At 72.3% G+C, this 56319-nt stretch carries 47 protein-coding genes, 9 tRNA genes, 1 other RNA gene and 1 pseudogene (1 of these 58 only partly in view); 24 read left to right on the top strand and 34 right to left on the bottom strand.

Features of this window, described 5'->3' with window-relative positions:
- Together ACFXG1_RS19235 and ACFXG1_RS19230 are read right to left on the bottom strand one after the other, a co-directional pair.
- Positions 1-37, bottom strand: the start of a protein-coding gene (locus ACFXG1_RS19235) for a YciI family protein (protein WP_384712139.1). It extends 374 nt beyond the left edge of the window; only the first 37 of its 411 coding nucleotides appear in the window; it begins with the start codon at positions 35-37; its stop codon lies off the left edge, out of view.
- A 283-nt stretch (positions 38-320) separates the two neighbouring features.
- Positions 321-578, bottom strand: coding sequence for a hypothetical protein (locus ACFXG1_RS19230; protein ID WP_384743742.1), 258 nt, complete (start codon positions 576-578; stop codon positions 321-323).
- Positions 579-741: 163 nt separating this feature from the next.
- Here ACFXG1_RS19230 and ACFXG1_RS19225 point away from each other — a divergent pair, with 163 nt between their 5' ends.
- Positions 742-1482, top strand: a complete 741-nt coding sequence (locus tag ACFXG1_RS19225) for an HNH endonuclease family protein (protein WP_384721113.1) — start codon at positions 742-744, stop codon at positions 1480-1482.
- Between the two features lie 62 nt (positions 1483-1544).
- Here ACFXG1_RS19225 and ACFXG1_RS19220 read toward each other — a convergent pair whose 3' ends face one another.
- The gene (locus ACFXG1_RS19220; protein ID WP_384721116.1) at positions 1545-2591 is read right to left on the bottom strand and encodes a methyltransferase domain-containing protein; all 1047 of its coding nucleotides are present in this window, start codon (positions 2589-2591) and stop codon (positions 1545-1547) included.
- 584 nt (positions 2592-3175) lie between these two features.
- On the opposite strand from ACFXG1_RS19220, the gene ACFXG1_RS19215 reads away from it, so the two are divergent.
- A complete protein-coding gene (locus tag ACFXG1_RS19215; RefSeq protein WP_384721119.1) occupies positions 3176-3784 on the top strand; it encodes a choice-of-anchor C family protein in 609 nt (202 codons plus the stop codon).
- A 66-nt stretch (positions 3785-3850) separates the two neighbouring features.
- Here ACFXG1_RS19215 and ACFXG1_RS19210 read toward each other — a convergent pair whose 3' ends face one another.
- On the bottom strand, positions 3851-4594 hold the full coding sequence (locus ACFXG1_RS19210) for a VOC family protein (protein ID WP_384743738.1): 744 nt from the start codon (positions 4592-4594) through the stop codon (positions 3851-3853).
- A gap of 139 nt (positions 4595-4733) precedes the next feature.
- Here ACFXG1_RS19210 and ACFXG1_RS19205 point away from each other — a divergent pair, with 139 nt between their 5' ends.
- Positions 4734-5459, top strand: coding sequence for a hypothetical protein (locus ACFXG1_RS19205; protein ID WP_384709757.1), 726 nt, complete (start codon positions 4734-4736; stop codon positions 5457-5459).
- Positions 5460-5502: 43 nt separating this feature from the next.
- Here ACFXG1_RS19205 and ACFXG1_RS19200 read toward each other — a convergent pair whose 3' ends face one another.
- Both ACFXG1_RS19200 and ACFXG1_RS19195 read right to left on the bottom strand, forming a co-directional pair.
- Positions 5503-6312, bottom strand: coding sequence for a class I SAM-dependent methyltransferase (locus ACFXG1_RS19200; protein ID WP_384709754.1), 810 nt, complete (start codon positions 6310-6312; stop codon positions 5503-5505).
- An 82-nt stretch (positions 6313-6394) separates the two neighbouring features.
- Entirely contained in the window at positions 6395-7066 is a 672-nt protein-coding gene (locus tag ACFXG1_RS19195; protein WP_384709751.1) for an NADPH-dependent F420 reductase, read from the bottom strand.
- Positions 7067-7141: 75 nt separating this feature from the next.
- Here ACFXG1_RS19195 and ACFXG1_RS19190 point away from each other — a divergent pair, with 75 nt between their 5' ends.
- Positions 7142-7546, top strand: coding sequence for a winged helix-turn-helix transcriptional regulator (locus ACFXG1_RS19190; protein ID WP_384709748.1), 405 nt, complete (start codon positions 7142-7144; stop codon positions 7544-7546).
- Positions 7547-7709: 163 nt separating this feature from the next.
- Here the strand turns inward: ACFXG1_RS19190 and ACFXG1_RS19185 are convergent, their stop codons facing one another.
- Positions 7710-8015 carry a hypothetical protein gene (locus tag ACFXG1_RS19185; RefSeq protein ID WP_384709745.1) on the bottom strand — a complete coding sequence of 102 codons (306 nt, stop codon included), beginning with the start codon at positions 8013-8015 and terminating at the stop codon, positions 7710-7712.
- An 858-nt stretch (positions 8016-8873) separates the two neighbouring features.
- Between ACFXG1_RS19185 and ACFXG1_RS19180 the strand changes: the two are divergent.
- The 3 genes and pseudogenes from ACFXG1_RS19180 to ACFXG1_RS19170 all read left to right on the top strand — a co-directional run.
- Positions 8874-9110 (top strand): annotated as a pseudogene (locus ACFXG1_RS19180) (helix-turn-helix domain-containing protein); the annotation flags it as partial.
- Between the two features lie 126 nt (positions 9111-9236).
- A complete protein-coding gene (locus ACFXG1_RS19175; protein ID WP_384743753.1) occupies positions 9237-10238 on the top strand; it encodes an XRE family transcriptional regulator in 1002 nt (333 codons plus the stop codon).
- Positions 10239-10375: 137 nt separating this feature from the next.
- On the top strand, positions 10376-10960 hold the full coding sequence (locus ACFXG1_RS19170) for a DUF4352 domain-containing protein (RefSeq protein ID WP_384721349.1): 585 nt from the start codon (positions 10376-10378) through the stop codon (positions 10958-10960).
- A gap of 177 nt (positions 10961-11137) precedes the next feature.
- On the opposite strand, the gene ACFXG1_RS19165 is transcribed toward ACFXG1_RS19170, so the two are convergent.
- From ACFXG1_RS19165 to ACFXG1_RS19135, 7 genes are all read right to left on the bottom strand, one after another.
- Positions 11138-11210: transfer RNA gene (locus ACFXG1_RS19165), tRNA-Lys, on the bottom strand.
- 131 nt (positions 11211-11341) lie between these two features.
- A complete protein-coding gene (locus tag ACFXG1_RS19160) occupies positions 11342-14416 on the bottom strand; it encodes an FG-GAP-like repeat-containing protein (protein ID WP_384720692.1) in 3075 nt (1024 codons plus the stop codon).
- A gap of 260 nt (positions 14417-14676) precedes the next feature.
- Positions 14677-17001, bottom strand: coding sequence for a DEAD/DEAH box helicase (locus tag ACFXG1_RS19155; protein WP_384743731.1), 2325 nt, complete (start codon positions 16999-17001; stop codon positions 14677-14679).
- Between the two features lie 379 nt (positions 17002-17380).
- On the bottom strand, positions 17381-17977 hold the full coding sequence (locus tag ACFXG1_RS19150) for a hypothetical protein (RefSeq protein WP_384743728.1): 597 nt from the start codon (positions 17975-17977) through the stop codon (positions 17381-17383).
- Positions 17978-18228: 251 nt separating this feature from the next.
- Positions 18229-18591, bottom strand: a complete 363-nt coding sequence (gene crcB / locus ACFXG1_RS19145) for a fluoride efflux transporter CrcB (protein ID WP_384722838.1) — start codon at positions 18589-18591, stop codon at positions 18229-18231.
- Positions 18588-19085 (bottom strand): fluoride efflux transporter FluC, encoded by a 498-nt coding sequence (locus ACFXG1_RS19140; protein ID WP_384722841.1) that lies wholly within the window; start codon positions 19083-19085, stop codon positions 18588-18590. Before ACFXG1_RS19140 ends, crcB begins: the two co-directional genes overlap by 4 nt.
- 89 nt (positions 19086-19174) lie before the next feature.
- Positions 19175-19525 (bottom strand): metallopeptidase family protein, encoded by a 351-nt coding sequence (locus tag ACFXG1_RS19135; RefSeq protein WP_358828061.1) that lies wholly within the window; start codon positions 19523-19525, stop codon positions 19175-19177.
- Between the two features lie 101 nt (positions 19526-19626).
- On the opposite strand from ACFXG1_RS19135, the gene ACFXG1_RS19130 reads away from it, so the two are divergent.
- The 4 genes from ACFXG1_RS19130 to ACFXG1_RS19115 all read left to right on the top strand — a co-directional run bounded on the left by ACFXG1_RS19130 (position 19627) and on the right by ACFXG1_RS19115 (position 21710).
- Entirely contained in the window at positions 19627-21324 is a 1698-nt protein-coding gene (locus ACFXG1_RS19130; protein ID WP_384743724.1) for a metallophosphoesterase, read from the top strand.
- A gap of 80 nt (positions 21325-21404) precedes the next feature.
- Positions 21405-21477, top strand: a tRNA-Glu gene (locus ACFXG1_RS19125).
- A 46-nt stretch (positions 21478-21523) separates the two neighbouring features.
- Positions 21524-21598: transfer RNA gene (locus ACFXG1_RS19120), tRNA-Asp, on the top strand.
- 38 nt (positions 21599-21636) lie between these two features.
- Positions 21637-21710, top strand: a tRNA-Phe gene (locus tag ACFXG1_RS19115).
- Between the two features lie 42 nt (positions 21711-21752).
- Here ACFXG1_RS19115 and ACFXG1_RS19110 read toward each other — a convergent pair.
- From ACFXG1_RS19110 to ACFXG1_RS19100, 3 genes are all read right to left on the bottom strand, one after another.
- Entirely contained in the window at positions 21753-22619 is an 867-nt protein-coding gene (locus ACFXG1_RS19110; protein WP_384720986.1) for a cytochrome c biogenesis CcdA family protein, read from the bottom strand.
- 2 nt (positions 22620-22621) lie between these two features.
- The gene (locus ACFXG1_RS19105; RefSeq protein ID WP_384743721.1) at positions 22622-23422 is read right to left on the bottom strand and encodes a DsbA family protein; all 801 of its coding nucleotides are present in this window, start codon (positions 23420-23422) and stop codon (positions 22622-22624) included.
- Between the two features lie 102 nt (positions 23423-23524).
- Complete coding sequence (locus ACFXG1_RS19100) at positions 23525-23911, bottom strand: hypothetical protein (protein WP_384719464.1); 387 nt, start codon at positions 23909-23911, stop codon at positions 23525-23527.
- 215 nt (positions 23912-24126) lie between these two features.
- On the opposite strand from ACFXG1_RS19100, the gene hrpA reads away from it, so the two are divergent.
- Entirely contained in the window at positions 24127-28092 is a 3966-nt protein-coding gene (hrpA, locus tag ACFXG1_RS19095) for an ATP-dependent RNA helicase HrpA (RefSeq protein WP_384743718.1), read from the top strand.
- Between the two features lie 129 nt (positions 28093-28221).
- Positions 28222-28296 (top strand) — tRNA-Asp (locus ACFXG1_RS19090).
- A 628-nt stretch (positions 28297-28924) separates the two neighbouring features.
- Here the strand turns inward: ACFXG1_RS19090 and bldC are convergent.
- Complete coding sequence (gene bldC / locus ACFXG1_RS19085; RefSeq protein WP_003949541.1) at positions 28925-29131, bottom strand: developmental transcriptional regulator BldC; 207 nt, start codon at positions 29129-29131, stop codon at positions 28925-28927.
- 478 nt (positions 29132-29609) lie between these two features.
- Entirely contained in the window at positions 29610-30548 is a 939-nt protein-coding gene (locus ACFXG1_RS19080; protein WP_384711131.1) for a hypothetical protein, read from the bottom strand.
- Positions 30549-30720: 172 nt separating this feature from the next.
- Between ACFXG1_RS19080 and ACFXG1_RS19075 the strand changes: the two genes are divergently transcribed.
- Together ACFXG1_RS19075 and ACFXG1_RS19070 are read left to right on the top strand one after the other, a co-directional pair.
- A complete protein-coding gene (locus tag ACFXG1_RS19075) occupies positions 30721-31812 on the top strand; it encodes a Leu/Phe/Val dehydrogenase (RefSeq protein ID WP_384711134.1) in 1092 nt (363 codons plus the stop codon).
- Positions 31813-32107: 295 nt separating this feature from the next.
- Positions 32108-32362, top strand: coding sequence for a DUF3073 domain-containing protein (locus tag ACFXG1_RS19070; RefSeq protein WP_358828053.1), 255 nt, complete (start codon positions 32108-32110; stop codon positions 32360-32362).
- A 248-nt stretch (positions 32363-32610) separates the two neighbouring features.
- Here the strand turns inward: ACFXG1_RS19070 and purM are convergent, their stop codons facing one another.
- From purM to purS, 9 genes are all read right to left on the bottom strand, one after another.
- Positions 32611-33708, bottom strand: a complete 1098-nt coding sequence (purM, locus tag ACFXG1_RS19065; RefSeq protein WP_384711127.1) for a phosphoribosylformylglycinamidine cyclo-ligase — start codon at positions 33706-33708, stop codon at positions 32611-32613.
- Between the two features lie 138 nt (positions 33709-33846).
- Positions 33847-35364, bottom strand: coding sequence for an amidophosphoribosyltransferase (gene purF / locus ACFXG1_RS19060; RefSeq protein WP_384711124.1), 1518 nt, complete (start codon positions 35362-35364; stop codon positions 33847-33849).
- Positions 35365-35507: 143 nt separating this feature from the next.
- Positions 35508-35996 (bottom strand): META domain-containing protein, encoded by a 489-nt coding sequence (locus ACFXG1_RS19055; RefSeq protein WP_384711121.1) that lies wholly within the window; start codon positions 35994-35996, stop codon positions 35508-35510.
- A 117-nt stretch (positions 35997-36113) separates the two neighbouring features.
- Positions 36114-36920, bottom strand: coding sequence for a sterol carrier family protein (locus ACFXG1_RS19050; RefSeq protein WP_384711117.1), 807 nt, complete (start codon positions 36918-36920; stop codon positions 36114-36116).
- Positions 36921-36930: 10 nt separating this feature from the next.
- Complete coding sequence (locus ACFXG1_RS19045) at positions 36931-37881, bottom strand: M23 family metallopeptidase (protein WP_384711114.1); 951 nt, start codon at positions 37879-37881, stop codon at positions 36931-36933.
- Positions 37882-37923: 42 nt separating this feature from the next.
- A complete protein-coding gene (locus tag ACFXG1_RS19040; RefSeq protein WP_384711111.1) occupies positions 37924-38466 on the bottom strand; it encodes an ArsR/SmtB family transcription factor in 543 nt (180 codons plus the stop codon).
- 188 nt (positions 38467-38654) lie between these two features.
- A complete protein-coding gene (purL, locus tag ACFXG1_RS19035; RefSeq protein WP_384711108.1) occupies positions 38655-40904 on the bottom strand; it encodes a phosphoribosylformylglycinamidine synthase subunit PurL in 2250 nt (749 codons plus the stop codon).
- A 37-nt stretch (positions 40905-40941) separates the two neighbouring features.
- The gene (gene purQ, locus ACFXG1_RS19030) at positions 40942-41622 is read right to left on the bottom strand and encodes a phosphoribosylformylglycinamidine synthase subunit PurQ (RefSeq protein WP_384711105.1); all 681 of its coding nucleotides are present in this window, start codon (positions 41620-41622) and stop codon (positions 40942-40944) included.
- Positions 41619-41867 carry a phosphoribosylformylglycinamidine synthase subunit PurS gene (purS, locus tag ACFXG1_RS19025; protein WP_384711101.1) on the bottom strand — a complete coding sequence of 83 codons (249 nt, stop codon included), beginning with the start codon at positions 41865-41867 and terminating at the stop codon, positions 41619-41621. Before purS ends, purQ begins: the two co-directional genes overlap by 4 nt.
- A gap of 441 nt (positions 41868-42308) precedes the next feature.
- Between purS and ACFXG1_RS19020 the strand changes: the two genes are divergently transcribed.
- From ACFXG1_RS19020 to ACFXG1_RS18985, 8 genes are all read left to right on the top strand, one after another.
- Positions 42309-42647, top strand: a complete 339-nt coding sequence (locus ACFXG1_RS19020) for an Lsr2 family protein (RefSeq protein WP_384711096.1) — start codon at positions 42309-42311, stop codon at positions 42645-42647.
- Positions 42648-43014: 367 nt separating this feature from the next.
- Positions 43015-43086 (top strand) — tRNA-Gly (locus ACFXG1_RS19015).
- A 78-nt stretch (positions 43087-43164) separates the two neighbouring features.
- Positions 43165-43237: transfer RNA gene (locus ACFXG1_RS19010), tRNA-Gly, on the top strand.
- Positions 43238-43460: 223 nt separating this feature from the next.
- Complete coding sequence (locus tag ACFXG1_RS19005; protein WP_384713687.1) at positions 43461-44378, top strand: ABC transporter ATP-binding protein; 918 nt, start codon at positions 43461-43463, stop codon at positions 44376-44378.
- Position 44379: 1 nt separating this feature from the next.
- On the top strand, positions 44380-45189 hold the full coding sequence (locus ACFXG1_RS19000; protein WP_384713690.1) for an ABC transporter permease: 810 nt from the start codon (positions 44380-44382) through the stop codon (positions 45187-45189).
- Positions 45190-45218: 29 nt separating this feature from the next.
- Positions 45219-46679 (top strand): sensor histidine kinase, encoded by a 1461-nt coding sequence (locus tag ACFXG1_RS18995; RefSeq protein WP_384713693.1) that lies wholly within the window; start codon positions 45219-45221, stop codon positions 46677-46679.
- Positions 46676-47284: a response regulator gene (locus tag ACFXG1_RS18990; RefSeq protein ID WP_384713696.1), complete on the top strand. Its 609-nt coding sequence runs from the start codon at positions 46676-46678 to the stop codon at positions 47282-47284. Before ACFXG1_RS18995 ends, ACFXG1_RS18990 begins: the two co-directional genes overlap by 4 nt.
- Before the next feature lie 23 nt (positions 47285-47307).
- A tRNA-Gly gene (locus tag ACFXG1_RS18985) sits at positions 47308-47380 on the top strand.
- Between the two features lie 87 nt (positions 47381-47467).
- Here ACFXG1_RS18985 and ACFXG1_RS18980 read toward each other — a convergent pair.
- The 6 genes from ACFXG1_RS18980 to ffs all read right to left on the bottom strand — a co-directional run bounded on the left by ACFXG1_RS18980 (position 47468) and on the right by ffs (position 56117).
- Complete coding sequence (locus ACFXG1_RS18980; RefSeq protein WP_384743706.1) at positions 47468-48370, bottom strand: phosphoribosylaminoimidazolesuccinocarboxamide synthase; 903 nt, start codon at positions 48368-48370, stop codon at positions 47468-47470.
- Positions 48371-48565: 195 nt separating this feature from the next.
- A complete protein-coding gene (locus tag ACFXG1_RS18975; protein ID WP_384713702.1) occupies positions 48566-50038 on the bottom strand; it encodes a N,N-dimethylformamidase beta subunit family domain-containing protein in 1473 nt (490 codons plus the stop codon).
- 143 nt (positions 50039-50181) lie between these two features.
- On the bottom strand, positions 50182-51993 hold the full coding sequence (locus ACFXG1_RS18970) for a hypothetical protein (protein ID WP_384743751.1): 1812 nt from the start codon (positions 51991-51993) through the stop codon (positions 50182-50184).
- 454 nt (positions 51994-52447) lie between these two features.
- On the bottom strand, positions 52448-53701 hold the full coding sequence (purD, locus tag ACFXG1_RS18965) for a phosphoribosylamine--glycine ligase (RefSeq protein ID WP_384743703.1): 1254 nt from the start codon (positions 53699-53701) through the stop codon (positions 52448-52450).
- Between the two features lie 59 nt (positions 53702-53760).
- The gene (locus ACFXG1_RS18960; protein WP_384709869.1) at positions 53761-55962 is read right to left on the bottom strand and encodes a DNA polymerase III subunit gamma and tau; all 2202 of its coding nucleotides are present in this window, start codon (positions 55960-55962) and stop codon (positions 53761-53763) included.
- A 56-nt stretch (positions 55963-56018) separates the two neighbouring features.
- Positions 56019-56117: signal recognition particle sRNA small type (gene ffs, locus ACFXG1_RS18955), an RNA gene on the bottom strand.
- Positions 56118-56189: 72 nt separating this feature from the next.
- On the opposite strand from ffs, the gene ACFXG1_RS18950 reads away from it, so the two are divergent.
- Positions 56190-56277, top strand: a tRNA-Ser gene (locus tag ACFXG1_RS18950).
- The last annotated feature ends 42 nt before the right edge of the window (positions 56278-56319 follow it).

The following is a 56319-nucleotide window of genomic DNA, read 5'->3' as shown; positions in this document are numbered from 1 at the left end:
CGGCCTGGGTGCCCTGGATCTGAACCAGATACTTCATGTCCACTCCTCGTTCGTTCGGTCCCGCGGCCGGGGATCCCTCCCGCGGCCCCGCCCCTCGTGGGCGGCTTTCACAGGAGACGTCGGAGCCGATGACGGCTTCTCGACACCGGCCGACGAGATTTCCCGGATTTCTTTCCGGGATTCTCTCCGGACGGTTCCGAACAGGCCCGAACGGTCCCGAACAGGCCCGGACGGGTCGGCGAAGGGTGGGGGCGGGGCGGGGGCGGGGGCGGGGGACGCCGCGGCCGTACGCGCCGGAGGGCGGACCGCCGCCGCCCGGACTACTGGATCGCGCCCGCGACCTGCGCGACCGGGTCGATCAGCGGGGCCAGCGCGTTGGGCACCTCCATCAGCTGGTTCAGCTGGTTCAGCTCCTTGAGCCCGCCCTGGAGGGACGACACCCCGTCGGTCAGGGACTGCACGCCCTCCGGCGACTGGCCGCCCGTGTGGTGTCCGGCAGCGGAGGCGCCGGACACGGAGAGGGCGGAGGCACCGGCGGCGAGGGCGACGGCGGTGAGGATGCGCTGCGTCTTGGTCATGCCGGGACAACGCACCCGCGCCGGGACGGGTCACGGGCATGGGCCTCGGGTGCCCTCACCCCCACGCGCAGAAACGTTTCTACGGTGAACGGATTACGTCATCCGCACCAGTTCCCCGATTCATGGCACCACGTAGGGGTGAACTGCACGTACTCAAGTTGACATGGTTATCCGCCTGAAGCGCGCCGCGACCGCGGCGGCACTCGCGCTCGTCCCCCTCGCCCTCACCGTCCCCGCGTCGGCCGCGCCGGCCGCGCCCGCCCCTGAAGGCGCCCCGGCCGCCCAGGCCCCCGCCCCTGAAGGTGCCCCCGGCGCCAAGGCCGCCGCCCCGCAGACCGTGCCGATCCTCCTCGCCGTCAACCGGCTCTCCGTACGGACGGAGGACCGTACGGGCTACGAGCGGACCAAGTTCAAGCACTGGAACGCGGGGTTGAAGCCCGACGGCTGCAACACCCGTAACGAAGTCCTCATCTCCGAGGCCGTCACCGCCCCCACCGTCGGCGCGCGCTGCGCCCTGACCGGCGGCAAGTGGCTCTCGTACTACGACAACAAGACCGTCACCTCCGCCGCCGCGCTCGACATCGACCACATGGTGCCGCTCGCCGAGGCCTGGGACTCCGGCGCATCCGACTGGACCGCCGCCCGCCGCGAGGCCTACGCCAACGACCAGGGCCAGGCCGCCTCCCTGGTCGCCGTCACCGCCGCCTCAAACCGCTCCAAGTCCGACCAGGACCCCGCCCAATGGCTGCCGACCTCGACCGGCGCGCTCTGTCGCTACACCTCGGAATGGCTGGCGACCAAGCTCCGCTGGGGTCTGACCGTCGACCAGTCCGAGCAGACGAAGCTGTACGAACTGGCCGCCGACTGCTCCGGTGACCAGGTGACGTACGAACCGGCGCCGTAACGTTCCTGCGAAACCGGCCCGAAGCGCCCCCCGGCACCTGAGCGGTGTCGGGGGCGCGTGCGTCACGGCCGGGAGGGCGGTACATCGGCCACGACCACGTACAGCGTCACCGACGCGAAGAAGGGCCCGTCCGACGCGAGCGTGCCGAGCCAGGCGTCGCCCTGCTCCCGCGACAGATATCCGGCGGCGATCGCGCGTTCGGTGTTGCGGTGCAGTCCGAAGACGTCGTCGGCGGCGCGGACGTCGCGGAAGACGGAGGTCACCGGGGTGACCGTCGGTACGTCGAAGCCCGCCGCCCGCGCGAGCCGCGGCAGTTGGCGGCCCAGGATCCCGTTGCGGACGATCCGGTCCGTGATGTGCCGGGTGTAGGCGCGGGCGGTCTCCAGGTCGGGGTGGTCGACGGCGAGGGAGTCCCAGTCGGGTTCGGCCATGACCAGGCGTCCGCCGGGGCGCAGCACCCGCCGGACCTCGGCGAGGACGGCGGCCGGGTCCTCGACGTGCTGGAGTACCCGGTCCGTTCGCGCCCGGTCGGCCCCGGCGTCCGGGAGCGGCAGCCGGTGGACGTCACCGACGCGTACCTCCACGTTCTCCTCGGCCGCGGTCCGCTCCCCCGCCCGCTCCACCATCTCCCGGCTCGCGTCGATCCCGATCACCGAGCCCCCGGGACCCACCTGGCGGGCGAGCGACTCCAGATCGGTGCCGGGCCCGCAGCCCAGGTCGAGGACGGTGTGCCCGGCGCGGGCCCGGAGTTCGTGCCGTGCCACGTGTTTGTACGACCGGCCCGCGCCGGCGGCGACCCGGTCGAGATAGTGGATCTCGTCGGGCGGGACGGTCTCGAAGACCTGGCCGCTGACCCGTCCCATGGTCCGCGCCTCCCGGGCGAGTACGTCCCGGCCCCGGCCCGTGATCCGGTACGGCCGCCGGCGGCCCCGTACCTCCATCGGCTCGATCAACCCCTTCCGCTCCAGCCGTTCGAGGGCGCCGTAGAGGCTGCCCGCGCCGAGCCGGGCGCCGGAGAGCTTCTCGACGGCGGCGTTGACGGCATAGCCGTGGCCGGGACCTTCGGCGAGGACGGTCAGGACGAGGGTCTGCGCGTCATGGGTCTGCATGGGGCCGGATAGTACACAGCGCGTACTACGCGATGCGAGCCATTCGTCGTACGGCTGCCCTCGCACCGTCCTCGCGCCGCTGTCGCACCGCCCTCGCGCCGTCCTCGCACCGCCCTCGCACCGTCCCCGTGCATAACCCGGCGGGACCCGGGCAGGGGCGGGTCAGGCCCCGCCGCGCTCCCCCCTCGCGGTGGGGCCGCCCGCTTTTCCGTTCGCCGCACCGAACCCCGTACCGAAATCCCTGATGACGGCCCCGGATTTATCGTATGAGAATCCCGCGCAATGATCGACTGGCGCAGTATCGTTTCCGCCGTATCTCTTCACGGAATATCCATGACGAGAAAAGGGGCCCGCCTCCTCAGAGCGGCTCCGACCTGCGGCTCTGACCGGCGCGTACGGTCGTCCACCGGTATCGAAACCGGCGCGCGGAGGCATCGGCTCCGGGCGTAGAGCCGAAGTGCGCCGCCTTTTCGGGGTTGGCCTCCGGGCCGATGAACGGGAAATTCGTCGGGCGGGAAATATGCCCGCCGGGGTCGCCGAAATCGACCGATGCCGACGCGTTCCCAGAATTCCACGGAGGTTCCATGTCAGCCCTGCGTGCCCGTACCGCCCTCATCGCGACCGGCCTCGCGCTCGCCGCGACGGGCGCCGTCCTCGCCGCGCCCGCCCAGGCCGCGGCGCTCAGCCGGTTCGACAACGGCAGCTTCGAGTACCCGCTCGCCCCCGCGAACTCCTTCTCGACCCATGCCGCCGGCAGCTTCCTCGGCCCGTGGCGGGTGGGGGCGGGCGGTATCGACCTGATCGACAACGGGTTCTGGCAGGCGGCCGAGGGCGACCAGTCCATCGACCTGAACGCCGGGGCACCGGGGACGGTCGCCCAGACGTTCACGACCGTCCCCGGGCGGTCGTACACCGTCAGCTACTCCCTGGCCGGGAACGTCGACGGCGCGTCCACCCCGGCCGTGAAGACGGGCCGGGTTCTGATCGACGGCCAGAACTTCCAGGACTTCTCCTTCGACGTCACCGGCAAGACCCGGCCGAACATGGGCTATGTGAACCGGCAGTTCGACTTCACGGCGGGCGCGGCGGCGACGACGCTGACCTTCGTCAGCGGCACCCCGGGCGCGCACGGCCCGGTTATCGACAACGTGCAGGTCAAGTCGGCCTGTTGCGGCTGTTCGTCGTCCTGCTAGCAGGCGTTTCGATACGGTTCGGGCCCCGCGCTCCCGGCGCGGGGCCCGTACCGTACCGCCATCGGTTCAGCCTTCTTCGAGACTGGTGGCCGGGTCCCGGTCGGTGAGGCAGTACACGCCCCCCGCGGGATCCCGCAGCACGGTCCAGTGCTCCCCCGTCTCCACCACGGTCGCCCCCAGCGCCTCGTGCGCGGCGGCGGTCGCCGCCCGGTCCGCGGCGGAGAAGTCGAGATGCGCGCCGGTCGCCCGCGACTCGTCGAGCCGCTGGAGCAGCAGCCGCAGGGGAAGCCCGGCCGGGCCCTGCACGGCGCGGTACTCCGCCCGCGGCGCGTACAGCAGCGGCCAGCCGGTCGCCGCGCTCCAGAACGCGGTCTCCGACTCGTATATCTCCGGAGTGATATCGAGACAGACCTGGTCGAGCCGGGTCCCCGCGAAGACCCCGGACCGGCGCGCCTCGCCCTGCCAGGGCACGGCGCAGAACGCCTGTCCGGCGGGGGACTTCAGTACGGTCCACCCGTCGTGATCGCCCACCACGACGGCTCCGGCACCGACGGCCCGCGCCACGAACGCGGGTACGTCCTCCACGGCGAAGTCGATATGCGCGCCGCGCACGGCGTCGCCTCCGTCGGCGACCCCCTGCACCTTGATATGCGGATCGGCCACGGCGGCGTCCGGCAACAGGGTCGCGAACTCCCCCTTGTCACCGCGCGGCGCGGACAACCGGGTCCCGGTGACGGCGGTCCAGAACTCGGCCGCCCCGGCGAACTCCTCGAACGGCCGGTCCACGAACGCGTACACCCAGCGGATCATCCCGTGCTCCCCTCGTCGACGCTCTCCGGGCAGCCTCTCATCGATCTTGCCGGGGCCTCCGTACCCGAGTTCGTATCACGGTGTTCGTCTGAGTACGGATGCTCATGTGGTGGCTCGATCTTGGCCGAAAGCTGGCCGCATGACCCGATACGACGCAGCCATCGGCCACTCGCCCCGCACCTCCCGCCGTTCGCGGCTCGCTCTGGCGGGCACCGCGGTCGCCGTGGTACTCGCTCTCACCGCCTGCGGCACCGACAAGGCGAACGCGAACGGCGAGGACGCGCCGACCGGCACCGCACGGACGCAGAACCAGGCGCAGAACCAGCCCGCCGCCGCCCCGGCCGCGGCCGCGCAGGAGGAGACGCCCGACGACGACGCCGGCGACTCCCAGGTGAGCTTGGCCTTCCTCGAGATGATCGTCCAGGTCGCGGAGCCCTGCTACCCCGACCCCGTCCCGCCCGTGTCGGAAGAGGTGCTTCCGCCGGGCGAGGAGCCCCCGGCCGACCTCGGGGCGCCCCCGGTCGACGACGCGGAGCCCAGGCCGGAGCGGGTCGAAGGCATCGAACCGCCGTCGGAGCTGAGCGCCGAAGAGACGTGCGCGGGCAAGCGCCACGGGGAGCGGATCAGCAAGGCCCTCGCCGGCAAGTCCACCGCCCCCGACCAGGTCCGGAAGGTCCTCAACGGCCTCAATTACGACAACCCGGCCATCCATGGCCTGAAACGGACCGGGTCGACCACCCACTTCGCCATCGATCTGCGGTTCATGGGCAGCAGCCTCGCCCTGAAGGCGACGACGACCGCGAAGGGGACCGTGGTGGAACCGGTCTGGGCCAAGGAGGTGGGCCCCTTCATCCTCCCGAAGTAGTCCGACAGGACCGACCGGTCGTCACCGCCCCCCAGTCCGCCGACTACCGCAGCCGGGCGGCGGTGGCGGTGATGACGTAGTAGTCCAGAATGCCCCGCTCCCACGCCTGCCGGAAGTTCCGCGGCCAGCTCCCCGGCGGCCACCACCGGCCGAGCCACAGGTCCCAGCCGGGCCAGACCCGCTCCCCGATCGACTCGACGCGTACGTCGTCGAGCCCCGCCTCGGTGAAGGCGTCCGCGAGCGCGCCGACCGGGCGGGCGATGTCCAGACCGTTCGCGAAGGTCTCCAGCAGCTTCGCGAGCTGCCCGGGGCGGGCCGGGGCGCCGTCCACCGCGAAGAAACTGGTAACGCCCACCCGCCCGCCGGGCCGCAGTACGCGTGCGGTCTCCGCCGCGAAGGCGCGGAGGTCGGGGAAGTGCTGTGCGGCCTCCACACTGATGACCGCGTCGAACTCGGGCCCGTCCCACGGCATCCGCTCGGCGGCACCCCGGACGAACCGCAGCCGCCCGGGTTCCGCGCCGAGCAGGTCCTTCTGCGCCTCGCGGGCCCGCCGCAACTGCTCGGGGTGGACGTCCATACCGGTGATCGCGGCGGGCGCGTACTCCCGCAGGGCCACCGCGCACCCCATCCCGAGCCCGCAGCCGACCTCCAGGACCGTCGCCCCGGCCGGCGGCGCGAGCCCGTCGAGGACCCGCCGGTACAGATCCTCCTGACTGCGCACCCGCTCCGCCTCGCCCAGCGGGGCGTCCAGATCCACATCGCGCCAGTACCCGAAGTTGATGAACCCCCCGGCAAAGATCGGCTCCCGGCTCAGATCCGCCGGACCGTACGCCTCCCGCACCGCGGGGCTCATGCCGGACCAAGCCTCTTCCGTACCGTCGTCCGTCACTCCGCCACACACCTCCGGAAGCACAACCGCCGTCCCGAACCCCGGATCACTTTCCCGGGACCGGTGTACGCGAAACAGCGCCGGCCGCGTACGGCAGCGGGGGCGCGATCGCCTGCACGTCCGCGCCCTCGCCGACCCACAACCCGATGAACAGGGCGGCCGTCGCCTCCAGCAGCCCCGCGCGTTCCAGACCACCGGCGGCCAGGGGTTCGCAGCCCGCGTCCCGCACCAATTCCCTTACCCGTACGAGGGCCGAGGCGTCGTCCCCGCAGACCGGCACGGCCAGCGGCCGCCCGTCGAACACCGGCGGGCGCATACGCCACACGTCCTCGTGGCAGAGGTTGAACGCCTTGACCACCCGGGCCCCCGGCGCCGCGTCGGCCAGCCGCCGCGCGGCCGGAGGCCCGCCGTCCGTCAGCAGCCGGAACCCCGGCCCGACCGGGTTGGAGCAGTCGAGCAGCACCTTGCCGTCCAGGGCCGCACGCAGCCCTCGCACCACCTCCGCCCCCGCCGCGAAGGGCAGCGCGCCCAGCACCACCTCCCCGAACTCGGCCGCCGCGCGCATCCCCGCACCCTCCGCCCCACCGCCAATCCGCTCCGCGAGCTCCTCGGCCTTCCGGACGTCCCGCCCCCCGACGACCACCCGATGCCCTGCCCGCGCCCAGTGACTGCCGAGCGCGTCGGCCATGGCCCCGGTCCCCAGTACGCCGATCCTCATCACACGTCCCCTCTCCACTTACCACTCCGACCGTCCCCGTCGACGCTAGGCACCCGGTCGGGCACCATCTGGTACGTGACGCCAGACGCCTTCCTCGCCGACTGCCGCGCCCGCCTCGCCTTCGACCTGCTCGCCAACACGTGGAACCCGGTCCTGCTCCACGCCCTCCGCGACGGCCCCCACCGCCCGTCCGACCTCCGCCGCCGCATCGGCGGCATCAGCTCCAAGGTCCTCACCGAAACCCTCCGCCGCCTCCACTCCAACGGCCTCGTCACCCGCCACGAACCCCCCGACACTCCCACCCGGATCGAGTACGCCCTCACGGACCTGGGCCGCACACTGCTGGGCCCCATCGAGACCATCGGCGCCTGGGCCTTCGAGCACGGCGACGAGGTGCTGGCGGCGCGGGAGGCGGCGTGTGTCCGTGCGGGGGATCAGCGGCGCGACAACGACGACGAGGACGGTCGACTCGGCGCCTGATCCGCCGTACCGGTTCGCCGTGCGGGCCGGTACGCGTCGACGATGTGCTCGGGGCAGGTGAGCTGTCCGGGGTGGACTTCGACCGGCGCGGTGGTGCTGCGTCCGCAGACGGTGCATTCAGCGGCGGAGGGCTGTGGGGGCTTGGCGAGGAGCCCGTCGCGGGTCACCGGATCCACGTCCATGCCGGTCCGGGCCGTGATGCGCGTACAGCGACGGGCTGTTCGAACCGCAGTCCGTTGCGGGCGATGATCAGCCTGCGCGCGCCAGGTGGAGCTGCGGTTCCGGTGGTGGTGGCGGTGGCCCGCTGCCGCAGGATCTCCCGCGCCTCCGCCTGGGAGGGGCTGGACCAGGGCCGGGTCCACGGATCGACCGGGGGCGGGGGCTGGATGACGACGATCACGGTGGTTCGGCGGCGCGGCTTCAGCCAAGTCCGTAACCGGGCAACGAGGTCGGCGATAAAGTCGTTCATACGACGAATCAGCTCCAGGTGATTGCTGGTTGGTCGAGCCCCGACGGATCCGCTGCGAACGGTTCCTCGGGGCGTCTTGGTTTCAGGTGTGGGTGGTCCCGGCCCCGCGCCGGGGGTGGTTTTACGGGGCCGGGACCGGTCACCCGTGCACGGGGCGTGGGGCCACCGCACACGGGAGCCTGGTCAGCGCCGGACCCTGCGCGGCTGCGGACACTCCGGATGCGCGTACAACGACGGACGCGACCCGGACGCCGAGAACCCGAGCATCAACAAGTTCTCCTCCGACCGCTCCACAAGCCGCCCGCAGTACACGCAGTACTCCGGCACAGAACCCGGCACGGGCGTGGGGTTATCGGTCACGGCCGGCCTCCGAGGGCGTTGCGGCAGCGGGAGCACCGGCAGGGCGGAAACAGCATCGGCTCGGGCGGCAGATCACGGGCGCTGTCGGCCCGGACGACCGTGGGCGGACCCCACGTACGACCCGAATCCCGGGAGACCCGCAAAGTCATCACCGCCCGCTGCTCACCGTTCCCGGCGCTGGATGGCTGCTCTCGGCGACCAGGCGCCGTCATCGTGCGTTCCCGTACGGCCGAAGGATCCAGATATGGCCTTTGACATCCGACGGGTGTCCGACGGAGGGGTTGTCGAGAAGAATCAGCGCACACATGGTGCCCGCCTTCCTGGTGCGGAGGCCCGAGGACCGGGCCACCTGTCAGAAAGGAAACCGGCAGCAGGGGACGTGGGAGAGCGGTGTCCCGGCGGCAGGTAATCGGTTTGCACCCCGTGTAAGTGACTTACGGGAGCTCGCGCCCCGGCCCGTGACAGGGCGACAATCCATCCGGCGGGAGGTGGGGAATCGTGTCTCTGAACGACGTGCGCACTAGCTGGCGCGCACCCTCGACACCGGTCAACGGCGCCCAGGGCGGCCCCGGCAGAGTCGTCAGACTGGCCCGGGTCGCGGCCGGTCTCACACAAGCGGACTTAGGAGCGGCGACCGGGTACACGGCGGCCTCCATCTCCCGGATGGAGCGGGGCAAACAGCCGATGCGGGACATGGTCCTGCTACGGCGCATCGTGGAGGTGCTCGGCATCCCGCCCCATCTGCTCGGACTGGCCCCGGGACACTCTTCGCCCGGGGCTTACGAGTCGACCCCTCATGCGTCGGGCCCGGCAACTAGGGTGGCCGGAACGCCGCCGCTAGGTGAAGAGGGTGAGGACCCAGTGCGACGCCGCAACCTCCTGGCCGGGCTCACAACGACCGCCGCGAGCACCGTCCTCGGTGTGACTCCGGCGCTCGCCGCGCCGACCCTGTCAGGACTGGAGGACCTGCTGCTGCACCGAGGCGCGCCCGGGGCCGGTGTCGAGCCCACGCGGGAGTCGGTGGCCGTCTCGCTCGCAGCCTCACGGCGGGAGTTCAGGTCCTGCCGCTACGACGCACTCGCCCGCGCACTGCCCGCCCGTATCGCCCTCGCCCGGGCCCTGGGCCAGCAGGGCGCCGTCGCCGAGTTGTACAACATCGCGACCCGGCTGTGCATCAAGCTCGGTGAGGACGGCCTGGCCACCGTCACCGCCGACCGGGCCCTGACCGCAGCACTGTCCGGCGCCGGGGCCCTGACCGTGGCCGAGGCACACCGGATGGTCTCCAGCTCTTGGCGACGCCAGGGGCACTACGCGCGCGCCACCGAAGTGGCGGTCACCGCCGCCCGGCAGCTCGCGGCCGATCACACCGTCCCCGAGGCCGAACGCCTTTCCGTACAGGGCAACCTGTACGCCACCGCCGCGTACACCGCCGCGAAGCAGGGCGACCGCCACACGGCCCGGGAACTGATCTCCGAGGCGGAGGCCACGGCTACGCGCCTGGGGCGGGAAGAGCAGCCGGGCGGCACCACTTTCTTCGGGCACAGCCAAGTCCTTCTGCACCGGATCTCCATCAGCCACCTCCTCGGCGACTGCGGACTGGCCATCGAGCACGCCCGACGCGTCGACGTCACCCGCCTCCCGTCGCCCGAGCGGCGGGCCCGCTACTGGATCGACGTCGCCCGCTCCTTCGACCAGTGGGCCAAGCCAGACCGCGCCTTCCAGGCGCTCCTGGCCGCCGAACGGGCCGCCCCGCAGGAAGTCCGGCGCGGCTCGGTCCGCACCATGGCCGTCGGCCTGACCCGCCACGACCGCACGCTGCCGGGCGTCCGCGCCTTCGCCCATCGCGTCGGCGCGCTCAACTGAACGACCACGCCGAAGCGCCCCGCCGGTCGAAACCGGGCGGGGCGCTTCTTCGCAGGTCACGGTCCGGACACACCGCTACCAACCCCCCGCCCCCGGCACCACGATGAGACATCTCATCACGCATCCCAGGGGGGACCATGCGACGCACCAACCTCACCGCACTCGGCGCGGCACTCATCCTCGGACTCACCGCCTGCACCGACGACAGCGGCCCCGAGGCCACCACCAAACCCGACGCCAAGGCCAGCACACCCGCCGCCGAGCCCATCAAGACCACCGCCAGCACGCCACCACCCGCCCCCAAGGACGCCGGTGTCGGCGACGCCATCACGGTCAACGGCGACGAGGACGGCCAGAAGCTGTCGGTCACCCTCAAGAAGATCTCCGACCCGGGCGTCCCGATAGGCGAATTCAACCGGCCCGGTAAGGGCAACCGGCTGATCGGAATCGAATTGGAGATCAAGAACACCGGCACCGTCGTCTACGCCGACACCCCCGCCCTCAGTACCGAGATCACCGACACCCGGGGCCGAAAGTTCGAGACCGCAATCGCCAAGATCAAGGGCGGGCCCTCCATGGGCTACGGCCTCACACTCCAGCCCGGTCTCACGACTCTCGGCTGGCTGGTGTTCGAGGCCCCCAAGACGTCGAAGATCGCGTCCGTGCAGTTCGGTTGGGACGGCGGGTACGCCAACCACAAGGGGCAGTGGAAGCTGCCGTAACCCGACCACCCCCGCAGCCCCGCCACCGCGCGGGGCTTCCACATGTCACGGTCCGGACACACCCACCCGCCACGCCATCCGCCCTTCGGTGGCGCATCGGTGGAGCTCATGCCGGAAGTGCTCCGCAAAACGAAGCAGCCCCAGGCCGGGAGATCTCCCTGACCTGGGGCTTCGCGGTAGGCCGCGTGGGACTCGAACCCACAACCAACGGATTAAAAGTCCGCTGCTCTGCCAATTGAGCTAGCGGCCCTCGGCCCGACCACACCTGAGCATAGCCGGACCCGGAGCCGGAGCCGATCGGGTATCCCGTGGTAGGCGTGTGGCGGGTGGGGGCGGGGCGTCGCCGGGACCGGTCGAGGGGCCCGGCGACGGCCCTTCGGGTCAGTGGAGGGATGTGTAGCGCTGCCAGCCCGTGCCCGCCTGGGTGGGGGCGGACAGGGTGCCCGTGCCCGTGCCGAGGTGCTGCCAGAGGCGGCCGGACGTGTCGCGGGAGAGCAGGTCCGCGCGGTCGTCGCCGTTCAGGTCGCCGATGCCCGCGAAGGACGTGTGGGTGGGGTGCCAGTCCTTTGCGACCAGGGTCTTCGCGGCCAGGGCCGACTTGCCCGTGCCGTTGAAGCGCCAGAGTTCGCCGCCGCCGTCGCGGGCCAGCAGGTCGGCGTGTCCTTCGCCGGTCAGGTCGCCGGGGGCGATCAGGGTGAGGCCCTTGAAGGAGCCGGGGATACGGACCGGGGCGGCGAGGGTGCCGGTCCGGGTGGTGGCGTAGAGGGACAACGAGCCGTCCGGCTTGCGGGCCAGCAGATCGCCCCGGCCGTCGCCGGTCAGATCACCGGCGGGGAGCAGGGTGTCGAAGATTCCGAAGCCCCAGCCGATCCGGGTCTTGGACGAGGCAGGACCGGGGAGGGTGCCGCATCCGTCGCTCTCGTGGCGCCACAGTTCGCCCGCCGTGTTGCGGACCACCAGGCTGTCGCACCACACGCTGTTCATGGCGCCCATGGGGACGACGGCGTTGATGTTCTTCCAGCCCTTGGAGACCTTCTGGACGGCGCCGCCCGCCGCGGCCTTCGTCAGGTTCTGGTGGGAGACGAGATCGCCGCCGGTACGGGTCACCAGCTCCGGCAGCCCGTCGCCGTTGAAGTCGCGCGGGACGTCCTTGCCGCCGTGCGCGGTCAGCTTGCCGCTGCCGTGGGTCTTGCCGTCGACCGCCAGCCACCACCAGTACGAGCCGTTGCGTACGGTACGGCCCGCCGCGTCCTTGCCGTCCCAGGCGACTTCGAGCTGGGCGCCCGAGCGCCGGACGTCGGCCTGTGTGAGGGTGCGTACGGTGCTCCCCGCCGCGTCCTTGATCGTGATCGACCAGGTGGTCGCCGGGCGGCTGAGCTGCCAGCGGCTGTTCCACTTCGGGTCCTCGGCGCCGGGCGCCGTGTTCACCGAGGAGTCGGTCTCGGACTCGATCACCGCGACCGGGGAGCGCGGCACGTCCACCGGCTTGATCCGGATCGCCTGGTCGGCGTCCGTGTACGCGACCTGGCCGCCGAACTTGTCGACCGTCCACTTGCCGCTCGCGGGGACGGTCGCGAACGGAGTCGTACCCCCGGTGTGGAGGTTGGTGAGCCGGAGCTGGTCACCGTCCTGGCGGACCACGAAGCCGTCGCCGAGGCGGGCCCGTCCGCCGGCGGCCACGGAGATGTTCTTGCCGGTGGTGCGGTCGACGACGCCCGCCTTGGTGGTCCCGCAGGCCCAGTAGAGCCAGCGGCCCACGGCCTGGAGGTCGTTCGGTACGCAGCCGGAGCCCAGCTTCAGCTCGGCGGCGGACTTCTGGGTCTTGAGGTCGTACGCGACGACGTTCCCGGCCGTCCTGCCGGGGGTCCAGAGGGTCGTGCCCCAGACCGACGCGGCCGTGCTCGCCCGCTTCAGCGCCACATTGTCGGCGTAGTGCTTCCGCACGTCGCCGATGTACTGGCGGCCGTCGCCACCCGTCAGGACCGAGTAGCGGCCGGTGGTCTCGGTGATCCGTACGGGCAGGGGTACGTCGACCCACGCCAGGCTCTTGTCGCCGTTCGGGACGTGCAGCCCGGCGGAGGTGGCGAAGGCGCTGCGGCCGTCGCCGAGGGAGTGCACATCGCCCTGGAGCGCCTGGGTGCTCCGGTAGACCAGCTCCTGCGCGCCGATCGCCGGGGTACCGGAGCCGGACAGATCGTGCTGGTAGAGGGCGGGCAGATCGGTGGTGGAGTGCGCGAAGTAGCTCAGCCGGCCGCCGCCGAGGGCGAGGCCCTGGATCGGCGTGTTCACCTGCGGCACGGCGTGGACCGTCGTCAGCCCGACGGCACCGGTACCGCCCGTGCCGTCCGTACTGTCCGGGCCCGCCGTGATCCGGCGGATCGCCCAGTCCTTGGCGCTCGTCCCGGCCGCGACCAGCACACTGCCGTCGGGGGCGGGGATCAGATGCTCGGCCGCGTAGCGGATCAGCTCGCGCCCGGTTCCGGTGGTGCTGCCGATCGGGATCGCGTACAGCCGGGCACCCGGTACATGGGCGCGGGCGTACGAGTCCAGCTGGCGGCTGAGGACGATCGTGTCCCCGACGACCGCGATCCCCCCGTTGGGCCGCTCGGCGCCGACCGGCTCGGGCAGCTTTGTGGTGACCGGGACGGCGTTCGGGTCGCGCAGATCAAAGGTCGTCACCAGGCGCTGCCACGGATCGAAGCTGGTGATCACGTGGTGTTGACCGAGCCGGTAGAGGCCGCCGAACGTGTTCGGGGGGAGCTTGGTCAGCCGGGCGGTGCGGTAGTCGAGGGCGTAGTTGACGATCGTGCCGCTCTCCCGGACGCCGACGACGGCCGCGTACGCCGTCTGCTCGGCCTCGTAGGAGTCGACATCGGCCTCGTTGACCGCCGGGAGGCCGGTGACCGGGCGCTCCTCGGTGGTGCCGTCGGCGGCGCGCCGCAGGATGCTCATCGAGACGGCGGTGCCGGTGGAGTCGACCCGGTGGACGACGATCGAGTCGGCGGTGTGCGCGCCGCTGTACAGGGCTCCTTGAGGGACCTGGTAGACCGTGTGCCGGCCCGTCGCCAGGTCGGTGACGGTGACCGTGACGGTGCCGTCGGGCGCGAGGGTCTCGTCGTCCCGGAGGCCGGAGTGCCCACGGCGCCGGTCCTGGTCCTCGGGGACGTCCCGGACCGCGCCGGTGGCGTAGTCGATCCACTTGCGGCCCTTGCCGTGGCCCTCCTGGCGGGCGAGATAGCCGGTCGGGCCGGCCTCGCCGAGCACCACCTCGCGGGGCAGATAGCGCGGCTGCGGCGGGAGGACCGCCTCGGCCGAACTGCCGCCGGTCTGCTGCGGCGCGGCCGTCGCGGCGGCGGGTGCCACGGCGGTGACGAGTCCCGCGCCGAGGGCGACGGTGACGGCGGTGGCGACAGTGCGCCGGGGCGCTGTACGAAAACGGCCGGAACGATTCTGCAAAGAAGCCCTCCCCAGGGGTTCGCGGCCCGCCCGACGACAGGGGTCGATACGGCGGTTCCGCGATACGTCAGTCAGTGGTCCCGAGTGCGGGAGGAGCGACCGGATATCGGCGCTTCACAGCAGAAACTCCCACCTCAAGCGGCGTAATGCTAGCAATGAGACGGGGTGGCCGAAAGAGCATTTACGCCCTGGTACGGGACAGGGCCCGCCCCCCTCGAAAGGGGTGCGGGCCCTGGTCGGGTCGGTCGGGTGACCCGATGTCAGCCGTTGCGCTTCCAGCGCGGCTTGTCGTCGCGGCGGCCGAACGAGCCGGAGGTGCCGGAGGTGCCACCGCGGTGGTCGTCGCGGCGGCCGTACGGACGGTCCGACGAGCCGGAGCGGAAGCCGCCGGAGGGGCGGTCGTCGCGACGGTCACGGTTGAACGGGCGGTCGCTGCCGCGGTGGCCGCCGGAGGGGCGGTCGTCGCGGCGGAAGCCACCACCGGTGGGGCGGTCACCGCGGTCGTCGCGGCGGAAGCCGCCACGGTCACCACCGCGGTCGCCGCCGCGGTCGTCACGACGGTCACGGTCACGGTCGCCGAAGGGGCGGTCGCCACCACGGAAGCCACCACCGCTGGGACGGTCGTCCCGGCGGAAGCCGCCACCCGAGGGACGGTCACCGCGGTCGTCGCGGCGGAAGCCGCCACGGTCACCACCGCGGTCGCCGCCGCGGTCGTCACGACGGTCACGGTTGAACGGGCGGTCGCCACCACGGTCGTCGCGGCGGAAGCCACCACCGGAGGGGCGGTCACCGCGGTCGCCGCCGCGGAACCCGCCGCGGTCGCCACCACGGCGCTCGAAGTTGCCGCGGTCGTCACGGCGGTCACGCTCGAAGGACCGCTCGCGCTCCTCGCGCGCACGGCGCTCCTCGCGCTCCTGCTTGGCGGCGGCGGCAGCGGCCTCCGCCTCCAGCTCGGCGGTGACCGCGCCGGTCACCTCGGCGATCGCGGCGTCCGGGTCGTCGCCCCGCTCGCGCGCGGCGCGGGCCACCAGCCGGTCGGCCTCGTCACGGAGTTCGACGGCGCGACGCTGCACCCGCTCCAGCTGCCGGGCCAGGTCGCCGACCTCGCGCTCGGCCTGCTTGGCGGCGTTGTTCGCGGAGTCGGCCTGGACCTCGGTCAGGGACCGGGCACCGGTGATCTCGGCGACCTCGGGGTCGAAGGCACCGGCGCCGCCCACGATGTGGCGGGAGGCGTCGACGCCCGCGTCCTCCATCAGCCGGAAGATCTGCCGGCGCTGGTGGGGCAGGGAGAGGGAGACGACCACACCGGAGCGGCCCGCGCGGGCGGTCCGGCCGGAGCGGTGCAGGTAGTCCTTGTGGTCACCGGCCGGGTCCACGTTCAGGACCAGGTCGATGCCGTCGACGTGGATACCGCGGGCGGCCACGTCGGTGGCGACGAGCACGTTCACGTACCCGTCCTTGAAGTCGGCGAGGGTACGGGTCCGGGCGCCCTGCGTCATACCGCCGTGCAGCGCGTCGGACTTCACACCGGCGTCGCGCAGCTGCTCGGCGACGCGGTCGGCGCCGAGCTGGGTGCGGACGAAGATGATCGTCCGGCCCTTGCGGGCGGCGATCGCGGCGGTGACCGGGGCCTTGTCCTTCGGCTTCACGACCAGGACGTGGTGGGTCATGGTGGTGACGTTGCCCTGGGCGCTGTCGACCTCGTGGCTGACCGGGTCGGTGAGGTACCGCTTCACCAGGGTCGTGATCTCGTTCTCCATGGTGGCGGAGAAGAGCATCCGCTGACCGCCGGACGGGACCTGGTCGAGCAGCTCGGTGACCTCGGGCAGGAAGCCCAGGTCGGACATCTGGTCGGCCTCGTCGAGGACGGCGACGCGGACCTGTTCGAGGGAGCAGGCGCCGCGGTTGATGATGTCCCGCAGCCGGCCGGGGGTGGCGACGAGGACGTCGACGCCGCGCTCCAGCGCGTAGATCTGGTTGCCCATGGACGTACCGCCGCAGACGACCTTCATCTTCAGGCCGAGGACGTCGCCGTACGGCTGGAGGGCGTCCGCGACCTGCATGGCCAGCTCACGGGTGGGGGTGAGGATGACACCGCGGGGCTTCTTCTTCTCGGTGTGGCCGCCCGCGAGGGAGGCCAGCAGCGGAAGGCCGAAGGAGAGCGTCTTGCCGGAGCCGGTACGGCCGCGGCCCAGGATGTCCTTGCCGGCCAGGGCGTCCGGGATGGTCGCGGCCTGGATCGGGAAGGGGACCGTCACACCGTTCTGGCCGAGCTTGCGGACGACACCGTCGGGGAGACCGAGGTCCCCGAAGGTGATCTGGGGCTCGGCGGGGGTGTCGTCGTCGGCCTCGTCGAGGGCGACGGTGTCGGCATCGGCCTCGTCGAGGGCGACGGAGTCGTCGATGTCCTCGTCGGCGTCGATCTCGGCGACGGCGTCGGCCTCGGGAACCTCGACAGCGGCGACGGCCTCAACCGTCTCAGCGGTTTCGGTGGCCTCGGTGGCCTCGGTGGCCTCGACAGCGGTCTCGGTGTTCTCGACGGGCTCTACGGCCTCGACGGCGTGATCAGAAGTAAAAGTGGACATGCGAAATGCGAAACCTTCCGGAGTCTCGGCACGCGCCCGAACTCCGTGATTTCGCAAACGACCGCCTCGATGCGGTCAGCCACGGCTGGGGAGTACGCGCCACACGGCGCGCTCATTTTGGCGCCGGGCAATGGGATCAAACGATCTACCACCATACGCACCCTCCCCCGTCCGAGGCAAACCGCTCCCGCGTGACCCCCGTTACACGCGCCGCCCCCGCGCGCCCCGGCGCTCCGTCGCCGTACGCCGCCGAGCGGTCACCGCACGTGACTCGCGCGGACCTTCGGGATCGGGCCGGGAGGACCGCCGACGACCGGCGACGACGCGTCCGGGGGCTCTCGCCGGGCCCCCGGTCGGCCCGGGGGCCCGGCGGGATCCGTCAGATGGGCCCCGGCTGCGGGGACGCCTCGGGCCGGCCCCGCATCCCCCGCCCTGCCGCGTCCGCGAGCCGCATCGCGCCCGCGTGGACCTCGGGCGCCGACGACGCGGACGGCGGGTCCGTCGGCTGGGGCCCCGGGGGCTGCGTCGGCGGGTCGACCGGCGGGTCCACCGGCGGGTCGACCGGGGGATCCACCGGCGGGTCGGACGGGGTGGGCCGCGCGGTCGGCTCGGGCGCCCCCGGCGGCTGCGGCCGGGGCCGGTCGACGCCCTTGCCGGGCCGCTCCTCACCGGGCCGGGCGGCGGAGGCGCTCGGGCTCGCCGACGCCTCGGCCTTGCCGCCCGTCCCGGCCTTCGCCGCCTTCCCGTCGGACCCGGCGGCTCCCGGGTGCCGGTGTCCGCCGCCCGCGTGCCGGCCGCCGGGGCGCTCGTAGCCGCCGTCCGGGTCCGCGACGGTGTCGCTCCGGTCGGGCGAGCCGCTGGGGGCCGGCTCGGCCCGCTCGTCGTCGCCGACGCTCATGCACCCGGCCGAAGCGGCGAGGGCGAGAGAGACGGCGAAGGCGGCGGCGAGACGGCCGGGGACGGAGAGCTGACGCACAGGGGCACCTCCGGAGCAGGACGGGAACAGGGGCGCGCGTTACGCGCCCGGCGCTCGACAGCGCGCGGAGGCGGGTGCGCACCGCGCGCGGGGCTCGTTCCCGTACGCGGGTCTCCCTGCCCAACTCCCGTCGGCCCGCCGGGGACACGCCCCCGCCCTGACGAGTACACGACCCCGGTCCCGGCTCCCGCGCCTCGCGCGCCCCCCGGACGCCACCCAGCGCGCCCCCACGGCGCCGGAGGAGCCGGTGGCTATCCGCGTACCGCCCCCGCCAGCTCGAAGCCCAGCACCAGCGCGCCCGTGCCCACCAGCACGGATCCCACGACATTGGCGAGCGCGACCCGCCCCCGTCCGGTCTCGGCGAGCCGGAGGGTCTCGTACGAGAACGTCGAGTACGTGGTGAGCGCGCCGCACAGGCCCGTCCCCAGCAGGGCGTACGTCCCGGTGGAGACGGCGGCGCCCGCGACGGCGCCGAGGACGAGGCACCCGGCGGCGTTGACGGTGAACGTGCCCCAGGGGAAGGCCGTGGTGTGCCGGGACTGGACCGCCCGGTCGGTCAGATACCGCAGCGGCGCGCCCACGGCGGCACCGACGGCCACCAGCAGCCAGGTCATCCCGAACCACCGGAACCACCGGCCCCAGACGCTGACCCCGACGGACCGGACCCCGGCCCCGAACCCGGCCCGGCACCGGTGCGGCCCGGGACGGCCCGGCGGGTCAGCAGGACCGCCGCCCAGACCGCGCCCAGACAGCCGACGACCGTCCCGGCCGCGTATCCGAAGGCCGCCGCCGCCTCGCCGCGCGCCAGGGCGTCGCGGAAGTCGAGCGCGTACGCGGAGAAGGTGGTGAACCCGCCGAGCACCCCGGTCCCGGCGAACGGCCTGACCAGCGGGTGCGGGCTCCGGCCGCCCTCGGCGACCAGGACCATCAGCGCCCCGATCAGGAACGAGCCCAGGACGTTGACCGCGAGCGTCGCCAGGAGGTCGTCGGCGGGCCGGGCCCGTACCACCGCGTAACGGGCGAGCGCCCCCGATGCCCCGCCCGCCGCGACGGCGGCGAGGACGAGGAGCAGATGCGCGCCGGCGGTCTCGGCGCGCTGGGCGGGCACCCGCAGATCAACGTCCGGATCGATGGGGACAGGCCCCGGGAACGCTCCCGGTCCTGACTCCCCTCCGGACGGCGGGTGCCCGGGAGGGCTCATCCGTAGCCCAGCGCGTGCAGCCGGTCGTCGTCGATACCGAAGTGGTGGGCGATCTCGTGCACCACCGTGATCTCGGTCTCCTCGACGACCTCCTCGCGACTGGCGCACATCCGCAGCGTCGGCCCCCGGTAGATCGTGATCCGGTCCGGCAGCACCCCCGCGTACCACTCGCCCCGGTCGGTCAGCGGCGTGCCCTCGTACAGCCCGAGCAGTTCGGGATCGTCGGGGGACGGTTCGTCCTCGACGAACACCGCGACGTTGTCCATCAGCCGCGTCAGCTCGGGCGGGATACGGTCCAGCGCCTCGGCGACCAGTTCCTCGAACTCCTCGCGCGTCATCTCCAACACCCGGCCATTGTCACGTACACGGGCGAAAGCGCGACCGGGCGCCCGTCCGGCCGCCTCCGGACTTCCGCATACCGGGCGGGAGGGCCGGGCATACGGGCCCAATGACAGGCCCGTCGGAACCCTCCCGGCACCACCGGCTCCGCGCCCTGGCCGGGCGCGCGGCGGCCGGACTCCGTACCGCCGCATCCCGCACGGCCCGCTTCCGCGCTGCCCGATTCCGTACGCCCCGATTCCGTACGGCCGGTTCCCGCGCGGAACACCCGCGTACGGCCGGGTCCCGCGCCGAACACCCACGTACGGCCCGGTCGCGCGAGATCCCCGGCCTGGGGGCCGCGCCGGGCCCCTGGGCGCGGGCCGGCGGGCTGGTGGTCGTCGCGCTGCTGGGGGCCTGGCTGGGGCTGCTGGCCGTGGGGAGCGTCCATACCCGGGTCGGGCCGATGGAGACGAGCATGACGCTCCGCCCCGATCTGTCCGGCGGTACCCGGATCAACGTCTCGCCGCTCGGCGCGCTGGACCTCGACTCGCACACCGCGCCGCTCCGGCTCGACGTCGACGTCGAACAGCTCGACCCGGCCCGTTCGACGGCCCTGGTCGAGCATCCGGAACGGCTCTCGGGCCTCGGCGACGAGGTCGCGTCCGACGTCGTCGACGGCACGACCGAGCTGGCCCTGCGGTCGGTGACGGCGGTCATCGCCGGCGCCACGGCTCTCGGGCTCGCGGTCTACCGCCGCCCGCGCCGGGCCCTGGCCGCCGGGGGGCTCGCCCTCGCCCTGCTGGCCTCGTCGTCGGTGGTGGCGCTCGCCACCTGGAATCCGAAGTCCGTTCTCGAACCCCGCTTCTCCGGACTGCTCACCAGCGCGCCGTCCCTGGTCGGCAACGCCCGCTCGATCGTCACCGAATTCGACGTCTACCAGCAGGAACTGGCCCGGCTCGTCACCAATGTCACCAAGCTGTACGACGCCACGTCGACGCTGCCCGCCTACCGCCCCGACCCCGGCAGCATCCGGGTCCTGCACGTCTCGGACCTCCATCTCAACCCGGCCGCCTGGCACATCATCGCGTCGCTCGTGGAGCAGTACCGGATCGATGTGATCGTCGACTCCGGCGACACGATGGACCACGGCACCGGCGCCGAGAACGCCTATCTCGACCCGATCGAGGACCTGGGCGCGCCCTATGTGTGGGTGCGGGGCAACCACGACTCCCGGATCACCCAGTCCTATCTGGCCCGGATGCGGAATGTGACGGTCCTGGACGAGGGCCGGGCGGTGACGGTCGGCGGGCTGCGGATCGCGGGGACGGGGGATCCGCAGTTCACCCCGGACCGCTCGGCGGTCCGGGGCGGCGCGGCGGCCGAGCGGCTGGCGGGCATCCGGCTGGCGTCGGCGATCCGGGACCAGGCCCGCGCGGGCACCCCGGTGGATCTCGCGGTGGCGCACAACCCGGACGCCGCCCGGGAGACCGACGGCACGGTCCCGCTCGTACTCGCCGGGCATCTGCACCGGCGGCAGGTGGAGGTGATGAAGCTGGGCACCCGGCTGAAGGTGGAGGGCTCGACCGGCGGCGGGGGGCTGCGGGCGGTGCAGAACGACAAGCCGGAGAAGGTCCGGGCCTCGGTGCTCTACCTGGACCGTTCGACCAAACGGCTGCAGGCCTGGGACGAGATCACCCTGGGCGGTCTGGGGCTGACGACGGCCGAGGTCGGCAGGCATCTGCCGGAGGAGAACCGGCCCGGCGCGAAACCGTCGCCCGACCCCTTCCCGAAGCCTTCCGGAGGTCCTCGTTCCCCGGCCCCGTAAACCGTTTTGGCGATACCTCCCGCCATCCCATATGCTTCTCACGTCCCCGACGCGCTGCGAAGCGCCCAGGCGGGCCCTTAGCCCTCATCGTCTAGTGGCCCAGGACGCCGCCCTTTCAAGGCGGTAGCACGGGTTCGAATCCCGTTGGGGGCACGCAACACCTGTGCGAGAATGAACCCTCGCGCAGTAAGCATCACCTGGTCCTGTGGAGCAGTTTGGAGTGCTCGCCACCCTGTCAAGGTGGAGGCCGCGGGTTCAAATCCCGTCAGGACCGCTACAGCTCGTGCGAATCTCTGAAGCGCACAGTTGTTCGGCTGGGTAGCTCAGTTGGTACGAGCGATCGCCTGAAAAGCGATAGGTCGCCGGTTCGATCCCGGCCCCAGCCACTTCGATCGAAGGCCCCGTCCGCGCGGACGGGGCCTTCGGCGTTACCCGGCTTCCTCCCCCGCGATGCCCTTCCCCGCCGCGGCGTCCTCGGCGTCCTTACGGCGCCGGGCCCGGACCGCGAGCATGGCACCGGCCACGGCCACGACGCCCACCAGCAGCGCCCAGTCCGGTACGGCGGCACCCACCTCGCCCGCCCACTGCTCGGCGGCGAAGGAGCGGTCGACGGAGACGAGACCCGGCAGGGTCGTCGCGCCGTCGAAGACGAGGAACAGCACACCGAGGACGATGAAGAACGCCCCGGACAGCAGGGACGTCGTGTGCAGCCGGAACCGGCCGACGGTCAGCCCCCGGCCGCGCAGCCAGCGCCGCGAGCCCAGGTCGAAGCGGTCCCAGAGCAGTGCCAGGAAGAACAGCGGCACGGCCATCCCGAGGGCGTAGACCGCGAGCAGCAGCCCGCCGTAGACGGGGCTGCCGCTGAACGCCGCGACCGTCAGCACACTGCCGAGGATCGGCCCGGCGCAGAACCCGGCGAAGCCGTAGACCAGGCCGAGGGCGTAGACGGGCGCGGCGGTGGTGGGGCGGATCCGGCCGGAGACCGCCGCGAGCCTGCGGGAGGCGAAGCCGAGACCGAGGATCTGGGCCGCCCCCAGGGCGATGATCAGCCAGCCGCCGACGGAGACCAGCAGATCGCGGTTGCCGTAGAAGAAGCGGCTGGCGTACGAACCGGCGACGCCGAGCGGGACGAGGGTGGTGGCGAGGCCCGCGTAGAAGACGCCGGTACGGGCCAGCAACCGGCCGGTCGAATCGAGGGAGTAGGCGAAGAAGGCCGGGAGCAGCAGGGCGCTGCACGGGCTGATCAGGGCGAGGAGGCCGCCGAGGAAGGCGGCCAGATAGCCGATCTCGGTCATGGTCAGGACTTCTTCGCGCCGGAGCCGCCCGCCGCGGCGAGCGCTTCCTCCACGGCATCGGTGAAGGTCTCCTTGGGCTGGGCGCCCGCGATCGGGCGGCCGTTGACCAGGAAGGACGGGGTGGAGGTGGCACCGAGGGCGTAGGCCTCGTCCTGGTCGCGCTTCACGGCCTTCCTGGCCTCGTCGCCGTCCATGTCCCGGGCGAACCGGTCGAGGTCGGGCACCCCGGCCTCTTCGGCGAGCATCTTCACCCGGTCGGCGGAGAAGCCCTTCTCCTTCGCGCCCTTGGCGTAGGCGGCGGCGTGGAACTCCCAGAACTTGCCCTGCTGTCCCGCCGCCCAGGCGCCGCGGGCGGCGTTCTCGGAGGGCTCGCCGAAGATCGGGAAGTTGCGCCATTCGATCCGCAGATCGCCCTTCTCGACGTACTCCTCGATCAGCTCGGGCTCGGTGTCGCGGGCGAACTTGCCGCAGTAGCCGCACTGGAAGTCGGCGTACTCGATCATCACGACGGGCGCGTCGGCGCGGCCGACGGCCAGCTTGTCCCCGGCGTCGCGGCGGGCGAGCTTCTCCAGTTCGGGATAGGCGCCGGTCTTCTCCTCGACGACGGCACCGGCGCCGCCCGTCTGCTGGGCGCCGGGGGTGGCGGATCCGCCGGACTTCACGGTGGTGGGGGCGTCGTCGGGGCGGGTGGCGGTGTACGAGGCGAGGCCGAGCAGCAGCGCGGCGGTGGCCACCCCGGCGCCGATCAGCAGGGGCTTGCGCCGGGCGGTGGCCGACCGGGGGGAGGGGCTGGGGGACGACATGGGTGAACGCTCCTGGACGAAACGAGAACGAGGGAAGGGACGATCAGGGCCATCAGGGGCTATCAGTGACGAAAGCCCCGGACGAGGGCATGCCTTCCCCGGCTAGATCCGCAGGATCGACAGTTCCTCCGGCGAGGGGGGTCCGAGCGGCGGCGGGCGTCCCGCCACCACGTATCCGCCCGTGCGGGCCGCCCGGGTGGGCTGGGGCACCGCGCAGTGGGGGTCGTACGACACGGGCGGCGGCTCGTGCGCGGGCGCCCCGCGCGGCGGTGTGGCGGGCTGCGCGTCCCGCTCCCCGCCACCGGTGCCGTTCCCGCACCCCGGGGAGTCCACGGGCGCGGTCGCCACGGTCCGCTCCCCCGCCTCGGGCCCGCCGCCGCCGCTCCCGGCCGCGGTTTCGGGGCAGAGCGCGAGCAGCACGGCGACGAGGAGCGCGAGGGCGACCCCGGCGACGGATCCGGACGCCCCCGGAGCCGTACCGGAAACCATGGGCGAAGCCGTACGCGAGAGCCGTCGGGACCCGGCCCGGTCACGGCGAGGGCGTGTCCTCGGCGGCTGCGGCACGGCGGCGGATCCCCCTCGGAACGTCCGGTCCCGCCGGGTCGCGGCGGGACGGAGGCGAATGATCGCTCCATACTGCACCAAAGCCGCGGGGTGAAATGCGGTCGCCCTCCGTTTCCCGGGGGTGCGATGCTGGAGACCGTATGTCTACTTCCTTCGCCGACCTTCAGACGTTGCTGGCCGGATCGTCCCTGCGGGACGCCCACCGGCTGGGCCGCCGTCTCGAAGGCGCTCGCCGCATCCGTAAGCCCGAGGCGCGGCAGGCCGTGCTGGACGAGATCGCCGCCGAGGCGGAGAAGGCCGCGGCGCGGACCACCGCGCGCGCCGGCCGGGTCCCGGAGGTCACCTATCCGGAACAGCTGCCCGTCAGCCGGAAGAAGGACGTCATCCTGGAGGCGATACGGGACCACCAGGTCGTGATCGTCGCCGGTGAGACCGGCTCCGGGAAGACCACCCAGATCCCGAAGATCTGTCTGGAGCTGGGCCGGGGCGTCCGGGGCATGATCGGGCACACCCAGCCCCGCCGGCTCGCGGCCCGTACGGTCGCCGAGCGCGTCGCGGACGAGCTGAAGTCCCCGCTCGGCGAGGCCGTCGGCTGGAAGGTCCGCTTCACCGACCAGGTGAACCAGGACGCGACCTTCGTGAAGCTGATGACGGACGGCATCCTGCTGGCCGAGATCCAGACCGACCGCGAGCTGCGCGCCTACGACACGATCATCATCGACGAGGCGCACGAGCGGTCCCTGAACATCGACTTCCTCCTCGGCTATCTGGCCCGGCTGCTGCCGAAGCGGCCGGATCTGAAGGTGGTCATCACCTCGGCGACGATCGACCCCGAGCGCTTCTCCCGGCACTTCGGCGAAGCGCCGATCATCGAGGTCAGCGGTCGTACGTACCCGGTCGAGGTGCGCTACCGCCCGCTCCTCGAAGAGGACTCCACCGACAGCGACCGGGACCAGATCACCGCGATCTGCGACGCCGTCGACGAGCTGACGGGCGAGGGGAAGGGCGACATCCTCGTCTTCCTCTCCGGGGAGCGCGAGATCCGCGACACCGCGGACGCGCTCAACAAGAAACAGCTGCGCTTCACCGAGGTGCTGCCGCTGTACGCCCGGCTGTCGCACGCCGAGCAGCACCGGGTCTTCCAGCCGCACACCGGCCGCAGGATCGTTCTGGCGACGAATGTCGCGGAGACGTCGCTGACCGTCCCCGGCATCAAGTTCGTGATCGACCCCGGCACCGCCAGGATCTCCCGCTACAGCCATCGCACCAAGGTCCAGCGGCTGCCGATCGAGCCGGTCAGCCAGGCCAGCGCCAACCAGCGCAAGGGCCGCTGCGGCCGGACGTCGGACGGTATCTGCATCCGGCTGTACTCGGAGGACGACTTCGAGGCCAGACCCGAGTTCACGGACGCCGAGATCCTCCGTACGAACCTGGCGTCGGTCATCCTCCAGATGACGGCCGCCGGGCTCGGCGACATCGAGAAGTTCCCGTTCATCGACCCGCCGGACCACCGCAACATCCGCGACGGCGTCCAGCTCCTCCAGGAACTGGGCGCGTTCGACGCGGCGCAGAAGGCCCCCAGTGGGAAAGAGAGGCAGCGGCTCACACCGCTCGGCCGGAAACTGTCGCAGCTCCCCGTCGACCCCCGGCTGGCCCGGATGGTCCTCGAAGCGGAGAAGAACGGCTGCGTCCGCGAGGTGATGGTGATCGCCGCCGCGCTCTCCATCCAGGACCCGCGCGAACGGCCCGCCGACAAGCAGACCCAGGCCGATCAGCAGCACGCCCGCTTCAAGGACGAGTCCTCCGACTTCCTCGCCTTCCTCAACCTCTGGCGTTACGTCCGCGAACAGCAGAAGGAGCGGGGCTCCTCCAGCTTCCGGCGGATGTGCAAGCAGGAGTATCTGAACTTCCTGCGGATCCGCGAATGGCAGGACATCTACGCCCAGCTCCGGTCGGTCGCCAAGTCGATGGGCATCCACGTCAACGAGGACGACGGGCCCGAGTCCGGTGTCCATGTATCGCTGCTCGCCGGTCTGCTGTCGCATATCGGCCTGAAGGACACGGACGCCAAGAACGAGTACCTGGGCGCGCGCGGCGCCAAGTTCGCCGTCTTCCCCGGCTCGGCGCTCTTCAAGAAGCCGCCCCGGCTCGTGATGTCCGCCGAGCTGGTGGAGACCTCCAGGCTGTGGGCCCGGGTCAACGCGAAGGTCGAACCCGAGTGGGTCGAGCCGCTCGCCCAGCACCTGGTCAAGCGGACCTACTCGGAACCCCACTGGGAGAAGGACCAGGCGGCGGTGATGGCGTACGAGAAGGTCACGCTCTACGGCGTGCCGATCGTCGCCCAGCGGAAGGTCAACTACGGCCGGATCGACCCCGAGACGTCCCGGGATCTTTTCCTTCGCAACGCCCTGGTGGAGGGCGACTGGCGGACCCACCACAAGTTCTTCGCCGACAACCGCAAGCTGCTGACCGAGGTCGAGGAGCTGGAGCACCGGGCCCGCCGCCGGGACATCCTCGTCGACGACGAGACCCTCTTCGACTTCTACGACCAGCGGGTCCCCGCGCACGTCGTCTCCGGCGCGCACTTCGACTCCTGGTGGAAGCAGAAGCGCCACGACGAGCCCGAGCTGCTCGACTTCGAGCGCGAGATGCTCATCAACGAGAAGGCCGGCGCGGTCACCAAGGACGACTATCCGGACTCCTGGCGGCAGGGGCGGCTGAAGTTCCGGGTCACGTACCAGTTCGAGCCCGGCGCGGACGCGGACGGCGTCACCGTCCACATTCCGGTCCAGGTGCTCAACCAGGTCACCGACGAGGGCTTCGACTGGCAGATCCCGGGCCTGCGCGAGGAGGTCGTCACCGAGCTGATCCGCTCCCTCCCCAAGCCCGTACGCCGCCACTACGTCCCCGCGCCGGACTACGCGCGGAAGTTCCTGGCGCGGGCCGTACCCCTCCAGGAACCGCTCGTGGCCACCCTGGCGCGGGAGCTGAAGCAGCTGGTCGGGGTGCCCGTCGACGTCGCCGACTTCGATCTCGCGCGGGTCCCCGACCATCTCAAGATCACATTCCGGATCGTCGACGAGCGGCGCCGCAGGCTGGCCGAGGCGAAGGACCTGGAGTCCCTGCGCCTCCAACTGCGCCCCAAGGCCCGTCAGGCCCTCTCGGAGGCCGCCGCGGTGGCCGCGGGGCCCTCGGGCGAGTCCATCGAGCGCCGGGGGCTCACGGACTGGACCATCGGCACCCTGACGAAGGTCTTCGAGACCCGGCGGGCCGGTCAGCCCGTGAAGGCGTACCCGGCGCTGGTCGACGACGGGGCCGGCGCCGGCACCGTCTCCGTACGCCTCTTCGACACCGAGGCCGAGCAGCGCGCCGCGATGTGGAAGGGCACCCGCAGGCTGATCCTGCGCAACATCCCGGTGAACCCCGCCAAGTTCGCCTCCGACAAGCTCTCCAACCAGCAGAAGCTGGCGCTCTCCGGCAACCCCCACGGCTCCAACCAGGCCCTCTTCGAGGACTGTGCGACCGCGGCTGCCGACAAGCTGATCGCCGACCACGGCGGGCCCGCGTGGGACGAGGAGTCCTACCGCAAGCTGTACGACGCCGTCCGCGCCGACCTCGTCGACGTCACGGTCCGCACCGTGGGGCAGGTCCAGCAGGTGCTGGCCGCCTGGCAGGCGTGCGAGCGACGGCTCAAGGCCACCGCCAGCCCGGCGCTCCTCGCGAACGTCGCGGACGTCCGAGCCCAGTTGGACGCCCTGATGCCCGCGGGGTTCGTCACCCTCACCGGGACGGGCCGGCTGCCGGACCTGATGCGCTATCTCATCGCCGCGGACCGGCGGCTGACGCAGATGCCGTCGGCGGTCCAGCGCGACACCGCGCGCATGGAGAAGGTTCACGACATGCGGGACGAGTACGCCTGGCTGCTGGAACAGCTGCCGGCGGGGCGGCCCGTGCCGCGGGACGTCACCGCGATCCGCTGGATGATCGAGGAACTGCGGGTGAGCTACTTCGCGCACGCGCTGGGCACGGCGTATCCGGTGTCGGACAAGCGGATCGTGAAGGCGGTGGACGCCGCTGCGGCGGCGTACGGGGGCGGCGCGCGCTGACCCCTCCGCGGCCGCCCGGGGCCGCGCACGCGCGTGACGGTGCCGTCACGCACAGCGAGTTCGACCGGAGCGGCGGTGCTGCGGTATTGTCCTTCTCGCAGCCCAGCGCAGGAATCGGGCCGCGAATCTGGTCCTGTGGAGCAGTTTGGAGTGCTCGCCACCCTGTCAAGGTGGAGGCCGCGGGTTCAAATCCCGTCAGGACCGCTTTTCTTGCTCGTCGAGGGGCCCGCACCTTGTGGTGCGGGCCCCTCGTACGTGTACCCCTCTCACCCCCGGCCCTACGGTGCCGCGCCGCACGCATGACCCCCGAGTCCCGTCCGCGGGCCGCGGGACGGTTTCTCGCGCAGTCCCCCGCGCCCCCGGAAGCCCTCCGTCGCGCCCGTACGGCGAGTGCGGGGGCCAACTCGCAAAGGAGGCGCACCGGGACGCTCACCGGAGCCCGTGACGCCCGGGACCTTCGTCCCGGGGGAAGGGGACCTCGGGGTCGTGACGGCGGGGCGGGAAGATGACACGCTCGACGTTGGCAAGGGTTGCACCATGTGACGGGTGTCACCGTATAGGTTTTGCCCGAGCAGGTTTTTAGGCACTGCTTACAACCAACCAATTTAATATGTGCAATTGCACTCCCCCGATAACCTCCCCGCCCGCCCAGAGCCCGCCCAAAGAAAAATCGCGCTGGACCCGTAGGAGTCCAGCGCGATCGACGACCGACGACCCGTTGGGGCGGAGCGTCCGTCAAGTGGAACAGGGGTGGGCACACCGGGCTGGGGTCCCGGAAACGCCCGGATCCGGAGAGGTCACGGCCTTGCGGCCGGCCCCGCCGGGGCGAGACTTACGCCTCGCTGCGCTGCTGCGGAATGCCCGCAAGCAGGGCGCGTACCTCTGCCTCGCGGTACCGGCGATGTCCACCGAGCGTGCGGATGGACGTGAGCTTGCCTGCCTTCGCCCAGCGGGTGACCGTCTTCGGGTCCACGCGGAACATCGTGGCGACCTCAGCCGGGGTCAACAGCGGCTCGGCATCAGGGGTGCGAGCGGTCATGAGCGGCCTCCTCGGGAGAACCGAACCTTCTCGGTTCTTTCCTCTAAATTCTGCACCTTGACCCGCGTTGCCCGAAATGGCGGATGCGGGTTGAGTCGGTTATAGGACGAACGGCTTGTCCTCGGCACTACAACTACACCATCTGTCCAGCCGCCACGGCCAAACCGTTGGAATTGCCCTCCGAGGTGTTCATCAGCGGCGGAACGCCGATGGACCATGCCATAGCGGACAGTTACCCCACGGTGACAACCAGTCACAGAGCGATCAGGAGTCATCAGACCCCCCATAGAGCACAATGCCGAGCGTTCCGCCCTTACTTGGACGGAAGGAACCCTCCCCGGACTCCTTGTCCTATTTTGACACGAGGGTAGGCGTTGGGCGCAAGGGCCCTGTTAGTGCCGTCCATCACGCTTGAGGCAAAGGCCCGGATCGGGACCTAGGACCCTTGATGATCCACTGATCATCCACGATGCCCGGATCAATTCGCGAACTGAAGGCCCCTCACCGCTCCCCAGCGGTCGGCCAGGCGGCCGTAGGCGGTCTGCGCGCCCGCGTCGTCGCCGGCCTTCAGGGCGGCGATCCCGGCCGCCAGGTCCGCCGCCGAGTGGTCCTCCGCGAGCGCCGCCGGGGTGAGCGCGTGGGTCAGCCCGCCGTAGTCGAGTTCGACCAGGGACCGCGGGTGGAACTCCTCCAGCCACTTCCCCACGTCCACCAGGCCCGCCGTGAGGTTGCCCGCGTCCTGGGAGTCCCGCAGCGTCCGCAGCGCGCGGGCGGTCCGCCGACGGGCCTGGACCATCGGGGTGCGGTAGGTCAGGGTCGGGGCGGCCTTGCCGCCGGCGCCGCGGTCGACGCCGGGATCGCCGGGACCGCCGCCCGTGTCGCCGACATCAGTGCCTCCGAGATCCGTGCCGCCGCCGTCCGCCGCGCCGTCGCCGGGGTCGTACCGCCGCTCCTCGTCGTCGAAGAGCGTGAACCAGCGGACCGGCACCTGCCAGACCGCGGTACGGATCCAGGGGCGCGCGTCCGGGTTCCGCTCCTGCCAGCGCGCCCAGTCCGCCGCGGCCTGGGCCCGGACCACCGGCGGCACGGCCGCGTCGAGCAGCGCCGCCGGGAACCGGTCGGGGGCCTCGGCCAGCGCCAGCCAGCCGCGCAGCCGGGTCCGCCAGGGGCAGACCAGCGTCACCCCGTCCAGCTCGGTGACGAACGCGTCCCCGCTCTCGTGCACCGGCACCGGTACGGGCGGTACGGGCGTCAAGTCGACGAGGGAGCGGCGGAGTTCGTCCTGGGCCGTGGGAGGCTCCCCACGGGCCGCGTAGCGCGCCCAGTGGGACCGTTCCGGCTCGGGGAAGGCCGCCAGGGGCTCGTACACCCGCAGATAGGCCGCGTAGGGGACGATCACCGAGGACACCGCAGGCATACCGGGAATACTTCCACGCCGGCGCCCGTCCGCACCCCTCCGGCGGGTGATCCTGGGCACGGCGGCGGATCTACGCGCGCGTAGGACTTACGCTCGTCCCGTCTGGGGGCTTCCCCCACCCCGGGAAACCCGCCCGCCGCTTCGTCTACTGGGAGTCACCACCGTGACCGACATGACCGGCGTCTCCGCCTCCGTGCTCCACACCTTGTTCCGATCGGACCAGGGCGGACACGAGCAGGTGGTCCTCTGCCAGGACCGTGCCTCCGGCCTGAAGGCCGTGATCGCCCTCCACTCCACCGCCCTGGGCCCGGCCCTCGGCGGTACCCGCTTCCACCCGTACGCCTCCGAGGAGGCGGCCCTCGCCGACGCGCTGAACCTGGCGCGCGGGATGTCGTACAAGAACGCCATGGCCGGGCTCGGCCACGGCGGCGGCAAGGCCGTGATCATCGGGGATCCCGAGACGCTGAAGTCGGAGGAGCTGCTGCTGGCCTACGGCCGGTTCGTGGACTCCCTCGGCGGCCGCTACGTCACCGCCTGCGACGTGGGGACGTACGTCGCCGACATGGACGTCGTCGCCCGCGCCACCCGCTGGGCCACCGGCCGCTCCCCCGAGAACGGCGGCGCGGGCGACTCGTCGGTGCTCACCGCCTACGGGGTCTACCAGGGCATGCGGGCCAGCGCCGCGCACCAGTGGGGCGACCCCGGCCTCGCCGGCCGTACGGTCGGGATCGCGGGGGTCGGCAAGGTCGGCCATCACCTGGTGAAACACCTCGTGGACGAGGGCGCCCGGGTCGTCGTCACGGATGTCAGGGCGGAGTCGGTGCGCCGGGTGATCGACCGGCACCCCTCGGTGACGGCGGTCCCCGACACGGCGGCGCTGATCAGGACCGAGGGCCTCGACGTCTACGCGCCGTGCGCGCTCGGCGGCGCGCTCGACGACGACTCCGTGCCGGTGCTCACCGCCACCGTCGTCTGCGGCGCGGCCAACAACCAGCTCGCCCACCCCGGGGTGGAGAAGGACCTCGCCGACCGGGGGATCCTCTACGCGCCGGACTACGTGGTGAACGCGGGCGGGGTCATCCAGGTCGCCGACGAGCTGCACGGTTTCGACTTCGACCGGTGCAAGGCGAAGGCGGCCCGGATCTACGACACCACCCTGGAGATCTTCGCACATGCGAATTCCGAGGGTGTTCCCCCGGCGGTGGCGGCCGACCGGATCGCCGAGCGCAGGATGGCCGAAGCACGTCCCGCCGGACGCGGCTGACCGCCGGACGCCCGGCGCGGTCCGCCGTCCGGGAGGCGCCCGGGATGACGAGACTCACCCCGGACGGACGGGCCGACCGCCAAGAAGAGGTTAATATCGCAGATGACCAGCGAGGACGGGGCTCCTCGCGGGTCCTGTGACGTGGCGCGTCATGCGGGCGGCGTACCGTATGGCCGCGGAAGCAGGTACCGTTGAAGCCCTACGGACCGGTCTCTCCGCGGAGAGTCCGTTCCGACACATGAACGCGTGTCAAGACTCTGGGGCCGTCGAGCCCCGTCACCGAGGGGGTCGAGCCATGGGGCGCGGCCGGGCCAAGGCCAAGCAGACAAAGGTCGCCCGCCAGCTGAAGTACAACAGCGGCGGCACCGACCTGTCACGACTGGCCAACGAGCTGGGCGCATCTTCTTCAAGCCAGCCGCCGAACGCGGAGCCGTTCGAGGACGAGGACGAAGAAGACGACCCGTACGCACAGTACGCGGAGATGTACAACGACGACGAGGACGAGGACGACGAGTCCGGTCCCGCGTCACAGCATCGCCGCGGCGCTTGACGCTGTACTGACCACCGACCCGGTCCAAGGGCTTGAGCCCTGGGACCGGGTTCCGTGCTGTCGGGGTCGGGGCCGGGGCCGGTGTTCGGGCCGGCGTGTCCGGCCGGAGGTGCGGTGTTACGGCTCCGGTCTCGCCGGGCCCCGGGGGCGTACGGGAAGCCGTACGCGCCCCCAGGCCTGGTCCGAGCCGGCGGAAGCACGGTCCTTCGCACCGCGGTGCCGCCGCGCTCCGCCGTCCGTCCCGTCCGTCAGACCGCGTAGTCGCCGACGAGCGCCGCGCCCGTGGTGTGCTCGCCGCGGTCGGTGATCTCACCGGCGACCCAGGCGTCCACGCCCCGGTCGGCGAGTACGGTCAGGGCGACGTCCGCCGACTCCTGCGGCACCACGGCGATCATGCCGACGCCCATGTTGAGGGTCTTCTCCAGCTCCTCGCGCTCCACCTGTCCGGCCCGGCCGACCAGGTCGAAGACGGGGCCGGGGGTCCAGGTCGAGCGGTCGACGACGGCGTGCAGCCCGTCCGGGACGACCCGGGCCAGGTTGTTGGCGAGCCCGCCGCCGGTGATGTGGCTGAAGGCGTGCACCTCGGCGGTCCTGGTCAGCGCCAGACAGTCGAGGGAGTAGATCCGGGTGGGCTCCAGCAGCTCCTCGCCGAGCGTCCGGCCGAACTCCTCGATCTGCTGCTCCAGCGCCATGCCGGCCCGGTCGAAGAGCACGTGCCGGACGAGCGAGTACCCGTTGGAGTGAAGGCCGGAGGAGGCCATCGCGATCACCGCGTCACCCGTACGGATACGATCCGCGCCCAGCAGCCGGTCGGCCTCCACGACGCCCGTTCCGGCGCCGGCGACGTCGAACTCGTCCTCGCCCAGCAGCCCGGGGTGCTCGGCGGTCTCGCCGCCGACCAGGGCGCAGCCCGCGAGGACACATCCCTCGGCGATGCCCTTGACGATCGCGGCGACCCGCTCGGGGTGCACCTTGCCGACACAGATGTAGTCGGTCATGAAGAGCGGCTCGGCGCCGCAGACCACGATGTCGTCGACGACCATGCCGACCAGGTCGTGGCCGATGGTGTCGTAGACGCCCAGCCGGCGGGCGAGGTCGACCTTGGTGCCGACGCCGTCGGTGGCGGAGGCCAGCAGGGGGCGCTCGTACCGCTTGATGGCGGAGACGTCGAAGAGCCCGGCGAAGCCGCCGATGCCGCCGAGGACCTCGGGGCGGCGGGTCTTGCGGACCCACTCCTTCATCAGCTCGACGGCGCGGTCGCCCGCCTCGATGTCGACGCCCGCGGCCGCGTAGCTGGCACCGGCGGGCTCGGGGGACCCGGTGGTCGCAGGGGACTCAGTGGTCATGACAGGGGGCTTTCTGGTCGTCAGTGGACGGCACGGCGGTCACCGGCGTCACGTTCGGCACCGGCGGCGGCACCGGCACCGGTGGGATCACCGGCGCGGCGGCCGACGGCGTCGGCGGTACGCGCGGCGGCGCGTCGGTCACGGCCGCCGCAGCGCGTCGGCGGCGTCGGAGCCGCCCGCCAGCTCGGATTCGAGGAGCTGCTTGCCCAGCAGCTCGGGGTCGGGCAGCTCCATCGGGTACTCCCCGTCGAAGCAGGCCCGGCAGAGGTTGGGCTTGGCGATCGTGGTGGCCTCGATCATGCCGTCGATGGAGATGTACGCGAGCGAGTCGGCGCCCATCGACGTACCGATCTCCTCGATGGTCATCCCGTTGGCGATCAGCTCGGCGCGGGTCGCGAAGTCGATGCCGAAGAAGCAGGGCCACTTCACCGGGGGCGACGAGATCCGGACATGGATCTCGGCGGCGCCCGCCTCGCGGAGCATCTTGACCAGGGCGCGCTGGGTGTTGCCGCGGACGATGGAGTCGTCGACGACGACCAGGCGCTTGCCCCGGATGACCTCGCGCAGCGGATTGAGCTTGAGGCGGATGCCGAGCTGGCGGATGGTCTGGGACGGCTGGATGAAGGTCCGGCCGACATAGGCGTTCTTGACGAGCCCGGAGCCGTAGGGGATCCCGCTGGCCTCGGCGTATCCGATGGCGGCCGGGGTGCCGGACTCCGGGGTCGCTATGACGAGATCGGCTTCGGCGGGTGCCTCGGCGGCCAGTTTCCGGCCCATCTCGACCCGGGAGAGATAGACGTTCCGTCCGGCGATGTCGGTATCGGGGCGGGCCAGATAGACATATTCGAAGACACAGCCCTTGGGCTTCGCATCTGCGAATCGGGAGGTACGGATGCCGTTCTCGTCGATGGCGATCAGCTCGCCGGGCTCGATCTCCCGGACATAGCTGGCGCCGCAGATGTCGAGGGCGGCGGACTCGCTGGCGACGACCCAGCCCCGGTCGAGGCGGCCGAGGACCAGGGGCCGGATGCCCTGCGGGTCACGGGCCGCGTAGAGGGTGGACTCGTCCATGAAGACGAGGGAGAAGGCGCCCATCACCTGCGGCAGGATCCGGGCGGCGGCCTGCTCGATCGCCAGCGGCTTGCCGTCGTCGTCGATCTGTCCGGCGAGGAGGGCGGTCACCAGGTCGGTGTCGTTGGTCGCCGCGACCTGGGTGGCGCGGCCGTCCTGGCGGGGCAGCTCGGCGACGAGCCGGGCCAGTTCGGCCGTATTGACCAGATTGCCGTTGTGGCCGAGGGCGATGGAGCCGTTGGCCGTCGCGCGGAAGGTGGGCTGGGCGTTCTCCCAGACGGAGGCGCCGGTCGTCGAGTACCGGGCGTGCCCGACGGCGATATGGCCCTTGAGGGAGCCCAGGGATGTTTCGTCGAAGACCTGGGAGACCAGTCCCATGTCCTTGAAGACGAGGATCTGTGAGCCGTTGCTGACCGCGATTCCCGCGGATTCCTGGCCTCGATGCTGGAGGGCGTAGAGCCCGAAGTAAGTGAGCTTTGCGACCTCTTCTCCCGGGGCCCAGACCCCGAAGACGCCACAAGCGTCCTGGGGGCCCTTCTCGCCGGGGAGCAGATCGTGATTGAGTCGACCGTCACCACGTGGCACGGCACCGAGTGTAGGCGAGATCGACCACTGGTCCGAATTGGGGAGAACCTCGTCACATTCCGGAGCGGTCCGGTGGACCGGCCGCGGACCCTCGGCGGAGGGGGTCCGGACCGGTCCGGGACCGGTCCCGGGTCGCTCCTGGGTCAGTGCGCGGTGGCCCGCAGGGATGTGCCCTTCGGCCCGCCGAGGGTGAGGTCGTGGCCGTCGACCGTGTACGTCACGGTGCCCTCCAGCACCTTCTTCACCCGGTCCTCCAGGTCGCTCCTCGCCCCGGGGCAGAGCTTCTTGGTGCTGATGACGGGCTCCAGGGTGATCGTGTCGCCGACGGCCTTCGCCTTGGCCGAGAAGCCGTTGCAGCCCAGGTTGCCCTGGAGGAGGCCGTCCTTGCCGAGGGTGAAGTGGGCGGCCCGCTCGGCGCCCTTCGGCAGACCGCCCGGGGTGACGTCCGTCACCTTCCACGCGGTGCCGGCGAGGGGCCGGGGCGAGGGTTCGGCGGAGACCCGGTCGCCGGGGGCGGCGCCGTTCGTCTCGCCGGGGTTCCTGCCCGAGCCGTCGTCGTCGCCGCATCCGGCGGCGGTGAGCAGCGCGAGCAGGGTCAGAGCGGATATGAGGGTACGCGGCAGCCTTCGCATGGCCCTGGGACGGGAGGGGGCGGCTTTCGGTTCCGGCCGGGACCGGGGCCGCCGGGGCGGGACCCGGGCCGTACCGCGGGGGCCGGGGCCGTACCGCCGGGGGCGGACCGGGCGGAATCAGCCCGGGGCGGGCAGGACGGGCAGAACCGGCAGGACGGCGGAGAGATCGGCCCGTTCGCCGCTCGCGGAGAGCCGGGCGGAGTCCAGCGCGTCGGCCCAGCCGAGCCGTCCGGTGGCCAGCCGGATCCAGGTCGGCGGATCGGTCTCGACGACATTGGGCGGGGTGCCCCGGGTGTGCCGGGGGCCTTCGACGCACTGGACGACGGCGTACGGCGGGATCCGGACCTCCACCGAGCCGCCGGGCGCCGCGGTCGCGAGGGCGTCGGCGAGGAGGCGGGTGGTGGCGGCCAGGGCGTCGCGGTCGCGGGGGACGTTGATCCCGGCCGGCGCGAGGGCTTCGTCGAGGTCGTCGGCGAGGACGGTCAGCTCGACGGCCCGGGTGACCAGGTAGTCCGGGAAGCGCATGGGCCCGGCGCCGGTGCGGACCCGCCGGGTGTCGGGGGTGGTGGTGACGGCCGTGGCGATGTCGTCGGCGAACCCGTCGTACGTCTCCGGGAGCGGCCGGGTGTCCTCGCCGCCGGGCCCGGTGCGGGCGCGGGCGGCGGGCCACCGCTCCAGGACGAGGACGTCCTCACCGGGCGCCGGTTCGGGCGCGGCGGTGACGGCCACGATGTCCCGGGCCGCGCCGTGGAGCCAGGCCACGAGGTCGCCGACGGTCCGGTCGCCGCCGAGCCGGGTGGGCAGGGCGAGCTGCTCGGGCGTGAGGTCGGCGACGGCCGCGCGAACGGAGCCGTACTGCGTGAGGACGGCCCGCCGGAGCTTGGCGGAGTCGTAGCGGCGTGCGCGCTTCTTGGCCGGGGGCATGGGGTCGAGGTTAGAGGGTGCCTCTGACAGAGGTGTCTGTGATGGCGGTGTCCGCGACGGACGCGGCGGTCTCGGGGGTGTCGGTCTCGGGGGTGTCGGCGCCGGGCTCCGGGGCGGTGAACGCCTCGCCGTTGGCGGGCAGCTCCATCCCCCGCCAGCGGAACGGGACAGGGCGTGCCAGCTCGGGGTCGGCCCGGTCCATGAGCTGGAAGTGGACATGGGGTTCGGTGGAGTTGCCGGAGTTGCCGCAGCGGGCGATGGGCTGCCCGGCGACGACCCTGTCGCCCTCCTGCACGGTCAAGGAGCCGCGCATGACGTGGGCGTACAGCGCGTAGGTGCCGTCACCGAGGTCGAGCACCACATGGTTGCCGACCACGCGCCAGGGGCTGACCAGGGACCGGGCGAGGCCCTCCAGCACCATCAGATAGATCACCATCGGCAGCGAGCTGCGGCTGAGATGGTCGCGCTGGCCGTCCCGGGCCCGGACGACGGTGGCGTCGGCGGTCGCCAGCAGCGGCATCCCGTAGGCGGGATAGGCCGAGCTGCGGCGGACCAGGGGCCAGAGCCAGCTGAAGCCGGGGTTCCCGCCCGGGACCGGTTCGGCGACGATGTCGATGGCGTACGTCTGCCCGTACAGATGGGTGCCGTGGCTCGGGATCTTGTCGACGGGGCTGTTGTGGGCCACCCAGCGGCCCGTGACGGGCACCCCGACCTCGACGGGCGGGGGCGGCTCGGCGGCGCGGTGCTCGGCGCGGTAGAGCCGGGCCCGGACCAGTTCGAGGGCGGCGGCGACGACGCCGGGGGCGACGGCCGTGATCCAGCCGCCGGGCCGCGACAGGAACAGGTCCCAGAGGACCATGACGCCGAAGAGCCACCAGAAGACCCCGGCGGTCTCGGACAGCAGCCGGTGCTTGAGGTCGCGGCGGCGGCGGGCCGCGGAAGGTGTCGATGGTGCGGGCATGGGCTCCCCCGGTGGCGTACGGGTCCGTCGGGCGACGGACGGTCAGGGCTGGGCGGCCAGGAAGGCGACCAGCAGTGGCACGGTCCTGGCGGGCGGGACGGCGTACCGTCCGCGGCCCGCGGTGTGCAGCCAGCCCGAAGCGGTGAGCTGGCGGAGATGGTGGTAGATCTGGCCCGAGGTGCCGAGGTCGTCGAGTTCGGCCAGCTCGGCGGCGGTGCGCCGGCCGCCGAGGATCTCCCGCAGCAGCCGGAGCCGTACCGGATGGCCGAGGGCGGCCAGGGCGTCGGACACCGTCGTCCAGTCCCGGTCCAGCAGATCGGCGGTGAGCGCGCCGAACTGCCATTCGTACCGCTCGCCGGTGGGCAGCCGGACGTCCCCCGTGTAGAGCACCCCGCCGTCCTCGGCACCGAGGACCGCGAGCTGCTCCTTGAAGGCGTTGAGGGCCCAGAAGCTGTCGCCGTCACCCTCTTCGCGGCCTTCGTCCGGTCCGGCCGCCGGGGACGGTACGGCCGACCGCCGTTCTTCCCGTTCCTCCAGTGCGGCCAGCCGGATCTCCAGCTCCGCGACGCGCTGCTCCAGATCCATGACACCCATCCTACGTAGTTACGGAATTACGTGCAATCAACATTTCGAAACCGGGGCCGGAGCCGGGACCGGCGGGCGGGGACGGCGGGCGGGGACGGACGCCCGGGGACGCCCGGGGACGGATACGCCGAGCCCCCGCCCGCGGGATCGCGGACGGGGGCTCGGCGCCGTACTGAACCGGGCGTTCGTCAGGCCAGCAGGGCCGGGATCGTCTCCTCGTGCGCCGTACGCAGCTCGGCCAGCGGGATCGAGAACTCCCCCTGCACCTCCACCGTGGCGCCGTCGACCACACCGAGCCGGGTCGCGGGCAGTCCGCGGGCACCGCACATATCGGTGAACCGCAGCTCCTCACTCCTCGGTACGGCCACGACGGCGCGCCCGGCCGACTCGCTGAACAGCAGCGTGAAGGCGTCGAGCCCGTCCGGGACGACCAGCCGGGCGCCGTGGCCGCCGCGCAGACACGACTCCACGACCGCCTGCACCAGACCGCCGTCGGAGAGGTCGTGCGCGGCGTCGATCATCCCGTCGCGGGATGCGGAGATGAGGATCTCGCCCAGCAGCCGCTCACGGTCGAGGTCGACCGCCGGAGGCAGCCCGCCGAGGTGGTCGTGGACCACCTGCGACCAGGCCGAACCGCCGAACTCCTGCCGGGTGTCGCCGAGCAGGTAGAGCAGCTGGCCCTCCTCGGCGAAGCCGATCGGGGTACGGCGGGTGACGTCGTCGATCACACCGAGGACCGCCACGACCGGCGTCGGGTGGATCGCCGTCTCACCGGTCTGGTTGTAGAGGGACACATTGCCGCCGGTGACCGGCGTGCCCAACTGCAGGCAACCGTCCGCGAGACCACGGGTGGCCTCGGCGAACTGCCACATCACACCCGGGTCCTCCGGCGAGCCGAAGTTCAGGCAGTCGGAGACCGCCAGGGGCCGGGCACCGGAGGCGGCGACATTGCGGTACGCCTCCGCGAGCGCCAGCTGGGCGCCCGCGTACGGGTCGAGCTTGGCGTACCGGCCGTTGCCGTCGGTCGCCATCGCCACACCGAGGTTGGTCTCCGCGTCGATCCGGATCATGCCCGCGTCCTCGGGCTGGGCGAGCACCGTATTGCCCTGCACGAACCGGTCGTACTGGTCGGTGATCCACGCCTTCGACGCCTGGTTGGGCGATGACACCAGACGCAGCACCTGCTCCCGCAGCTCCGCCGCGTCCTTCGGACGGGGCAGCTTGCCCGCGTCGTCGGCCTGGAGGGCGTCCTGCCACTCGGGGCGGGCGTAGGGGCGCTCGTACACCGGGCCCTCGTGGGCGACGGTACGCGGCGGTACGTCGACGATCTGCTCGCCGTGCCAGAAGATCTCCAGCCGCTCGCCCTCGGTGACCTCACCGATGACGGTCGCGATGACGTCCCACTTCTCGCAGATCTCCAGGAAGCGGTCGACCTTGCCGGGCTCGACGATGGCGCACATCCGCTCCTGCGACTCGCTCATGAGGATCTCCTCGGGCGAGAGGGTCGCGTCGCGCAGCGGCACGGTGTCGAGATCGATCCGCATCCCGCCGGAGCCGGCGCTGGCCAGCTCGCTCGTGGCGCAGGAGAGTCCGGCGCCGCCGAGGTCCTGGATCCCCGCGACCAGCTTCTCCGCGAAGATCTCCAGGGTGCACTCGATGAGCAGCTTCTCCTGGAAGGGGTCGCCGACCTGGACGGCGGGCCGCTTGGCCGGGCCGGTGCTCTCGAAGGTCTCCGAGGCCAGCACGGAGACCCCGCCGATACCGTCGCCGCCGGTCCTGGCGCCGTACAGGATCACCTTGTTGCCGGGGCCCGACGCCTTGGCGAGATGGATGTCCTCGTGCCGCATCACCCCGATACAGCCCGCGTTGACCAGCGGGTTGCCCTGGTAGCAGGAGTCGAAGACGACCTCGCCGCCGATATTGGGCAGCCCCAGGCAGTTGCCGTAGCCGCCGACGCCCGCGACCACGCCCGGCAGGACGCGGCGGGTGTCGGGGTGGTCGGCGGCGCCGAAGCGCAGCGGGTCGACCACGGCGACCGGGCGGGCGCCCATGGCGAGGATGTCGCGGACGATGCCGCCGACGCCGGTGGCCGCGCCCTGGTAGGGCTCGATGTAGGAGGGGTGGTTGTGCGACTCGACCTTGAAGGTGACCGCGTAGCCCTGGCCGACGTCGACGACGCCCGCGTTCTCGCCGATACCGACGAGCAGGGCGTCGCTCTCGGGGGCCTTCTCACCGAACTGCCGCAGATGCACCTTGCTCGACTTGTACGAGCAGTGCTCGGACCACATGACCGAGTACATGGCCAGTTCGGCGCCGGTCGGGCGGCGGTCGAGGATCTCGCGGATCCGGGCGTACTCGTCCTCCTTGAGACCGAGTTCGGCCCACGGCTGTTCGGCTTCGGGGGTACCCGTGGCGTGCTTGACCGTGTCCAGGCTCATGCTGCTGTTCCCTCTGTGCTCACAGGTGCGCCCGCGCTCATGCCGCGACCAGCTTCTTGATGACCGACGTGAAGAAGGGGAGGCCGTCGGTGCGGCCGGTGCCGATCAGCGGCTCCACGGCGTGCTCCGGGTGCGGCATCAGACCGACGACGTTGCCCTCGGCGTTGGTGATCCCGGCGATGTCGCGGAGCGACCCGTTGGGGTTGGTGTCCAGATAGCGGAAGGCGACCCGGCCCTCCGCCTCCAGCTCGTCGAGGACCCGCTCGTCGGCGACGTAACGGCCGTCGATGTTCTTCAGCGGTACGGAGATCTCCTGGCCCGCCTCGTAATCGGCGGTCCAGGACGTGCCGGCGTTCTCCACCCGCAGCCGCTGATCGCGGCAGATGAAGTGGAGATGATTGTTCCGGAGCATGGCGCCGGGCAGCAGATGGGACTCGGTGAGGATCTGGAAGCCATTGCAGATACCGAGAACCGGCATGCCGGCCCTGGCCTGCTCGATGATCGTCTCCATCACCGGCGAGAAGCGGGAAATGGCCCCGGCGCGCAGATAGTCGCCGTACGAGAAGCCACCGGCGAGGACCACGGCGTCCACCTGGTGGAGATCTTTGTCACGGTGCCAGAGCGACACGGGTTCGGCACCCGCGAGGCGTACCGCCCGCAGACTGTCCCGGTCGTCGAGCGTGCCCGGGAACGTGACGACTCCGATACGAGTTGTCACGACTCGTCTACCTTTACAACGAAATCCTCGATGACGGTGTTGGCGAGAAACGTCTCGGCCATCTCATGGATACGGGCGAGGGCGTCGTCGTCGACCGGTCCCTCGACCTCCAGCTCGAAACGCTTTCCCTGACGTACGTCCGCGATGCCGTCGAATCCGAGGCGGGGCAGTGCGCGCTGCACCGCCTGGCCCTGCGGGTCGAGGATCTCGGGCTTGAGCATGACGTCGACTACGACGCGTGCCACGGGCACTCCCGGGGTGATGTGGTGCGAAGGCGGTCGTCACAGCGTACCCGGCCAGAAAATCTACTCGCGTAGATATCCGGTGTGCCCCGCATGGGGGCCGGAGAGCACATACAGAACACGCGTGGCGGCATACCGGACACCACCCGGAAGTCCGGCGCGAGAACGGCTGAAGGACAGCAGAAGGGCGACGGAAGGACGGTGGAAGGACGGCGGAAGTCCGCCGGGAAGTCCGCCGGGAAGTGCTCCGCGAAACGCGCGGACAATTGCACGGGCTTCACAATGGGCCGTCGACCGCTGTACAAAGGAATGCGTAACCCTCATTGCCGGAAAGTCGGTATCACCCCATCCGGAGCCGGTGAAGACAACCGGCTCGCCCGTTTACCCGGCCGTCCGGCCGGGCAGCGTCTCGTGATGCGATACCGCGGGAAAGGACCGATATCCGTGGCTCAGCGAGTAGTGGTCGCACTCTTCGACGACATCGACGGGGGAGAAGCGGCGGAAACGGTCACGTTCGGTCTGGACGGAAAGTCGTACGAGATCGACCTCAATACCGCGAACGCGAAGAAGCTGCGCTCGGCGCTGGCGCCGTACCTGGCGGCCGGCCGCAAGCAGTCCGGGCGGCGGCCCATGGGCGGGCGCACCCGGGCCACGTACAAGCACACGGCGCTGGAGCCGGCGCCCGCCGCGGTGCGCGCCTGGGCGCAGTCCAACAAGATGGACGTCCCGGCGCGCGGGCGGATTCCGAAGGCGGTGTACGAGGCCTTCCGCAAGGCGAGTTGACCGGCCCGGGCCCTCGGATTCGGGGCCCCGCGGGGTCGCCGCGCCCGCGGGGTCTCGCCCCTCCGGGCGGGGTCGCGGGGCGGCGGGCCGCCGTCCCGTGGCCGGGCGCGGGCCGTCCGCGGCCGGTCGCACGGCTCCACCCACCGCGGGAACCCGGCGCCCGGTGACCGGTCTCCGGCTCCTCGGTCTCCGGGGCGCGGGCCCCACGAGGGCCGGACCCTCCCCGCGTCCCGCGGGGCGCTTCGCCGGGGAAGATCCACTGGTGAACCGGAGGGGTGGGGTTCCGAGTTGCGCGACACCCCGGGGTGTCGGCTAAAGTCTGACTCACGCCGAAGGGCAAGGCCGAAAGGCCCCACCTCAGCAGCGTGCGGGTGTAGTTCAGTAGTAGAACATCCCCCTTCCAGGGGGAAGGCGCAGTGTGCAATCCCTGTCACCCGCTCTCATCGCTGGCATCGACCACTCCGGTGGATCAGGTACAGTGGTGTTCGCGCCGCCGGTGAAAGCCGAGCTGGAGCATGCGGACGTAGCTCAGTTGGTAGAGCGCAACCTTGCCAAGGTTGAGGTCGCCAGTTCGAACCTGGTCGTCCGCTCAGTGAAAGGCCCCGATCGAAAGATCGGGGCCTTTGTCATTCCTGCCGTCGTCCCTCCTGATCGTTCCCGGGCGATGACACCGGGCGATGACACCGGGCGATGACACCGGGCGATGGCGGCGGGCGATGGCGGCGGGCGATGGCGGCGGGCGATGACAAATGTCATCGAGGCCCATGACAGCCCGCACTGCCCGCGGGCCCCGGGGCGCGGAAATCTTGAGGCATGACCACAGACCAGCACGTGATCGCGGCGAAGGACCTCCGGCGCAGCTATTCCGGTGGCTACGAGGCCGTCCGCGGGATCTCCTTCTCGGTGGCGCGCGGCGAGATCTTCGCCCTGCTCGGGACGAACGGCGCGGGAAAGACGTCGAGCGTCGAGGTGCTCGAAGGGCTGACCGCCCCCACGGCGGGATCCGTACGCGTCCTCGGCCACGACCCGTACCGCGAGCGCTCCGCCGTCCGGCCCCGGATCGGGGTGATGCTCCAGGAAGGCGGCTTCCCCTCCGATCTGACGGTCGCCGAGACCGCCCGGATGTGGGCGGGCTGCACCAGCGGGGCCCGGCCGGTCGCCGAGGCGCTGGACCTGGTCGGTCTGGGGGCGCGGGCCAAGGTCCGGGTCAAGCAGCTCTCCGGCGGTGAGCGGCGGCGGCTCGATCTGGCGCTGGCGCTGATCGGCCGGCCCGAGGTCCTCTTCCTCGACGAGCCGACCACGGGCCTGGACGCCGAGGGGCGGCGCGACACCTGGGACCTGGTGCGGGCCCTGCGGGACACCGGCACGACGGTACTGCTCACCACCCACTATCTGGAGGAGGCGGAGGCGCTGGCCGACCGGCTGGCGATCATGCACAAGGGCGTGATCGTGACCTCCGGTACGCCCGCCGATGTGACGGCGTCCCGTCCGGCGCGGATCCGTTTCCTGCTGCCGCCGGGCGTGGCCCCGGCCGTACTGCCGCTCTCCCTGCGGGCCGCGGCCGACGGCAGGCGGGTGGAGATCCGTACCCATGAGCTCCAGGAGTCCCTGGAGGAGTTGCTGAGGTGGGCCCGGGAGTCCGGGCACCGGCTGGAAGGGCTCGACGCCCGCGCCGCCTCCCTCGAAGAGGCGTTTCTCGAGATCGCTCAGACGGAAATGGCGGGTGTGTGACATGGCGACGACGGAGCTGACGAAGAGCACGGCGACGGAGGTCCGGGGCACGACGGCGGCGGGGCGGCTGGCCGCCCTCGGCCGGGCCGAACTGACCCTGCTGCTGCGGAACCGGGCCGCGCTCTTCGTGGCGCTGGCACTCCCGCTGCTGATGGTGCTGGCGATGCAGTCGTCGCTGAAGGAGCTGGACCTCGACAAGGTGCGGATGTCCATCGCCGAGGCGGCCGTCATCGGCGGAACCGGCTTCATCCTGCTGCTGGTGATCCATGTGAACCTGGTCTCCGCCTATGTGGCGCGGCGCGAGGAGCTGGTCCTCAAGCGGCTGCGTACGGGCGAGATCTCCGACCGGGAGATCCTGGCCGGGACGGCGCTGCCCGCCGTCGGTCTGGCGCTCGCCCAGGTCGTGCTGCTGGTGGCGGCGTCCATAGCGCTGCTCGACGTCGGCGCGCCGAAGCGGCCCGATCTGCTCTTCGCCGGGGTGGCGCTGGGCGTCGTCCTGCTGGTCGCGCTCTCCCTCGTGGTGTCGGCCGTGACCCGTACCGTGGAGAGCGCGCAGCTCACCACCATGCCGGTCTATCTGATCTCCGCCCTGGGCTCCGGTCTCTTCGTGCCGCTGGAACTGATGCCGGACAGGGTCGCCTCGGTCGCCGAACTGCTGCCGATGACCGGGGTGATGACCCTGATCCGCGACGGTTGGGTAGGAGTCTCCGACAGCAAGGAGCTGCTGGGCGCCGCCGTGACCGCTTTGGTGTGGATCGGGCTCTCGGTGTTTGCTGTGAACCGGTGGTTCCGGTGGGAGCCGCGTCGCTGACCAGCGGTTTCATATCTCGGGAGGGTGTTGTGCGAGTCAAGGGCTGGACGGGGCGCAGTGGGCTCGCCAAGGCCGATATCTACACCCGGGGCACCGTGTACACGGTCTACTGGATCACGGCGCTGCTGTTCGTGCTGATGATCGTCACCCGGCCCGTGCGGGAGAACGCCCCGGTGGTCGCCGGGTTCGGGCTGGTGACGGGGATGGTCTCGGCGCTCGTCGGCGCCCGGCTGCTGCGGTACGCGATGGACTCCTATCTGGGGCGGGGCAAGGTCCCCCGGCGGCTGCTGGCCGCGGGCGCCGCGCTCGCCACCATGAACACCGCCCTCGGGGTCGGCCTGGCGGTGGCCGGCTCCGTCGACCAGCTCGACGAAGGGGTGGCCTATCTGATCGCCGGGGGGCTGCTGCCGTTCCTGACCGCCCACAGCCTGCTCGTACCGGCCAGGACGACGGTTCTCGTCCAGGCCGGGGCGCTGGTCACGGTCGTGGCGGTGCTGGCGGTCGACGGCTACTCCCTCGGCGAGCTGGTTCCGATCACGATCGCGGCCGGTTTTCTGACCGGCTGGCTGGCCTTCACGGCGATCGCCTCGGTCTGGCTGCTGAAGATCATGTGGGAGGTACGGGACGCCCGGGACGCCCAGGCCCGGCTGGCGGTCGCGGAGGAGCGGCTGCGGTTCGGCCGCGATCTCCATGACGTGATGGGACGGAATCTGGCGGTCATCGCGCTCAAGTCCGAGCTGGCGGTGGAGCTGGCCCGGCGCGGCCGGCCGGAGGCCGTCGACCAGATGACGGAGGTGCAGCGGATCGCCCGGGACTCGCAGCGGGAGGTCCGTGAGGTCGTCCGGGGCTACCGGGAGGCGGATCTCGGGGTCGAGCTGGAGGGGGCGCGGTCCGTACTCGGCGCGGCGGGCATCGTCTGCACGGTCGTCGCCGGGGACATACCGGAGCGGCTGCCGGGCGGGACCAGGTCGGCGCTGGCGTGGGTGGTGCGGGAGGCGGTGACGAACATCCTGCGGCACGGGGACGCGCGGCGCTGCACGATCTCCGTCGGTCTGGTGGACGCTTCGGTGGTGCTGGTGGTGGAGAACGACCGCGCCGACGCCTCGTCGTTCCGGCCGGGCGGCGGCGGTTCGGGCCTCGCGGGGCTGCGGGAGCGGCTGACCGCCGTGGGCGGCACGCTGGAGGCCGACCGGGTGCGGGGGGCCAGGTTCCGGGTCACGGCGAGCGTTCCCCTGGACGGGTCGGGGGCGGGGGCCGCCGGGCCCGGGGGCGGTACGGCCGAGGTCGCGGCGGAGGGCGGTGCGGCCGGAGTCGTACACGAGGGCGGTACGGCCGGGGTCGTACAAGAGGGCGTACGGGAAGACGGTGCCGGTCATGGGGCGTCCGGCTCGTCGGGGGCATCGGGGCCGTCGGCGTCGGCGGTGTCGTCTGGGGTCCCTGCGGCCGTGCGCGCGCTGCGGCTCCGCTTCCGGGCCGGGGGTGCCGCGTGACCGTCCGGCTGCTGCTCGCCGACGACGAGCATCTGATCCGGGGCGCGCTCGCCGCGCTCCTCTCCCTGGAGGACGATCTGGAGGTCGTCGCCGAGGCCGCGTCCGGGCCCGAGGCGCTCGCCATGGCCCGGACCCACCGGCCCGATGTCGCCGTGCTCGACCTCCAGATGCCGGGCGCAGACGGTGTGAGTGTCGCCACATCCATCCGGGCCGAACTCCCCGACTGCAAGACCATGATCGTGACCAGTCACGGGCTGCCCGGCCATCTCAAACGCGCCCTCACCGCGGGGGTGCGCGGCTTTGTGCCCAAGACCGTCAGCGCCCAGCGGCTCGCCGAGATCATCCGTACCGTGCACGCCGGGAACCGGTACGTCGACCCGGAGTTGGCCGCGGACGCGATCTCCGCCGGGGACTCACCGCTGACCGCCCGGGAGGCGGAGGTGCTGGAGCTGGCGGCCGACGGGGCGCCGATCGCGGAGATCGCCCGGTGGGCCGCCCTGAGCCAGGGGACCGTACGGAACTATCTCTCCTCCGCGGTCTCGAAGCTCGGTGCCGAGAACCGGCACGCGGCGGCCCGGATCGCCCGGGAACGCGGTTGGGTATAGTTGGCAGCGCGCGAAGGCGCGACGCGGACGTAGCTCAGTTGGTAGAGCGCAACCTTGCCAAGGTTGAGGTCGCCAGTTCGAACCTGGTCGTCCGCTCGGTGGAAAGGCCCCGATCGAAAGATCGGGGCCTTTGCCGTTCCCGGATCCCGGGCCCTCGGGTTCCCGCGTCCCGGGTTCCCGGGCTCAGGACCAGGACGTGCCGGTCAGGATCTCGTACGCCTCCACGTACTTCGCCCGGGTCGCCTCGACGACCCGCTCCGGCAGCGGCGGCGGGGGCAGCTCGCCCACCCGGTCCCAGCCGGATTCGGAGGACGTCAGCCAGTCCCGTACGTACTGCTTGTCGAAGGACGGCTGGGCGCGGCCCGGGGCCCAGCGGTCGGCGGGCCAGAAGCGGGAGGAGTCGGGCGTGAGGACCTCGTCCGCCAGCACCAGACCGCCGTCGGCGTCCCGGCCGAACTCGAACTTGGTGTCGGCCAGGACGATGCCCCGCTCCCGCGCGATGCCCCGGGCCCGGCCGTAGACCGCGAGCGTCGTCTGCCGCAGCAGCGCGGCCGTCTCGGCGCCGACCCGGCGGGCGACCTCCTCGTACGAGACGTTCTCGTCGTGGTCGCCGACATCGGCCTTGGTCGCCGGGGTGAAGATCGGCGCGGGGAGTTCGGAGCCGTCCGTGAGCCCATCGGGGAGCGCGAGGCCGCAGACCGTACGGGTCTCCCGGTACTCGGCGAGCCCGGAACCGGTGAGGTAGCCGCGGGCCACCGCCTCGACCGGGATCATCTCCAGCGACTTGCAGACCAGGGTGCGGCCCGCCCAGTCGGCGGGGGCGCCCGGCGGGAGTTCGGTGCTCAGTACGTGGTGCGGGACGAGGTCGGCGAGCTGGTCGAACCACCAGAGCGACAGCCGGGTCAGGACCCGGCCCTTGTCGGGGATCTCCGTCGGGAGCACCCAGTCGTAGGCCGAGATGCGGTCGGACGCGACCATCACGAGATCGCCCGCGCCGTTCCGGTACAGCTCGCGCACCTTGCCGGTGTGGAGGTGGACCAGCCCCGGCACCTGCGGCGCTTCGGGCTTTTCGACGAATCCGGACACGGCTGCTCCTCGTGGTTTCCGACGTGCGTGATTCCGATTCTCTCAGTCGGCCGGTCCGCGGCGGTCGCGAGGGGCTCGGTCCCCTTCCGCTCGGTCCCGTTCTCCTCGGTCCGGTTCCGCTCGGTCCCGTTCTCCTCGGTCCGGTTCCGCTCGGTCCTGTTCTCCTCGGTCCCGTTCCACTCATTCCCCTTCCGCTCAGTCCCGTTTGCAGATCCGGTCGAGGAGGTTGGCCGTGGCGCGCTGGATCCGGGGGTCGACCCGGCCGGGCCGGTCGAGCGCCGGGGGCCAGGCGAAGGTGCCGGAGGCGAAGACGAGGGCGCCGGAGGGCGCGCGGTACAGGGACGTCTCCTGATGGCGCCGGACCCCGGCGGCGTCGGTGTACGGCGAGTGCGCGAGCAGGATCCGCCGCAGATGCTCGGGGAGCGCCGTCCGCGGGAAGTAGCGGTCGGCCTCCCCGGCGACCAGGCCGGGCAGTTCGTCGCCCTCGGCGGCGCCGGTGGCCTCCCAGAGCCAGTGATCCGCGTTCCGTACGACCAGGGGGTACGGCTCGGGGACCCGGCCCTCGTACTGGATCCCGAGCAGGAGTTGCTCGGCCCGGTCGGCTTCCCGCCACAGCGCCGACCGGCCGGGGCCGCGGCGTCTGCGGCAGGTCAGCAGGCGGTCCGGGGCGCCGGACGCGGACGCCGCCAGCTCGGCCTGCCAGGAGAGGGTGCCCGCGGAGAGGAAGACGAGGGACGTCCCGCGGTCGCGCGCGGCCTCGGCGGCCCGGCGCATGGGGACGGACCAGTACTCGTCGCGGCCGGGGAAGACCAGGCCCCGGTAACGGGTCGGGTCGACCCGGCCCGCGTGCAGATCGCGGCCGTCTGCGTAGGCGAGGTCGTAGCCGTACCGCTCGGCCCAGCGGATGGTGTCGTAGGCGTGGCCGGCGAGCGGCGGGAGGCCGGAGCCCGCGTACGGACGGTCGAAGGAGACGGTGGTCGCCGCGTGCTCCTCGCCCAGCAGCCGGCCGTCCCCGTCCCGGGCGTGGTGGAGGCTCGCGCCGGTCCGGCCGTCGGAGCCGTCGCCCGGGTAGAGGTTGTACGCCTGCCAGGTGAGGTCGGGGATGACCAGCAGCAGATCGGCGGGGCGGTCGTCGCGGACCGTGAAGGGGATATGGGTGCGATGGCCGTCGACCGTGGTCAGGACGGCGACATGGGCGCCGGGGGCCCAGGACGACGGGACCCTCAGCCGCCAGGAGAGCCACCAGTGGTGACAGGAGACGGTACGGCCCGCGGCGAGCGGCGGCGGCTGGACGAGGCCGGGGAGCCGGGGGCTGGTGGCGACCTTGACCGCGCCGCGGCCCGCGTAATGGCCGATGCGGTAGACGTCGACGAGGAACGGCCGGGGCGGGTCGACGGTGATGTGGAAGTCGAGGCTCTCGCCGGGGGCGACCGGGCCGTTGGAGACGAAGCCCTTGATCCGGCCGACGTCCGAGGTGCCGTTGCCGTCCGTGGTCCCGACGCCCCGGGTTCCGCCGCCGTCCTTGGGCCCCGTGTCCCGCATACCGTCGCGCCCCTTCTCGTACGCCCTCGTAACGCCCTCGTACGCACTCTCGTGCTCGCGCGCGGTCGCGGCCGTACGCCGCTCCTCCCCGGGGCGGGGCGGGTCCGCCGAACCAGGCCCCAGCACATCACATTACGCGCTCGGACTGTCACCCTTCGTCGTGAGAATGGCCCCGGTCGAGCGGTGGGCGGCCGGTTTTGCGGGGGTCGTCGCGGGTAGCTCCGCGCGACCGCTCCGGGTGGGGGCCCGGAGCCGGAGCGGCCCGCGCGTCAGACGAGACGTACCGGCTTCTCGGTACGGATGCCGGTGGTGGCGAGCCAGGCGCGCAGGGGCCCGGGGTCGCCGTCCTCGGTGAGGGTGAGGACCCGGGAGCCCAGATCCGCGCAGCGTTCACCGCGGAACAGCAGGGCCGGGCCGTCGAGCCAGTCGAGCCCCGGGCGGGCCCCGGCGGTGTCGACGGCGGCGCAGCAGACCATGGCGGTGACGTGGTCGGCGAGCAGTTCCCGGCCGGTGCGCGGCGGCTGGAGGGGAAAGAGGGGCAGCGGGTCGGCGCCCCAGCCGTGGGGCGCCTCGACGGCACCGGGCCCGGACCCCTCCACAGCGGCGCCCGAGCGGGCCCGGTCGGCCTCCTCCCGGGCGACGGCGGCGCCGATCCCGGCGGCGAGCCGGTCCCCCGCCTCGGGACCGGGACCGGTGAGCCGGGTCAGGACGCGCTCCAGGGTCGCCCCGGCGGCGGGTGCCGCCTTCAGCTCGTCGAGGACGCGGTGGAGCCGGGCCGCCTCCGTACGCCACTTCCGGTCCACGACCTCCTCCGGATACTGCCGCCAGTCGACGGGCGACCAGTCGGGTCCGGCCTCGGCGGGGCCGCCGTGGAAGAGGCGGGCGGCGAGGAGGGACGCCGCCTCGTCGATCGCGCCCGGCTCCTCCAGCAGATCGCAGGCGGGCCGCTCGCCGAGGCGGGTGGCGAAGCCCTCGGCGAGCCGGTCGCGGCGGGACAGCTCGGTGAGGGCGGAGACCACCCCGGCATCCAGCCGGGAGGGCCAGCGGCCCATCCGCCAGGCGGGCAGCGCGACCCGGGTGAGCAGCCGGTCCCAGCCCGCGTAGGCGAGCCCGACCTGCTCCTGGGCGACGATCCGCAGGCCGTAGTCGACGGTCTGGGCGCGCTCGGACGCGGCGGCGGCGACGCCGCGCTCCATCTCGGCGGCGTGCGTCCGGCAGGCGCGCAGCAGCACCCGGGCGATCCACGCGACGAACCCGAGGGCGAGCCGGCGGGGCAGACCGAGGAGCCGTAGCAGCCCGGCACCGCGGGCGCGGTCGCGGGCGCCCGGGGGTGCGGCGGTGACGGCCCCGGCGGCCCCGTCGGCCCCGGCAGGACCGACGGACCCGGGCACCCAGGCCGACCCGGCGGGACCGGCCGCGAGGGCGACCGCGGCGTCCAGACCACGGACGAAGCGGCGCGCTCCGGCTATGTCGGGCTGGGCCGCGGAGGCCGTGCCCGCCACCACGGGCGCGAGCAGGGCCCGCAGCTCGGCCACCCGCATCCACCACAGGAACGGGGACCCGATGACCAGCACGGGCGCGTCGGCCGTCCGCCGCTGCCCGGGCGCGCCGGGGGATTCCGGTGGGCCCGGGGTGCCCGGCCGGATCGCCCGGAACGGTCCGTGCGCCGGATGCGTACGGTCCTCCAGCCAGCTGTCGCAGTCGGGGGTCAGCGCGAGCGCGGAGGGCGCGGGCACGTCCAGCCGGTCGGCCAGCTCCCGGACCAGTCGGTAGAGGTCGGGGGCGGCGCGCTCGGAGAGTTCCACGGTGGGGCTGAGGGCGGGCCTGGCGCGGGCGATCACCGCCGCGACACCGAGCGCCAGCACCCCCACGACGACGGCGGCGACCACGGCGACCATCCGGGCGGTGTCCCAGCCCGAACCGCTCATATGGCCGGTGTTCCCGCCCGCGACGAGCACCACGGCCACGGCCGCGGGCAGGATCGCGACGGCGACGGCTCTGCCGCGGATCCGCAGCACCGCCAGCGCCCGTGAGCGCGCGGCCCGCGCGCCGATCGACGTCGACTCACTGATCCCGGTAATGGACACGACCGGTCCTCACCCCCTCTGCCCCGCGACGGTGTGGGTGGTGCACTCCACCCACTGTGGCACCCGCCACCGACATCGCAATGCCGGTGGGCCAAGTGCCGGAACGCCTCCGCCGCACCATAGTTGGGGCGGTCGCGGCCGTCATCCGGATGGCCGAGCGTCACCCGATGGAATGGCTTTGGTCAAAGGTGATGACGAATGGGCGGAGAGTGTGAGTTCCCCGTGGAGATGACGTGAATACGCAGGTCATCCGCCGGGACCGGCCGGACGTACGAAGCAGGGAGCGAGGCAGACGTACGAACGGGTGTACGAGCCGGGCACACACGGCGGACCCACGAGAACGGGGCGGGCACACGAGACGGCCGCACGAGAACGGGGCGGAAGGGGCACGTACCCCCTCCCGCCCCGCTCCCCGGCAGTCCCTGCACCGGCACCGCGGTCGCGACGGCTAGCGCGCCTCGGCTGCCGTGAGGGCGATGTCCGTACGGTGGTGGGAGCCGTCCAGCCGGATCCGGCCGACGGCCGCGTAGGCCCGCTCGCGCGCCTCGCGCAGATCCTTCCCGGTCGCCGTGACGGACAGCACCCGGCCGCCGGCGCTGACGACGGCGTCGCCCTCGCGTCGGGTCCCGGCGTGCAGCACGTACGCGTGCGGCTCGTCCTGGTCGGCGACGTCCGCGAGGCCGTCGATCGGGTCGCCCGTACGGGGCGTGCCCGGGTAGTTGTGGGAGGCCACGACCACGGTGACGGCGGCGTCCTCGTGCCAGCGCAGCGGCGGCGCGTCGGCGAGGGTGCCCTTGGCGGCGTGGAGCAGCAGCCCCGCGAGAGGGGTCCGCAGCCGGGCCAGGACGACCTGGGTCTCGGGGTCGCCGAACCGGGCGTTGAACTCGATGACGCGGACGCCGCGCGAGGTGATCGCGAGGCCCGCGTACAGCAGTCCGGCGAAGGGCGTGCCGCGGCGGCGCAGTTCGTCGACCGTCGGCTGGAGGACGGTGTTCAGGACGTCGTCGACGAGCTTGGGGTCGGCCCAGGGCAGCGGCGAGTAGGCGCCCATGCCGCCGGTGTTGGGGCCCGCGTCGCCGTCGAGGGCGCGCTTGAAGTCCTGGGCGGGGGTGAGCGGGACGACGGTCTCGCCGTCGGTGACGGCGAAGAGGGAGACCTCGGGGCCGTCGAGGTACTCCTCGATGACGACCCGGTCGCAGGCGAGGGCGTGCTCGCGGGCGGCGGCGAGGTCGTCGGTGACGACGACGCCCTTCCCGGCGGCGAGCCCGTCGTCCTTGACGACGTACGGGGCGCCGAAGGCGTCGAGGGCCTCGTCGATCTCGGCGGCGTTGGTACAGACGTAGCTACGGGCGGTGGGCACCCCGGCCGCGGCCATGACGTCCTTGGCGAACGCCTTGGAGCCCTCCAGCTCGGCCGCCTCCCGGGAGGGGCCGAAGCACGGGATCCCGGCGGCGCGCACGGCGTCCGCGACCCCGGCGACGAGGGGCGCCTCGGGGCCGACGACGACGAGACCGGCGTCCAGTTCGGCGGCGAGGCGGGCGACGGCCGCCCCGTCGAGGGCGTCGACCGGGTGCAGCTCGGCGACTTGGCCGATGCCCGCGTTGCCCGGCGCGCAGTGCACGGCGGTGACGTCGGGGTCGAGGGAGAGAGAGCGGCACAGGGCGTGTTCGCGGGCGCCGCCGCCGATGACGAGGACCTTCACGGGCGTCAGCCTATCCGCCGCGCGGCCCGATGCCTGTACGGCCCTCCTAAGACCGGGGGCTACTCATTCGTATATTCCTCCAGCACGGTGGCGCCCAGCTCGCGCACGATCAGCTCGTGGCCGGAGAGCGCGGAGTCGACGAGATCGGGGTCGTCGTCCTCCGGGATGTCGTCCTCGGGGGCGACGGGCGGCGGCCCGGAACGCGCCGACGGGGCCGGGGGCTCCGGCGGGGGCGGCGGCGCGTCGGCGCCCGGCTGCGGGGCCGGGGGACGCTGCGGTACGGCCGCGGGGGCGGGAGCGCTCGGCGCGGCCGGGGGGCCGTTCCTGGGCGGAGCGGGGGGCGCCTGGGGCGGGCGTCCGCCGCCGTAGCCACCGCCGCCTCCGGCTCCGCCGCCACCACCGCCGCCGTATCCGGCGCTGCCGGGGCCTCCGGCGCCGCCGGTGGGGTCGACGATGGCCTCGATCTTCCAGTGGACGTTGAACTGCTCGGTGAGCGCCTGGCGCAGCACGTCCTCGCTGCCGCTGCTCGCGAAGTTGTCGCGGGCCCCGGGATTGAGGAAACCGATCTGGAGGGTGGTGCCGTCGAACCCTGCGACCTGGGCGTTCTGGCTGAGCAGGATCCAGGTGAAGCGCCGCCGGTTCTTCACGGCCTCCAGGATCGAGGGCCACATGTTCCGTACCTGGGCCGCGCCCTGGGCCGCCGCGGCCGACGGGGCCTGGGCGGCGGGCTGCCCCTGCGGCACGGCGGGCGCCGGGGCGACGGGAGCCGCCGCGGGGGGCTTGGCGCCCTCCCCGGGGGCGGTGGCGGTGGGCCACCCACCGGGCCGCCGCGCCGCCCCGTCACCGGGCGCCGCGGCACTGGGCCACGCCCCGGGCCGGGCCTGCGGCGCTTCCTGAACGGGCGGCGCGGGCGGTGCGGCCTGAGCCACGGTCTCGGGCTGCGCCACCGGCGCGGATACGGATTCGGGGGCGACCGGCGCCGGAACGGCCTGCGGAGGCGGAGCCGGGGGCGTATGCGCGGCGGCCTCGGGTCCGGGGACGTACCCCATCGCCGGACCACCGGCCGGGCCGGCCTGGCTGGTCGGGAACGCCGCACCCGCGGCGGCGCCCCGCTCCAGCCGGTCGAGCCGGGCCTGTACGGACCGCTCGTCGTCGAAGGCGGCGGGCAGCAGCACCCGGGCGCAGATCAGCTCCAGCTGGAGCCGCGGCGACGTGGCCCCGCGCATCTCGGTGAGACCGGTGTTGACGAGGTCGGCGGCGCGGCTCAGCTCGGCGGCGCCGAAGACGGACGCCTGCCCCGCCATCCGCTCCACGACATCGGTGGGGGCGTCGATGAGCCCCTTCCCCGCGGCGTCCGGCACGGCGGCCAGGATCACCAGATCGCGCAGCCGCTCCAGCAGATCGGCGACGAACCGCCGGGGGTCGTTCCCGCCCTCGATGACCCGGTCGACGACCTCGAAGGCCGCGGCCCCGTCCCCCGAGGCGAAGGCGTCGACGACGGCGTCCAGCAGCGACCCGTCCGTGTACCCGAGAAGGCCGGTGGCCATGGCATAGGTCACACCCTCCTCGGTGGCACCCGCCAGCAACTGGTCCATCACGGACATCGAATCCCGTACGGACCCGGCCCCGGCCCGCACGACCAGCGGCAGCACCCCGTCCGCGACGGGGATCTTCTCCTGCCCGCAGACCTCGCCCAGATAGTCCCGGAGCGTCCCGGGCGGCACGAGGCGGAACGGATAGTGGTGCGTACGCGACCGGATGGTCCCGATGACCTTCTCGGGCTCGGTGGTCGCGAAGATGAACTTCAGATGCTCCGGGGGCTCCTCGACCACCTTCAGCAGGGCGTTGAATCCCTGCGGGGTGACCATATGGGCCTCGTCGATGATGTAGATCTTGTACCGACTGCCGGCCGGCCCGAAGAACGCCTTCTCCCGCAGGTCACGGGCGTCGTCCACACCACCGTGCGACGCCGCGTCGATCTCGATGACATCGATGGACCCCGGCCCGTTGCGCGCGAGGTCCCGACAGGACCGGCACTCCCCGCAGGGCGTCGGCGTCGGCCCCTGCTCGCAGTTCAGACAGCGCGCCAGGATCCGCGCACTGGTCGTCTTGCCGCACCCCCGCGGACCGCTGAACAGGTACGCGTGATTGACCCGGTTGTTCCGCAGAGCCTGCTGCAACGGGTCGGTGACATGCTCCTGCCCGATGACCTCGGCGAATGACTCCGGGCGATAGCGGCGGTACAACGCAAGCGACGACACACCTACGAGGCTATCGGTCCCCACCGACAACCGTCCCCCACGCCCACACCCCCACCAACGCAAGCGCCCCCCACGCACCCGCCAGAGCCGACCTACCCTTGCTGCCTTCCGGCCCTGGGGGAGTTCAGTCAGATAGCGCCACGTGAGGGGCTGCGCACAGGGTACCCGATGCGCGGGGGTGGGAACGAGTTCGCGAGCACTCCTCCGCGTCTTGTATTGTTTGCCGCGGAGGATTCGCCTAGTGGCCTAGGGCGCACGCTTGGAAAGCGTGTTGGGGGCAACCCCTCACGAGTTCGAATCTCGTATCCTCCGCCAGTGCCTCACCGGGCACTAACGTCGAAGGGCCCCACCGCAAGG

Origin of the sequence: Streptomyces sp. NPDC059248, assembly GCF_042753905.1 — a bacterium.
Classification (GTDB): domain Bacteria; phylum Actinomycetota; class Actinomycetes; order Streptomycetales; family Streptomycetaceae; genus Streptomyces.
Note: the sequence above shows the minus strand (reverse complement) of the source record. Positions and strands in the feature narration are given on the sequence as shown.

Excerpts from the sequence above, each read along its gene's own strand:
- ACFXG1_RS19130 (WP_384743724.1), top strand. The coding sequence starts at position 19,627 with ATGACAGGCCCGTCGGAACCCTCCCGGCACCACCGGCTCCGCGCCCTG.
- purL (WP_384711108.1), bottom strand. The coding sequence starts at position 40,904 with ATGAGCCTGGACACGGTCAAGCACGCCACGGGTACCCCCGAAGCCGAA.
- ACFXG1_RS19230 (WP_384743742.1), bottom strand. The coding sequence starts at position 578 with ATGACCAAGACGCAGCGCATCCTCACCGCCGTCGCCCTCGCCGCCGGT.
- ACFXG1_RS19040 (WP_384711111.1), bottom strand. The coding sequence starts at position 38,466 with ATGGATCTGGAGCAGCGCGTCGCGGAGCTGGAGATCCGGCTGGCCGCA.
- ACFXG1_RS19220 (WP_384721116.1), bottom strand. The coding sequence starts at position 2,591 with ATGCAGACCCATGACGCGCAGACCCTCGTCCTGACCGTCCTCGCCGAA.
- ACFXG1_RS19110 (WP_384720986.1), bottom strand. The coding sequence starts at position 22,619 with ATGACCGAGATCGGCTATCTGGCCGCCTTCCTCGGCGGCCTCCTCGCC.
- ACFXG1_RS19225 (WP_384721113.1), top strand. The coding sequence starts at position 742 with ATGGTTATCCGCCTGAAGCGCGCCGCGACCGCGGCGGCACTCGCGCTC.
- ACFXG1_RS19100 (WP_384719464.1), bottom strand. The coding sequence starts at position 23,911 with ATGGTTTCCGGTACGGCTCCGGGGGCGTCCGGATCCGTCGCCGGGGTC.
- bldC (WP_003949541.1), bottom strand. The coding sequence starts at position 29,131 with ATGACCGCTCGCACCCCTGATGCCGAGCCGCTGTTGACCCCGGCTGAG.
- ACFXG1_RS19075 (WP_384711134.1), top strand. The coding sequence starts at position 30,721 with ATGACCGGCGTCTCCGCCTCCGTGCTCCACACCTTGTTCCGATCGGAC.
- ACFXG1_RS19205 (WP_384709757.1), top strand. The coding sequence starts at position 4,734 with ATGACCCGATACGACGCAGCCATCGGCCACTCGCCCCGCACCTCCCGC.
- ACFXG1_RS19170 (WP_384721349.1), top strand. The coding sequence starts at position 10,376 with ATGCGACGCACCAACCTCACCGCACTCGGCGCGGCACTCATCCTCGGA.
- ACFXG1_RS19000 (WP_384713690.1), top strand. The coding sequence starts at position 44,380 with ATGGCGACGACGGAGCTGACGAAGAGCACGGCGACGGAGGTCCGGGGC.
- ACFXG1_RS19070 (WP_358828053.1), top strand. The coding sequence starts at position 32,108 with ATGGGGCGCGGCCGGGCCAAGGCCAAGCAGACAAAGGTCGCCCGCCAG.
- ACFXG1_RS19080 (WP_384711131.1), bottom strand. The coding sequence starts at position 30,548 with ATGCCTGCGGTGTCCTCGGTGATCGTCCCCTACGCGGCCTATCTGCGG.
- hrpA (WP_384743718.1), top strand. The coding sequence starts at position 24,127 with ATGTCTACTTCCTTCGCCGACCTTCAGACGTTGCTGGCCGGATCGTCC.
- ACFXG1_RS19105 (WP_384743721.1), bottom strand. The coding sequence starts at position 23,422 with ATGTCGTCCCCCAGCCCCTCCCCCCGGTCGGCCACCGCCCGGCGCAAG.
- ACFXG1_RS19055 (WP_384711121.1), bottom strand. The coding sequence starts at position 35,996 with ATGCGAAGGCTGCCGCGTACCCTCATATCCGCTCTGACCCTGCTCGCG.
- ACFXG1_RS19200 (WP_384709754.1), bottom strand. The coding sequence starts at position 6,312 with ATGAGCCCCGCGGTGCGGGAGGCGTACGGTCCGGCGGATCTGAGCCGG.
- ACFXG1_RS19005 (WP_384713687.1), top strand. The coding sequence starts at position 43,461 with ATGACCACAGACCAGCACGTGATCGCGGCGAAGGACCTCCGGCGCAGC.
- ACFXG1_RS19045 (WP_384711114.1), bottom strand. The coding sequence starts at position 37,881 with ATGCCCGCACCATCGACACCTTCCGCGGCCCGCCGCCGCCGCGACCTC.
- ACFXG1_RS19215 (WP_384721119.1), top strand. The coding sequence starts at position 3,176 with ATGTCAGCCCTGCGTGCCCGTACCGCCCTCATCGCGACCGGCCTCGCG.
- ACFXG1_RS19195 (WP_384709751.1), bottom strand. The coding sequence starts at position 7,066 with ATGAGGATCGGCGTACTGGGGACCGGGGCCATGGCCGACGCGCTCGGC.
- ACFXG1_RS19185 (WP_384709745.1), bottom strand. The coding sequence starts at position 8,015 with ATGAACGACTTTATCGCCGACCTCGTTGCCCGGTTACGGACTTGGCTG.
- ACFXG1_RS19050 (WP_384711117.1), bottom strand. The coding sequence starts at position 36,920 with ATGCCCCCGGCCAAGAAGCGCGCACGCCGCTACGACTCCGCCAAGCTC.
- ACFXG1_RS19155 (WP_384743731.1), bottom strand. The coding sequence starts at position 17,001 with ATGTCCACTTTTACTTCTGATCACGCCGTCGAGGCCGTAGAGCCCGTC.
- ACFXG1_RS19210 (WP_384743738.1), bottom strand. The coding sequence starts at position 4,594 with ATGATCCGCTGGGTGTACGCGTTCGTGGACCGGCCGTTCGAGGAGTTC.
- purM (WP_384711127.1), bottom strand. The coding sequence starts at position 33,708 with ATGACCACTGAGTCCCCTGCGACCACCGGGTCCCCCGAGCCCGCCGGT.
- crcB (WP_384722838.1), bottom strand. The coding sequence starts at position 18,591 with ATGACCTGGCTGCTGGTGGCCGTCGGTGCCGCCGTGGGCGCGCCGCTG.